Source organism: Psychrobacter sp. BF1 (assembly GCF_019279065.1).
Lineage (GTDB): Bacteria > Pseudomonadota > Gammaproteobacteria > Pseudomonadales > Moraxellaceae > Psychrobacter > Psychrobacter urativorans.
In genome coordinates this window covers 1-57,671 of sequence record NZ_JAGYWV010000002.1, presented here as the reverse complement: position 1 = coordinate 57,671, position 57,671 = coordinate 1, and the positions used below count along the sequence as shown (strand labels likewise).

The window sequence follows — 57,671 nt, the reverse complement described above, 5'->3', positions numbered from 1 at the left end:
TTAAAATAATGAGGTTTTAAGGCTTATCATGATAGGAAAATAAAAATAAACACTCAAGAATTTGTCAATTATTGCACTTATTGCAATCTTTAAAATTTAATTTAGACAAGGAAGTCAATTATGGATGCATCGACACAATCGGGTACCAACACTCCTAAGAGTCGCTATACCTCAATTATTATCTCAGTCATTATTTTCTTGATTTTAATTTCAGGCATTTTGGTTACTAGTATCTATAACTCACTCAAAATCCTTGATTTACGAGCTGCAGTATCACTGAGTACCAATCTTCGAAGCGACATTCAAACCCTAACTCAAGATATATATCTACTCAACACTATGCGCAGCGGTCAACAGCCTGCTAGTGTTACGCAACCACAAGCTATAAAAGTTGCTAAATCCACTCAAGAAATCGATGAAAAAATTACCGTTCTAAAGCAGGGTGGTGATGTCAAGATTGGTGGCGATCAAGTCGCTTATGAAACTTTGACGAAGTCTGAACAGATAAAATTCGTTGAAGAAACCTCAAATCTATGGGCGCCTTACAAAGATCAGGCCATAAAGTTTGTAAGCTCGCCAATAGTGGTAAGTTCAAACTTTCTAAAACAGAGTTTTGGTAAGCCTACTGAAGGCATTTACGATAATGTTACTGGTCTTACCAATAATTTGAATAGTGAAAATGGTAAACGTGCTGGATTTTTGCGAAATATTCAAACTTTTGGTATCTCCTTTGCGATCTTATATTTCATTATCTTTGTATTATATTTTGTACGTAGATTGAAGGCGTCCGATGCAGAGCTTAGAGCGGCCCGTCGTGAGACTCAAGAGATTATGCAGACGGTCAATACTGGACTGTTCTTACTGGATAAAGATCTAAGTATTGGTCAGCAACACTCCAAAGCACTCACCACCATTATTGGGACACCAAGCCTAGCAGGTGAGAATTTTACTAACGTCTTACGTGGCCGTATCTCTGATACAGACCTCAATACCACGCAGCAATTTATTGAGCAGCTTTATAACCCTCGGGTTAAAGAAAAGCTAGTCGATGCTCTAAATCCTCTACATAAAGTCATGTTGCATAATGCCTCGAATGAAAAAGGGGCCAACAGTCGGTTTTTGGACTTTAAGTTTTCTCGGGTTTATGAAGGTAAAAGCATTGCGCGTATTTTAGTTAACGTCAACGATGTTTCAGATGCTGTTTACTTAGAGCAGCGTTTAGAAAAAGAACGTAACCAAAACGATATGCAAATCGAGATGCTTACTACTATTCTTAATGTTGAACCGACGATTATTAATGAGTTCATTAGCAATACCAAATTGTACATCGAAAAAATGAATAGTATTTTGAAAAATCCTGGCAGCTCACAATATGAGCTGGAGAATAAGCTGAAAGCGATCTATCGTGACATGCATAGCTTAAAAGGCGAGTCCTCTGCTCTTAAACTGCACGGCTTTACTAAAATCTCATCGGAAGCCGAAGATAAGTTGCAGGCGTTACAGAACCAAAGCCAGCTAGCAGGCAACGACTTCTTGGCTTTGGCTATTCACTTAGATGAATTATTAATGTTATCTGAGACTATCGAAACCTTAGGCCAACGTATAAATCGAGAATTACCTACTAGCGCTACTAGCAGTAAAAATAGCAGTGTAATTAGTAGCGATAATAGCAGGGCGGGAAGTGTAGTAACACTCAATGCCACAAAACCAGCTGATGATATTGTTGAAACCATGCCGCTAGTGGCTGTCACTAATGATCTAGATGAAGCAGACCTCGAATCAGGTATAGATATCGACTTAGACGATGAGCCAAACCGTCATCTCCTCTCTTATTATCAAGACTTTGCTCAAGATATCGCTGTAAGACAGGATAAGCAAGTACAGCTCAATAGCGAAACTTTAGCGAAAACCGTTATCCCTGAGCATCTCAGAACTTCAATCAAAGAGATCAGTGTGCAGTTATTACGTAATGCTGTAGTACATGGGATTGAAGCGCCTGCTGCTCGGCAGTTAGAGGGCAAACCTACTATCGGCATCATCGATATAGAAGTTAAAAATGAGGGTCAAGACTTCATCATCACCCTACAAGATGATGGTCAAGGTATCGACTACGACAGTATTCGTCACAAACTAGTGGCAATGAATCGTTATAGCGTAGAGCAGGCTAGCAATTTGAATCGCACTGACCTGTTAAAGCAGCTTTTTTCTTCTGGGTTCTCTACTAAAGATGACGCAGATGAAGATGGTGGTCGCGGTGTTGGCTTGGATATTATCAAAGCTCAAGTCAAAGAACATGCTGGTAAGCTCAATGTAAAAAGTGAGTGGGGTAAGATGACGCGCTTTGTCATTACCTTACCAGCAGCTTAATAAAGGATAATAAGTGCTCCATGTATAAACTAATGATTGTTGATGATTCAAATATTATTCGAAATCGTATTCAGCGTGCTTATGATTCAGGACAGTTCATGCTAGTGGCGACTGCTAACAGCGGGGTACAGGCTATTGAGAAATTCAATATCCACTGTCCTGATGTGGTCACTATGGATTTGACTATGCCGCAAATGGATGGGCTTGAATGTATTGAAAGAATAATTACTCTTGACCCTGAAGTACGTATTTTAGTGGTGTCTGCTTTATCGGATAAAACTACAGGAATTCATGCTTTGTCGTTAGGAGCTAGTGGCTTTTTATGCAAACCGTTTTCAGAAGACGAGCTTATCGAATCATTGTATGAGTTAGTACAAGAGTAACGTGACCTATGAAATGGATGCGATTATGAAAGAGAAAAAGTTACAAGTTTTTTTACAGATCATCTCCAACTATTTTGCTCAGCTAGGTGGCGAAGCCCTTAAGGTGGAGACCCCTTATCTATCAGCTGATAAGCAGCCTGAAGTCTATGACTATACTGGGATAATCGGGGTGTCAGGAGGGCAAAAAGGCGTAGTATATTTTTCAGCTACCCAAAGCTTGTTGTGCTGTATTTTACAGAGTTTAGGGGAGAGCGATGCTAGCGAAGAGAACCTAGTAGATATTGCTGGAGAGGTGGCTAATACTATCGCTGGTAATGCACGCAAAGAGTTTGGGGCTGAGTTTCATATCTCCGTACCTTTGGTATTTAAAGGAGTACCACAGAGTATCGTTTTACCCAAAGATGAGCGTTCCTTTATCATTCCTATTGCATGGCGCGGGCAGCTTGGAGAGATTGTACTCTGTTTTCAGAAATAAACACTCAACCCATTAATGATGGGTAAATGGACACTAAAGTATTATGGTCAAAGTTGAAAAATTAGGGGTGTTTTTAAGCTCGATTAGCGCATTTTTTGCGCAAATTGCTGACACTCAGATTGCTATTGATACCCCTTATTTGCATGATAACAAAAGTGCGATAGGCTATGATTACAGCGGTATTATCAAGATAACAGGCCCTGTAGAAGGCTATGTCTATATCAGTGCGCCAAGCACTATGCTAAGAGCATTGATAAACATAATGGACGAGTCTGACTCTTCTCTTAAAATGATGAAAGATTTACTGGGTGAAATGGCCAATACTATCGCCGGTAATGCTCGTATTGAATTCGGCACTGATTTTATCATTGCTCCACCAGAAATCGTAGTAGGAGCCCCTAGTGCTGCCTACTTGCCAAAAGATCGTAATAGCTATATTACCCCGTTTAGCTGGGGTGGTTATCAGGCGGTGATAGGGATTTGTATTACTTAGTTAGCCCTGCTAGATCAATAAATAAACTACTGGAGCTTGGCTAGCTATATATGGTAAAATACAGCGCAGCTATTTTTATAATCTGTTATATCTGATTATAGCTTAAGTCTAGACATTCGGTCTGTTCGTAAGTAATAGCGTACTCTATAAACCAACCAATGACACACACATCATGACAAAAAATTGCTGGGTGTTTGGCGACTTGATTAATTTGCATTAATAATAGTCTTACATAAATCATGTATCGATTATTGGCAAATGCGTGTTGCTAGATAGGTAGTTTTTGTGATGTGGAGGCATAACCCAACCACTAGGATATTGAACATGGCTACAGAAAATAAAAACCCTACCAAAATGCCAATGCGCGACTTATTACAAGCCGGCGCTCATTTTGGTCACCAAACACGTTTTTGGAACCCAAAGATGGGTCCTTATATCTTTGGTGCGCGTAACAAAATTCATATCATTAACTTAGAGCACACCGTAAAAGCCTTCAATGAAGCGCTTAACTATGTTAACGGCTTAGCTGCTAAGAAAAACAAAGTATTGTTCGTAGGTACTAAACGCGCAGCTAGCGGTGTTATCCGTGAGCAAGCAGCCCGCGCTGGCATGCCTTATGTTGACCATCGCTGGTTAGGTGGTATGTTGACTAACTGGAAAACTCTACGTCAGTCAATCAATCGTCTAAAAGAGCTTGAAAAACAAGCAGAAGACGGTACTTTTGCTAAGCTTACCAAACGTGAAGCGCTAGAGCGTACTCGCGATATGGAAAAACTAGAGCGTTCATTAGGCGGCATCAAAGACATGGGCGGTTTACCTGACGCTATTTTTGTCGTTGACGTTGATCATGAAGCGATTGCTATTAAAGAAGCCAAAAACCTTGGTATTCCAGTAATCGGTATCGTTGATACTAACTCTAATCCTGATAATGTTGACTACGTTATCCCAGCTAACGATGATGCTATTCGTGCGGTAACTCTATACGTAACAGCTATTGCTGATGCTATCATCGCTGGTAAAGAGTATGCACAAACTCAAGCCAGTGGTAATGCTGATCAACAAGCTGCTGAGCAAGCGCCTACTACAGAAGAAGCTCCTGCTACTGCAAAAACTGAAGAAGCTCCAGTTGCTGCAGCAGAAGAAAAAGCTGAGTAAGACTTATAGCGTAACAGTTTAAGCAAACAACAGGCATGATGTAGTTCTACTCGTCATGCCTTGTTGTTGATACGTACAATAGAATTTAAGTACCTGTAATACATCACACTACTGAGGTAACTCTTATGACAGAAGTAAAAGTATCTGCCAAAATGGTAAAAGAATTACGTGACCGTACTGGTCTTGGCATGATGGAATGTAAAAAAGCATTAGAAGAGTCAAATGGCGATGTCGAAACTGCCATTGATAACCTACGCAAATCTGGTCAAGCAAAAGCAGCTAAAAAAGCGGGTAACATCGCAGCTGATGGCGCGATCATTATTGCTCAAGGCGATAAAAAAGCGTTTTTGGTAGAAATCAATTGCCAAACTGACTTTGTAGCTAAAGACGATAGCTTCACAGCTTTTGCTGAAAAAGTAGCTAACATTGCTCTAGAAAATGACACTACTGATGTAGCTGCTCTTTCTGAATTGCCTTATGGCGATGGTCAAAGTGTTGAAGAAGCTCGTGTATCTTTAGTACAAAAAATTGGCGAAAACATTCAAATTCGTCGCATTGAAACCTTAGAAGGTAACAATATTGCTGCATACCGTCATGGTTTACGCATCGGTGTTGTAGTTTCTCTTGAAGACGAAAATGCAGACACTGGTAAAAACCTAGCTATGCACATTGCTGCGTTTAATCCAGTAGCAGTCGATGATGAAAATGTAGCTGCTGATGTATTGGCACGCGAAAAAGACATTATCGAAGCCAAAGCTAAAGAATCTGGCAAGCCTGATAACATCGTTGAAAAAATGATTGAAGGTGGCCTACGTAAGTATCTAGACGAAGTAACTTTACTACGTCAGCCATATGTTATGGACAATGACAAAAAAGTCGGCGACGTACTAAAAGCTGAAGGCGTAAAAGTTCTTGGCTTTAAACGTTTGGAAGTTGGCGAAGGCATTGAGAAAAAGCAAGAAGATTTTGCAGCTGAAGTTGCGGCTACTCAAGCGCTAGCTAATAAATAACTATTGATTTAGTTTATAGAACTTATAGTCTGATAATATACAAAAGGCCCGTTATTTAATTAACGGGCCTTTTTTGTACTATGATTCAATGATTTATAGGCAGTGCTTATATTTAACGATTAAAAAGCTTAGTTTAAAGCATTAAAAGCTGAGTTAGCATAGCTGGCTTTATTATTAATAGTACCATAACTGATATTTTGCAAACTTGGATTGGAGCTAGGACTATTAAGAGTAGGGTCGTTGAAACTACTGCCATTAAAACTACCGCTATTAAAACTACTGTTATTAGCTGATAAGCTGGCGTCGCCTTTATAGAGACTATTATAACGGTCCATTACTCTTTTTACGTAGTTACGGGTCTCTTTAAAGGGTGGGATACCGTTATATTTATCGACATTACCTTCACCAGCATTATAACCAGCTACTGCAAACTCAATATTATTATTAAAGCGACGCATCAACCAAGCGATATATTTGGCAGAACCCTCTATATTCTCAGCAGGATCCCAAGCATTGATGACTTTGAAGCGACGTGCTGTAGCTGGCATTAACTGCATTAAACCTTGCGCCCCTACTGGAGAGCGTGCATTCGGATTAAAGGCTGACTCAGTATGCATCATCGCTTTCATCAGTCCAGGGTCAACACCGTGACGCGCAGCTGAAGCTATAATATAGCTATCATAGGCATTACGACTACCACTATTGCTCGCGGCACTGCTACCATAATTGCTAGCGCTATTATTGTTAGAGTAGCTGCTGGCATCTTTATAATAAGTCACTTTAACTTTTTTAGTAAAGCTATCAAAATTACCGCTAGGGTTGACATTAGTGAGCAGTACTTGTCCGCCTTTGTCTTTAAAAATGTACATATTGCCAGCGTGTGCACTAGCCGTTAAAGTTGCTAAAGTGACCGTGGCGGCCAACACAGATAGTAACGAGCAGCTAAATAAGGGCTTAATTTTTGTCATAAAAAATCACTTCTAATCAAAGAGTATCAGAGCACTTCAAGTATTTAAATAGGGTTCAACACAAAAAATATGCTCATGAAAAAATTGATTGACCAATAATAGTTAGTATTAATAATACTATTGACAATGGATAAAAAAGACAATAGTCGCTTATTATAGCACAAAACAGTCTTTTACCCTATGAGCTTATTAATTGAAAAATATAATTAATAGTAAAACTTTTATAAATAAATCAGCAGGATAGATTTAATTTTTTCGCTAATGGTAGGGGAAATATCATAGCAGTTACTATTATAAATCAGCAATAAAGTTTGCTTAAAATAGGGCTAACCGAAAAAGGGGACTGCTAGACGCTATACTCATCATTAACGGTCTATTACCAGTTATAGGGTAAAAGCTGCAATAAATGATTAAGCGTTAGCAAATAATTAAAAATTATATTATCGCAATAAAGGGGCTTAAAAAATGAGCATATAAGCCTATTTATGGCTCATATACTCAGGTTGTCATTGCTAGGGTAGCCCTCTACAGCGGCAGACTCTAATAACCTTCTGTGTCATTAATCACCGCTATTATTTAGTCATTATTACTATCGATAGAAACGTTAGCGATAGCCTCATCAGCAATGGTTTCATCTGCACTGGCAAATATCTGCTCATAAGTCAAATCTTCATCAGCGTTCAGCTCAATATCGTCCTTATCATCTTGCTGTTCAAAAGGTTCTAGAACTGGCAATAACAAGGTCGCTTGCGCTAAAGGTAATACATCTTTGGCTAATAAGTTAGCTTGACCTAATAGCTGGGTTAAGCGCTCGCTTGGCAGGCGTATAGTCAAACACTCATGACCATTATCGTCATAGCTTTCTTCTAAAATAACACCAAGCTCATATAAAGTGTTTTTGAAGTGTCCGGCATTATAAGGTAAGGTCAAATCAAAGGTGGTCAGCGTACCAGTCATCAGTTGCTGTACCGCTAGCGATAACTCTTCAATGCCTAAGTTGTTTCTTGAGGATACATAAACACGATTAGGGTCACCTTCACTCGCGTAACCGATATGTGCAGGTTCGCCAGTTAGATCGATTTTATTATAGACATTGAGTACGGGTACATCATTCTCGATCTCAGCCAACACGGCTTTTACTGCTTCGATCTGCTCATGCATATCTTCGCTAGAAGAGTCGATAACGTGTAATAATAAATCTGCCTCTAAGGTCTCTTCTAAAGTGGCATGAAACGACTCCACCAACTCATGGGGTAGATGGCGGACAAAACCAACCGTATCGACTAACACCACACGGCCAACGCCTTGCCAATCTAAGCGGCGTAAGGTTGGGTCCAAAGTGGCGAATAGCTTGTCAGCGGCATATATGTTTTCATCGACTAAACGATTAAATAGCGTTGATTTACCAGCGTTGGTATATCCTACTAAGGAGATAGTAGGAACGTCTGATTTTTGTCGTCTTGCGCGACCTTGCGCTCGTGTTTGTCGTACTTTTTCGAGCTTGACCTTAAGCTGGCCTACTCGGGTTTGTAGTAAACGACGATCGGTTTCAAGCTGAGTTTCACCCGGACCACGTAGACCAATACCGCCTTTTTGACGCTCCAAATGCGTCCAACCACGCACTAAGCGCGTAGACAAGTGATTGAGCTGTGCTAGTTCAACTTGCAACTTACCTTCATAAGTACGAGCACGTTGAGCAAAAATATCGAGAATCAAACCAGTACGATCGAGTACTCGGCACTTCACCAAAGCTTCAAGGTTACGCTCTTGTGATGGCGATAAGCTATGATTGAATATTACGATGTCGGCGTCATGCTCACTGACCAGTTCAGCTATCTCTTGCGCTTTTCCTGAGCCGACGAAATACTTAGCATCAGGTCTTTGGCGTGAGCCCGTTACTAGCTCTACACGCTGCGCACCAGCAGAGTCAACCAGCAGCTCAAATTCGCCTAAATCATCAGGGTCTTGAATCTGACGAATGTCTAAATGTACTAAAATGGCGCGCTCGCCACCTTCATATCTTCCAAAATATTCCAAAGAGTATCACCTATTAGTTATGTAACATTTCATTAAATAGTAAGTTGAACGATGTTATTAAAATAGCAGTTAGTTAATAAATTACGCTCAGATGATCACTTATATAAGGCCTTATCTGTTGATATTAAAGGTTATTAGCCTAATTATCGATGATTTTGTGTTACAGATTTTAATTTAAGTAATAATACCGGTTAAGGGTTTGTAAAAAGCGTCAGTGTAGACCTTACTAGGCATTAGGTACTGAGTGAACAAATCATCACTGACTAGCAGAATTTTGCTATACTTATTTCGCTTTTTGCAACGCTGTTAACTGATAAAATCTAACTACCTATAACATCTAATTGCATATAAAGTCTAACTACCTATAAGCTTCAAAAATACCTAAACAGCCGTTATTTAATGATGAGGGACACAGATGAGTCAATCTAAGTCAAAAATTTCACTGAGAAAGCAATTGGGTCGTGGCAAAAAGATAGCCGGTATGACGACAACTATTGCTGGTGGCTTGCGTACGGCACAGCGTATCGGTGCTTTTAGAGAACCACCTCGCGAAAAGCTACCACGCTATATTCAAACCTTTTGCCGTAAAATGGCAGGCTCTTTTGGGGTAAAGATAGTACCTATCGAACCTGTGCCCCAGCATCATGGACTATGGGTGTCTAACCATGTTTCTTGGATGGATATCCCAGTAGTGGGCAGCGTCAGTCCAGCGTTCTTTTTGTCAAAAGCTGAAATTGGTGAATGGCCAGTATTTGGTAAGCTGGCCCAGGCAGCAGGCACAGTGTTTATCGAGCGTGGCTCCGGTGATACTGGATCAGTAGCAACCCAAATAGCCAGTTTTTTGAATGAGGGGTTTTCGGTTATTTTCTTCCCTGAGGCAACGACTACTGATGGTACTAAGATCAAACGTATTCACGGTACTTTATTGCAAGCAGCGATAGATACTGGTGTACCTATTCAGCCTTTAGTATTGTGCTATGTCAATAAGGATGGAGAGCTTAGTAAAGAGTTGCCTTATTATGGCAAGCTGACTATGAAAGATAGCTTGAAAATGGTACTCGACAGCAGGCAAATTACCGCTTATGTGCTACCGCTTGAACCTCTAGATCCTAATGGTCATAATAAAAGTCAGTTAACCAATTTATTGCAACAACGAATGCAAGATGGCTTAAAAGAGCTGCATGCTCGGGTATTAACGCAGCCAAACAATAACTCTACTTCCGTGCTATAAAATACAATCTTATGACTCTAAAGTATAAGTCAGCATTTATTATTATTTAACGTTATAAAAAAGGCGCAAACCATGATGGTTTGCGCCTTTTTTGGTCAAAAACAATTCATTACTGTAACACAATAAATATTATGGTGAAGGATTTGGTTGACGCGCATGCACAGCTTCAATGGCTTCTAATACTTCTGGGCTTAAAGTGATATTGACACTATCAATATTAGATTTTAGCTGCTCAATACTAGTGGCACCAATGATATTGCTAGTCACAAAAGAGCGAGTGTTAACAAAAGCCAAAGCCATTTGTGCCATATCTAAACCAGCATCAGCGGCGATCTTGGCATACTGTACAGTTGCTGATACTGCTTGCTCATTGATATAGCGATCAAAGCGATCATATTCAGTTAGACGTGCGCCAGCTGGACGCTTACCATCAAGATACTTACCAGATAATACGCCAAAGCCAAGTGGCGAGTAAGCCAGTAAGCCTACGTTTTCGCGATGTGATATCTCCGCCATAGCGACTTCATACAGTCTATTGAGTAAGCTATAAGGATTTTGTACAGTAATAGGAGCAATTAAGCCATTTTTATCAGCTTGCGATAGATAGCTCATCAGTCCCCAAGCCGTATCATTAGACAGTCCATAAGCACGGATACGGCCCTTTTTAATCTCATCATTCAAGGCTTGAATGGTCTCTAAAAACGGCGTCAAATCGTCTAACGACTGTGCTGCCATATCTTCGCTATAGCCACGTTGACCGAAGAAGTTAGACTGACGTTCAGGCCAGTGTAGCTGATAGATATCAATATAATCAGTTTGTAGACGTTGAAGGTTACCATCGATAGCGCTGCTAATGTGTTCAGCATTAAAGCGAGTTTTACCGTCACGCAAAAAGTTCATTGGAGAGATTTTGCTGGCTAGTACTACTTTATCGCGCTGCTTAGTTTTAGCGAACCAGGTGCCCATAAAGCGCTCAGTATCACCTTGCTTGTCTTTGTCTGGTGGTGAAGGATACATCTCAGCGGTATCCCAAAAATTCACCCCTTCACTAAGTGCTACATCCATCTGCTCATGGGCTTGGCTTTCACTATTTTGTTGGCCCCATGTCATAGTACCTAGACAAATTTTGGAAACCTTTTCATCGATTTGTGGGAGTGTTTGATACTGCATAAGATGTCCTTTAACGATTGGTTTTGAATAATTAGTTTTAACTATTTGGATAGTTTCAATGTTTTATAATTTTTCGTACTTTGCCAGCACCTACTATCTTAGCTGGATACCGGTAACGCCAGGTGGGGTGACTTTAAAAATTTTGACTTTGAATAATACGGCTTGTCCAGCTAACGGATGATTAAAATCGACCTCAATCTCATCATCTCCAATGGCATTAATAGTGCCCGCTAGCGTGTTTTTTCCCTTGTCCTCAAATTCAATCATCATACCGATTTCAGGATTATCAGCGACAAGTGCAAACTGAGCGCGGCTAAAATGCTGAATATTATCGGGGTTCCAGTCGCCAAAAGCTTGCTCCGGATCTAAGTGGGCACTACGAGTATCTCCAGCTCGCAAATTCATCAGTACTTGCTCAAACCCTGGTAATAAGCTCTCGTCACCGATAGTCAAAGATACAGGGGTCTCTCGACTAAAGGTTGAGTCAATCACCGTGCCATTCTCTAAGGACACTTCAAAATGTAGCTTAACTAGACTGCCATAAGTGATACGAGTATCTTCATTGGGATTAATAAATTGCGATTCATTGATAGTTTCTTTGGTCATAATCAGGAGGCCATCTATTGGTGATGTGAATGAAGGCAGTGCATTAATAATAGTCATAGAAATGATAAGCTAAATACAAAACCCTGTAAGCGTAAATAGTGTAACGCAAATGGTGTAAGATATCTGATGAATCTAGAAGACGGTAGCATTATCAATGACAAGCGAACAACAAAGCACTTTTCAGCAAGGAAAAGTTAGGAAATGGCAAGAAGACAAAGGCTTTGGTTTTATCGAGACTGAAGCTGGCGAGTCAGTATTTTTTCATGTCAGTGAGTTTAAAGCACCACGCAGACCGGTTAATGGTGATGAGGTAGTGTTTACCATCGGACCAGACAGCCATGGAAGGATGCAAGCAAAGCAAGTACAAGAGCTAGAGTTTGTACAACAGAAAATCGCTCATAAGAATAAAAAAATCCGTAAGCGTAATGCACACAAAAGCCAGCAAGCTGATTTTGAAGAAGGTCAGAAGAAACGCTTGTTTCTTGGCGTGGGCTTTTATGGGATGTTGATATTATTAGCGGCTACTAATAAGCTGAGCTGGCTAGTAGTTGCTTGGTACATAGCGCTAGGAGTAATTACTTATATCGTCTATGCCAAAGATAAAGCTGCGGCGCAGAATAATAACTGGCGTACTGCAGAGACGACTTTGCATATTTTAAGTGCGCTTGGTGGTTGGGTGGGAGCGATGGTTGCGCAGACCTACTTACGTCATAAGTCACAAAAAGCTGATTTTCGTGTCGCTTATTATTTGACGGTAGTGATTAACTTGGCAGGGCTGTTATTTGTATTGGCAGGTGGCGATGTAAAAGGGCTGTTGTAGATCTTCATTATCTTATTTAGGCCAGCATAAGTAATTGTACTTTAGCAAAATTTCTTATTAATTATAAAAGGCAAAATCTAGTGATTACATTATATAAATACACTCATCCAAGTCGAGCAGAAACAGTTCTTTGGGCACTTAAAGAGCTTGGCTTAGATTATGAAATCAAAGCGTTAGATGCTAAAAAAAACGAGCAAAGAAATCCTGAGTTTTTAGCGATTAATCCTTACGGAAAAATACCTGCTATCACCCATAATGGTCAGCACTTCACAGAATCTTTGGCGATCATTGAATACTTGAATGACTTACATCCTGATAAGCCCTTAACCCCAAACATTGACAATGTAAATTACGCTGAACAAAACTATAAGCTACGTAAAGTTATCTCATTTGGCATGATTGAGATCGAAAGCTATTTATGGATATTGACTAAGATTAAAGTTTTAAGAAACTTTGAAAACTGGTCTGAAGGTACGGCTGAAAACTGCATAGCTTCTATTAATAAAGCGCTACCCATAGCGTGCGATTGGCTAGAAGGACAGAACTATATAGCAGGAGAGAGCTTTACGTTAGCAGATATTTATTATCATCATCTGTTTTCTTGGTTAAAAATGTTAGGGATAAGATTACCTGAGACAGTGATGGCTTATCTCAAAAGATTGTCAGCACGGGAGAGTTTTCCTAAGGGGTAGGTTCTATGTACACTTTTGAACAAGTCCTACCTCTAATCGAAGGCAGCTACGGCGAGACATGTTGTCGCAAGCGAGTAGGCTATTACTATAGTCTAGCAGTAGATTTTGGAAAGAAAATTTATCACAATAAAAAACGGAATGTAGATTCTTTTTATGGTGAATGGCAATTTCGTACTTACAATCGTATGTGGAAAATAATAAAAGATGAGCAGGTTATCCTACAAGGTCAGAGTAATACTGGCAGTAATGATGACTTGGATGATTTATTGCAGCAGATTGAATTTGGTAGACTGATAAATATTTCAATCAATACTGATCTTGATTTAGTTTTAGAACTTGATAATGGCTTATCGATTGAGTTTCTCAGTTGTGGCAAAGAAGAGGAAATCTGTGTGATTTTTTTACCTAATAATGGATATCTTACTTATCACTTTAACCAAGACTGGGAATATGATATCAGCGACATACAATAATAATTCATTTTAAGCTTGATTATAAATGATTGAGTATGAAAATGTGTATTTTTGCTGGGCTAAAAGCACCAGCCTACAATAAAAACAAACCCCGCCATAGAGAGCTAGGGCGGGGTTTGTTGCTGATAATTTGTACTAACTCACATTAGCTACTACGTTTGCTCTCTAAAAATATCATATCGATGATAATCAACAGCACACCGATGCAGATAGCCATATCAGCGACGTTAAAGATAGGATAATGCCAAACGTTGGCATAATGCACATGGATAAAATCGATAACGTGACCATGTAACAATCGATCGATCAAGTTACCTACTGCACCGCCAAGTACTAAGGCTAAACCAAGAGATAGCAGTTTGGCTGGACGTGGAGCTTTGATTAGATAGATAGTCAAAAATATCGACATCACTAAAGCTAACCCTGAAAAAAACCACTTTTGCCAACCGCCAGCATCCGCTAAAAAGCTAAAAGCAGCCCCGTAGTTATAAGCCAAAGTCCAATTAAGGAACAGCTCAATCACTGATAATGGCTCATTAAAAGTTAAGTTAGTTTCAGCTAGCCATTTAGTCCACTGATCGATAGCTAATACTAGTAGTGATAGCGCATACCAGACAAACGCACGACTACCATTAGCAGTCATTTTTGCGGTTTTACGCAAGCGGCCTTTCGGTACTAATGAGCTACCAGTAGTGACATGCGCAACCTTACGATCATTAGTGGCAACGTCAGATTGCTCAATGCTAGCACTATCTAGCGTAGTTTCGTCAATGATTTCAACGCTACCCAACTTAGTGCTATCTAGCTTGACGGTATTTAAACCATCATTACTGCTATTGTGCTCAGTCGAGTTAGGCATAGTGGCGCACCTCGCCATTACCACTGACGTTAGTTACGCAACGCGCACACAGTTCAGGATGAGAGGCATCGACACCGATGTCATCACGGATATGCCAGCAGCGCACGCATTTAGTGCCTTTAGCAGCAGTAATCACCACTTTTAAGTCAGCAGCGCTTTCGTTACTATTCTCAGCATTATCTCCAACAGTAGCGGCAATATTAGCGTCAGCAGGTGCTTTGCTGATTGGCTGTAAAGTGGCACTACTAGTAATTAACACAAAACGCAGCTCTTCGCTTAATTTAGCTAAGCTGTCATACATACTACTATCAGCGTATAAAGTAGCATCAGCGGATAGGTTGGCATTAATAAGCTTGTTTTCACGTGCGGTTTCAATGTTCTTATTGACCATGTCTTTGGCACGCATGATATGTTGCCAGTCCTCAATACTGATAGCACTTAGCTCGAATGCTGGGAACTCATACCAGCCTTGGGTAAAGACGTAACGGTCTGCCTCATCCAAGCTTGCATCATTACCCTGCATGACTTCCCATGCTTCTTGAGCAGTGAACGACAAGATAGGGGTAATCCAACGAATCAAGGCTTGAGCGATATGATAAATAGCAGTCTGTGCCGAGCGACGTGGCTCACCATCCGCTTGGGTAGTGTACTGACGATCTTTAATAATATCTAAATAGAACCCACCTAAGTCTTGCGAGCAAAACGCAGTAATGTGCTGAGTGACTTGATGGAAGTCCATAGCATCATAAGCTTCAATGATTTGCTGCTGTACCGTTTGCGCACGCTCAATAATAAACTTGTCTAAGCTCACCAATTGATTGACATCGACGCTATTGATAGCAGGATCAAAGTCGTCAGTATTGGCCAATAAGAAACGTAAGGTATTACGGATACGGCGATACATATCGATAGCGCCTTTGAATACAGTCTTACCCGCACTCATCTCATAGCGATAGTCGCTAGAGGCAATCCATAAGCGCAACATATCGGCACCGGTCTTATTGATCTCTTCTTGTGGGGTGATGATATTGCCAAGTGACTTACTCATCTTACGGCCGTTTTCATCAACTACGAAGCCATGAGTCAATACTTGCTTGAATGGGGGGCGTTGATACATAGCCTCAGAGGTCAGTAGTGAGGTCTGGAACCAACCACGATGTTGATCTGAACCTTCTAGATATAGATCAGCCGGGTTAGTGAGCTCATCGCGTTGCTCAAGGACGGTAAAGTGGGTCGTTCCTGAGTCAAACCACACGTCTAAAGTATCAGTAGCTTTATCATAATCGCTAGCTTCGCTACCTAAAAAGTCCTCACAGCTGGCATCAAACCAAGCTTCGACACCGCCGTCATGGATCTTTTGGGCAGCAACTTCCATCAGCTCTAAAGTGTTAGGATGCAGCTCGCCGGTTTCTTTATGAGTAAAGAAAGCAATCGGCACACCCCAAGTACGCTGGCGAGAGATACACCAATCTGGACGACCGTTCATCATCGACTCAATGCGGTTTTGACCCCAAGCTGGCGTCCAGTTCACTTTTGTAATATCAGCAAGGGCACGCTCACGTAAGCCTTCAACTTCCATACTAATGAACCACTGCGGAGTCGCCCGAAAGATAATCGGTGACTTGTGACGCCAGCAATGCGGGTAGCTATGCTCGATTTTGGTATGATTAATTAAATGGCCGTTGTCATGCAAAGCAGCAATAATCTTAGGATTGGCTTTATAGATATGCTCACCGGCAAATACTGCAGCGCTCTCTAAATAGACCCCATTGCCACCGACTGGGTTTTCTACTGGCAGGTTATACTTTAGACCAACAATATAATCGTCAAGACCATGACCAGGAGCGGTATGTACTAGACCAGTACCACTATCGACAGTGACGTGATCGCCTAAAATGATTGGCACTTGACGCGTGTCAATAAGCGGATGCTGGGCACGTAGACCTTCAAGCTCAGTTCCTGATACAGTGGCTAATACGCCCTGATTGCTCAGTTTAAGCTCAGTCAATGCGCTTTCAACCAGTTCAGTTGCTAACAGTAGGTTGCCTTTTTCAGTGGCTACTACACTATAGTTATGCTCAGGATGTACTGAGATAGCTTGGTTAGCAGGCAAAGTCCAAGGCGTTGTGGTCCAAATAACGGCTGCAATAGTATCAGTGATATCAGCAAAAGCGGCTAGCTTGTCAGTATCTAATACATCAAAGCTAACATAGATAGCATCGGAGACTTTGTCCTGATATTCCACTTCGGCTTCAGCCAATGCTGAGGTACAGTCTAAACACCAGTTAACCGGCTTCATTCCGCGAGTTACATGGCCATTCTCATGAATCTTAGCCAAGGCCCGAACGATATTGGCTTCTTGATGGAAGTTCATGGTTAAGTAGGGATTATCCCAATCACCAAAGACGCCCAAACGTTTAAAGTCAGCTTTTTGCAGCTCGATTTGAGTGCTAGCATATTCGCGGCAAAGACCACGAAACTCAGTAGCGGATACTTTTTGGCCGACTTTACCCACTTTGGCTTCAACCTTTTGCTCGATTGGCAGACCGTGACAGTCCCAACCCGGCACGTAAGGCGCATCGAATCCTGATAAAGTTTTTGACTTTACAATAATGTCTTTTAATACTTTATTGACGGCATGCCCTAAATGAATCTGACCGTTGGCATAAGGAGGGCCATCGTGCAGAATATATTTAGGTGCGCCTATACGGGCTTGACGAATCTTGCCATAGACATCGTCAGCTTCCCATGCAGTAAGCCAATCTGGCTCACGGTTGGCCAGATTGGCACGCATTGGAAATTCAGTGTCAGCAAGGTTTAGAGTGTCTTTATAGTCGGTAGGTTCAGTCATATTAGGGTCTTGCCTTTAGTCATACGGTAAGAGGATTTGTGTCGTTCAAAGCTAGATTTAAGTGGTTCAAAGCTAGTGGTTCAAAGCTAATAGTACAAAGCTAATAGTACAAAGCCAAAATTGCAATGAGGTCTGTTAAACAATGATTTATAAGATGGTGAGCATAAGTAGTAAAATCAAGGCTACCTATTATAGGATAAATAAGGCATTAAAAACAGCGAGTAAGATATTGAAGACAAAAGCTAGGATAATAAAAGCTTATTTATAAAAACACCTCTTCTATTTGTCTATAATTTATCGCTTGTTAAGAACTGGCATTCAGTATTTATTCTGTATTTTAAGTCGTAAACAGTGCTAACGATTGGCTCAATATATTAATAATCACTACAACAATAGCTGAAGTAAAAAAAATTTAAAATTGTTAACAATTATTAAAAGTCTGATTAAAAAGGTGCTATATTCGTGATTGTGAGAGCTGAATACATTAGCAATACTCAGCAAGGATTGCTGTCATCAGTTGATCATATGGAACTATCATTCAATTCAACTGTGAGATTATGTTATGGAAAACATTTACAGAATAAGCGCTTCAGCACTTATAGTCGCTATGCTGGCAACGGGTTGTTCAACAACTAACCCTACAACTCTCAATAACCAAAGCACACTGTCCAAAAATATGAAAGTAGTGCAAGTTCCTAAGGGCGAGCCTGTAGCGCAACCCTATTTTCGCTTTAGTGATGCTAAGAACTTTGAGCTTACTAATAAAGACCGACTTGCCAACCGCAATTTTTATTCTCAACCTTCTATAGGCGTAGATGCTAAATGGTTCGATGCTGTAAAGCATGGTGATATGGCGACGGTTACATATATGGTGGAGAATGGTCAAAATTTGGAAGCTATAGATACGGGCAGTCTTGATCAAACCGCTTTAGGGTGGGCGGCGTTTATTGGTTATGAAGATATGGTCGATTATTTAGTAGAACAAGGCGCAAACCTATATGCTACTGATAAGGGTGATGCCTACAACGCTTTAAAGTCTGCCACTTTAGGGACCAACGTTCGAATCACTAAAAAAATACATCAACTATTAGATGCCAAATCCCCTATAGACTTGGACGATCAATCCGCAGCGGTTGACCGCGAAGGGGAGACCTTAGTCATGATTGCCGCTAGTAATGATCGTAGAGAAAACGTCAAGTACTTGATATCTCAAGGAGTGAATTTAAACTTAGTTGCAACCACTGATGACAAAACACGCTATGCCTATGATCAAAGCGCCTATTCCTATGCCTGCACGCGCAATCTAGTAGATATGCAAAAGCTGCTCGCGGCGAATGGGGCAATAAACCATCGTACTGGTAAGGCTAGCTGTCAATAACCGTTAACCGTTTTAACTTAATTATTACTATAATAAATAGCTATTAAAAAGCCTCTAACATACAAATTCATTACGACTTGTGTGCTAGAGGCTTTTTAGTGGCTAATTAGGCAAAATGCTAAATATGCGTGGCCGTTAGTTGCTCTGATAAACTATAAAAAGGTTGGGCTGTACGTTGGAAATCAAGCCCAGACTCTAAATGATTTAGATGTTGATCGATCAAAAATATAAGCTGTGCTTCATCTCTGGCTTCTATAGCTTTTACAATACCTAAATGCTCATCTTCGGCACAGTTAGAAGAGCCTATTTTATTGTATAAGCCAATGATTAGAGTGGTACGTAACGTCAACTCACTCAAGAACTTCTCTAATACTTGATTGTTAGCGATAGTCGCTAAGTGCATGTGAAATTCTCGTGATAAACGCAGTTCTGCTGGCTTATCTCCTAAGGCACGAGCTTCCGCTTCAGCAGTGATAGTAGCGCGCATATTAATAATATCTTCAGCACCAGCGTTCTCAATAACACTACAAGCTAACTTACGTTCGATAGTACGGCGAGCCTCGAATACATCTCCTGCTTCTTTAGGAGAAGGTGTAGAGACAAAAGCGCCTCGATTGGGCTGCAATTGCACCACATGCATAGTGGCCAGAGTGGAGAGTGCTCGCCTGACATTGGCTCTATTACAATTAAATAAGTCGCTCAGCATTTGTTCACCAAGTTTGGTCCCTGCTGGTAAACGCTGTTCTGATACTGCAGCTGTGATAGAGCTGATGATTGCCTGTTCTGGTATTTCATCAACTTCTAAAGCTAGTTTTTTAAGTTTTGATTTAGTCATAGTTGAGATTATAGTGGGCTAAATCCTTCTTCACAACAAATAATAAAAATATTGATTGTTTTGTTAACAATAATAGTTAACAATGATTGTTAACAAGTATATTTAGTCTGCAATCAAACAATGATCAAAGGTGAAGCCCTATGAAAATCTTAGTTATGAACCCTAATTCAACCACCTCTATGACTGACAAGATTGTAGAGAGTGCGCGTAAAACAGCCAGTATAGGTACAGAAATCATCGGCGCATCAGGAACAGATTCTCCGGCATCTATCCAAGGCCATTATGACGAAGCTATGTCAGTACCTGGTCTGTTAGCTCGTCTAAAACAAGCTGAGGCAGATGGAGTTGATGGGGTAGTGGTTGCCTGTTTTGATGATCCTGGTATTGGCGCTTGTCGTGAAGTGTTTTCAGGTCCGGTTTTAGGTATCTGTGAAGCAGCAGTGAAAGCGGCTAGCATGATTTCGACTTCTTTTAGCGTGGTTACTACCTTGCCACGCTCTATTCCAGTGATTGAAGAGCTGATTCACGGCTACGGCTTATCTCATCGCTGCAGACGTGTACGCTCTGCTGCTATTCCAGTACTGGCACTTGAAGAGCCTGGTTCGGGTGCGCGTGAAAAGGTTCGTGATGAAATATTACGTGCCGTAGCTGAAGATAACTGTGAAGCCATCGTATTAGGCTGCGCAGGCATGGCTGATTTGACAGAATGGTTAACCCAAGAAACAGGCGTTCCGGTTATCGATGGCGTCACGGTTGCTACTCGCATGGTTGAGGCTTTAGTTGGTTGTGGCTTGAAAACCAGCAAAATTGGTGCTTATGCGAAACCTATTCAAAACTAGATCAGCCTAGATTTATCAATAAATTTTCTCAAGGAAGGAGAATATAATGGAAAATGTGAGAACTGCTAGCGCATCTGGGGTGGATACCCTTGACCATAAAGGAGTAGGGCAAGAAAGCCTCGCTCCGCAGACCACACGTATTATGGGTCCTTGGTCTTATCTGTTTGCTTGGTTGGGTGGTTGTGTATCGATTGGCACATTCACTGTTGGCTCTGGCCTAGTCGGTACATTGAACTTACTACAAGTGGTTGTGGCTATCACTATTGGTTGTACGGTCATTGGTGCCGCGCTAATGATAAATGGTCGTGCTGGTCACAAGTATGGCATTCCATTCATGGTGCAGTGCCGGTCCGCATTCGGCTTTTCAGGTAACCGTATCCCAGCAATAGTACGCTCAGTGCCCGCTATTGTATGGTTTGGCTTTCAAAGCTGGATTGGTGCTGGTGCGTTAAACTTAGTATCGGATACTTTGTTTGGCTACAACAACCTAATAGTGTTCTTTGTTGGTTTTCAGTTTCTACAAATTGGTCTATCTGTTCTTGGTTTTCACGGTATAAAGTGGCTAGAGAATATCGGTTCAGTCTTTATCATTGGCTCGCTCGTTTATATGTTTTTTAGTGTCATCAGTAAATATGGTGACGCCATCTCAACCAATCTGATTAACGTCGAAGGTACTTGGGGTACGCCTTTTTGGGGTGCAACTATGTTGTTCCTAGGGGTTTACAGTACTATGATGCTCAACGTCTCTGACTATTCGCGAGAATTGCATAAGAACGTTGGTCTATTTCGTCAAGTCGCCATCTATGCCAACTCAATCCTACCAGCAACCCTGTTCATGGGTTTGATTGGTCTAATGGTTACTAGTGCTACTGGGGAAGTTGACCCTATTAGCGTATTTTCAAGCGCCGTTGATAACAAGCCTTTATTAGTTATCACTATGATTTTTATTGCCTTTGCGCAAGTGACTACTAACATCTTAAATAACGTAGTACCACCCGCCTATGCATTAATGGATATCTTCAATCTTAAATTTAAAACAGCGGCAGTTGTTGTCGGCCTATTGGCATTCTGCACATTTCCTTGGGAATTAGTAAAAGACGAGTCTGCTGCCGGATTAAACTTATTCATTCAAACCTATTCAGCATTCTTAGGTCCATTGTTTGCCATCTTAGTGGTTGATTATTATTTCATCCGTAAGCAGAATCTTGATCTTGATAAACTGTATGATGAAAATGGTCCTTATAAAGGTGTCAATATGGCTGCTGTCATTGCGATGGTGGTTGGGGTTGTGGTTGCTTTGACGTTCTCAAGTGTTTCTTGGTACGCCGGTTTGATTCCAGCAGGTGGTCTGTATTGGTTACTGATGCTTAAACTACCTTCTGCACAGCAGTTTATGCCATAAATCTATACCAGATAATCGATGTTTAATAGTCCCTGCGCTGGTAAATCCTGCTGCGGGGACTATTGCGTTAGCGGCGACTAAAATGCGATATCTATCAATAGTATTAGTTATCTAATTACATGGATCATCTAATGGCACTCATTGTCCAATCATCCAATCATCCAATCATCCAATCATCTATAGTCAATCCTATATAAAAAAGCACAGCCATTACAGCGTGCTACTAATATAAATTTTCCTTGTGTGCTGCGGTTAACCTAATTTTTTATAGGGATATTTTAGTCAAGGGCTAAGACTAAAGAGCGTTGCAGGATACTGCTATAATTTTAGTTGCTTAATTTGGCCGCATTGTATACAACAGTAGCTAATAACTATTATTAATTAGTCAATATCCTAGTAATCCCTCTACAATTGCCACCTCCTCAAAAAACTATTAAATCAGCAAACCGTCAAAACCTATTCGTCTGTCAAAAAACTATTAAATCATTAACCCGTCCTAATAACTATTCAAGCCGTTATTATCAGCAGATTCGCATTGTCATCTGCAATACTACCGCCCAGCAATCCTATACAACCCCTATCTATAGCCTAGTATGCTATCGGCGCTATAGCGCTTTTGTTATATCCAATTCCCACTATTAATAGCTGCAGACTAATCACTAAGCCCTTATCTATAATTTATCAAGCAATCAAGTTTTGTCCCCTTATAAAAACATAACCACTAAGCAAGGAGCAGAAAATGAAAGTAGGTATCCCAAGAGAAGTAAAAAATAATGAGAATCGTGTTGGCTTACCCCCTAATGGCGTTAGTGCCTTAGTCGATAACGGTCATGAGGTTTATGTCGAAACCAATGCTGGTATTGGCTCACGGTTTACTGATGAAGATTATAAAAATGTGGGTGCAACTATCGTCGATAGTGCCGAAAAAGCATGGGCTGTCGAGATGGTCATCAAAGTCAAAGAGCCGTAACCACAAGAATATAAGTATTTAAGCCAAGGTTTGACGTTGTTCACTTATTTACATTTAGCCGCTGAGCCTGAGCTGGCCCAAGTATTAGTAGATAATAAAGTGACTGGTATTGCTTATGAAACAGTGCAATTGGCAGATAACTCGTTACCTTTACTGACCCCTATGAGTGAGATTGCAGGGCGTATGAGTCCGCAGATTGGGGCGCAGTTCTTACAGAGCTTTTATGGCGGTAAAGGCATCTTGCTCAGCGGTGTGCCAGGAGTGAGAAGAGGTAAAGTAACCATTATTGGTGGTGGGGTATCAGGTACCGAAGCCGCTAAAATTGCTATAGGCTTACGTGCTGATGTGACTATTCTAGACTTAGATCCTAAGCGCTTAAAGCAGCTGTCTGAGCTGTTCGGTAATGATGTACAGACCCTGATGTCCACTAAGTCAAATATTGCTAAAAGCGTAAAGGAAAGTGATTTAGTCATTGGCGCCGTACTAATTCCGGGTGCAGCTACCCCTAAGCTAGTAGATGAAGAGATGATCAAATCAATGCAGCCGGGCGGGGTAGTAATAGATATTGCTATTGACCAAGGCGGTGTATTTGCCACCACGGATCGCATCACTACTCATGATGAACCCACTTACGTGAAGCACGGTATCATTCATTATGCGGTTGCCAATATTCCTGGTGCGGTACCACGAACCTCGACTTTAGCTCTATCGAACGTGACTTTACCTTATGTGCTAGCTTTAGCTAAAAAAGGCTATAAACAAGCCTGCATAGATAATCCTGCATTAGCAAAGGGGGTCAATACGGCGCAAGGTTATGTTACTTATCAGGCCGTAGCTGAAGCGCTAGATTATGAGTATAAAGAGCTAAGCTCATTAATTAGCTAACAGTAGGCGTTAGTGCTAAGTATATATAAGCTGTAAATAAAACCTACTGATCGATATGATTGGTAGGTTTTTTGCTGTAACGAGCTAGTGAGGCAGAGTGCAGTACAACCCATTTAGTAAAACGAATTGAGTAACCGCTACTTATTAATAACCATTATGCCTTTGATCTTTTATTGATAGCCCTGTCAAAACATCGATGACAGCCATAACCGTAACTTGAGCGACCATAAAGGTTGAATACCTGTTAGCCCTTGCATCATCTCGCCATCTTTTAAGATCACATACGAGGGGGTGACTTGGCCTTGCCAATCATCGAATATCTGTCCTTGTTGATCATTAATAGTAGTGAAATTATAATTATGCTCAGTTAAGTACTCTGTTAGCTGCTGATTGCTACCTGATTGAACAGCGACAGTGACTACCGGATAGTCTCCTGCTGCCGCCAAGCGATTTACTGACGGTGATGTGGTAGTGCATATCGGACACCAAGTTCCCCAAAAGTATATTAACGTTGGCTTATCTTGACTCAGAGCGGCTAGATTAACGGTATGTCCTTGATAATCTGTCATCTGTAACTGTGGATTGGCTGGCATGACGGGCTGTCGCCACCAGTTAACGGCGGTGTAAATGACTAAGAAGACAATGCCGTATAGCACTAAGGTCTTAAGCCATGACCATGCTTTTTGTTTACCAGTCTTTTTAAGCTGCAGTTCAGTATTCATATTATTGGTTTTTATAGGCATAGCGGTTACTTTTTTATACTCAATTTTAGATAAAAATAAACGGCTGAATAGTCAGCCGTATTATTAAAATCTATTATTTAACGATTAGTAAAGTGTGAATCTTTAAGGCTTTTGCGCACGATCTTGTAGGGGCTCACCTTGCAATACACTACCTGAATTCTCGCGAAGTTCGGCACTGCTTAATTTGCTAGTGGGTACTTTAGATTTTTTCTTCCATTTAAGGCTGAATAAATCATCACGGCGATCGAGTAAGTTATGAACTGAACCTTCATTACGCACATGGATAAGCTTGTCCAGATTGACATCGGAGAAAAATACCATTTCAGTATTAGCTGTGGTTTCAGCCATAATAGCGTCATGGGGAAAAGCAAAGTCTGAGGGTGAAAAAACTGACGACTGCGCATACTGAATATCGAGACTCTCTACTTGTGGTAAGTTGCCAACTGAGCCGCAAATCATCACATAACATTCGTTCTCAATAGCTCGTGCTTGAGCACAAATACGTACGCGCAGATAGCCATTCTTAGTATCAGTCCAGAACGGCACGAATAAGATATCCATATCGTCCAGCGCCATTAATCTTGCTAGCTCCGGAAACTCAACATCATAACAAACCAAAATACCAATACGACCGGCATCAGTATCGAATACTTGTACTTTGTCACCGCCTTCAATCACCCAAGCACTACGTTCATGCGGTGTGATATGGATTTTGCGTTGTTCTTCTACAGTACCATCACGACGGCACAGATAGCTGACGTTATATAATACATCTTCATCATCCAGTAACGGCATAGAACCAGTAATCACGTTGACGTTATAACTGACCGCTAAATGCGAGATTTGAATTTTGAACCATTCGGTATAACCGGCTAAGAAACGGATTGCAATGTTCTGATCGGTAGACTCACAAAGACCCATAAGCGGCGCGTTAAAGAACTCAGGTAAGCAAGCAAAGTCAGAGTTATAATCAGCCATAACATCTACGAAGAACTCAACTTGTTGCAGCAGCTCTTCTGGCGACTCGACTTCACGCATCTGCCATTGGATACCGCCGATACGCACCTCAGATTTGCGAGTATTGGGCTTGTAGTCTTGGGGCTCATAATAAATGTTAGACCACTCAAGCAAGGTAGCAAAGCCTTTTGACTGTGCATCATCAGGCAAATAACCAGTCAAAATACGCTTGACGATAAAGCCATTTGATAGCTGAAAAGAGAGCGCTGAGTCATGAATCTCACGACACTCTACAGCATCAATATACTCACCAGGAGTCAACTCTTGATGGTTATAATAATTGGGAATACGGCCCCCAGCTAAGATGGCCCGTAGGTTTAACTGACGACATAACTCTTTACGCGCATCATATAGTCTGCGTCCCAAACGATAGCCGCGATAGTCAGGATCAATCAGGGCGTCAAGGCCATAAATGGCATCACCTAATGGGTTATCTTTGATGATTTCTTTGAGCCCAATCAAGTCATCATAAGTATGCGGGTTGGAGAATCTAGCGTAATCTACTCGTACGGACAGCACGATACCTATCAATTGCTCATGGTCGAATAAAGCAATCTGCCCTTCTGGAAAAGCATCAATTAAAGTATTAATAGTAGTTTTAGACCAAGATCCTCCCAAGTTGGCATAAACTCGATCCATTAATGCCTTTAGTTGTGGATAGTCTTTTTTCTTTATTTCGGCAATGGTTAGATGGAGGTCATCTAGCTTTTCTATTTTACTCATAATGTTTACCGTTCCTAGATTTTATGGCTCTATAAGTTATTGAATACGTTTAATTTAACCGCAATAATAAATGAAATAATTATGTAACAACTGCTATAAATAAATATTAATATATCAATATAAACGCTACACTAACGACTAGTGACAAAAAGCCAACACAGCTATATCCAATAGCTGCAACCACATATTCTTAATACTGATATCTCAGTAAATATTTTAAGTCAACTGATAATAGTTTGCTGTTAGCCTTATCTTTAATGATAATTTTAGCTCTAGCGCAGCTGTCCAGTATCATAGCAAGCAAGATAATTAATAAAAGCCTAACGTAGTAACACTATGCTACAGTTTTGTGAGCTTAAACGACAAGCACATGGTGAACTAGGACTTTTTGTGTTTCTTATGTGTTCGAACCTGAAAATTTCTAGGGTCATATAATATGATTGCATTGCATGTTGATACCGTTAATTCTTTAACAGAGGTGGATGAGTCAGCATTGATTCAACTGGTATATACCAGCAGTCTGACCCTAAAAGGACGCTTGAATACTTCTGTATTCAATGAGGTAGAAGCTCAGGCTAGTACTTATAATAAGCAGCAAGGTATCACTGGTATTTTATGCTATGGCAATGGTCAATTCTTACAGTGCATTGAAGGTAGAAAAGCTGACATACTACGACTACAACAGCGTATTTTTAGTGATGAACGTCATAAAGATACTAAAGTTCTATTAGTAAAAGCCATTGATAGACACAACTTTAGCGATTGGCGTATGCGCCTACTATTTTTAGAGCGCTGGCTTTGGTCTCCTACTACTAAACAGCAGGCAACGCAGCTATCACCATTTTTACCTTTCTCACCACGTAGCTGGACCCCTGAGCAAACTCAGCATTTTTTACAGATTATGCAAGCTTTTGAGAATTCACCGCATATAAAAGCTGCTGGTATTACTTATAATGCGTTAGGCAATATGGTCCGTCATATTGTTGCTCCGCATCAAGCGTTCTTAGTGGTTCAAGGTATTTTAGCGCTGTTAACATTAATTGCCTTACTACTATTATTTTATTAAAAAAGTGCTTTTGGGTAGTAAATTGAGCGGTATCTAAGCTAGAGAATGACGCAAGTATAATGACTTAGCGTCATTTTTTTTATTTAAAAAAGGCACAGCGCTTTTCAGCTTATAGTATTAAGCAGACAAGCCTTGAAGGGTTTTAACACTTGCTACAGATTTTAGAATAATAACCAAACTAAAGCGGGAGATAAGGTTTTGTAACAATAGACATAAAAACCTATCATTAGCAGAACATAGACACTACAATAAATATTCACTTCAATAAATATGTACTTCAATAAATATTATGATTGACTGATCCTTACAATGGCTCACTTAGTTATAAAAAGCTGTCAGACTTAAGGTTTTACCTACTTATACTACTGTTGATATTAGCAAGATCGATCACCTACAAAATAATATATTAATAGTTATATGTTCTAGCTCATAAGTCATCCGCTTTGCTTGTTATTTCCTAATGAAGGTAGTTTTTATACCTAGAGTAACTTATAGGTATGTCTACACCTATTCATTATTCATTCGAACTATCTTTTAGGAAGAATCATTATGCCAGTAGGGGATATTGATATAGAAAGACGGTTACAACAAGTGCCCGATACTGCTTTGATTCAACTGGTCTATGTCAGTAACGCAACATTAAAGACTCGCTTGAATAGCGCGATATCTACTAATATAGAAAAACAGGCTAAGAGCTATAATAAGCAACATGGCATTACAGGTGTTCTCTGTTATGGTAATGGACAATTTTTACAGTGTATTGAAGGCAGTAAGTTAGAGATAGTAGCGCTTGTGCAAAAGATATTTGCTGATAAACGCCATAATGATTTTAGAATACCCTTAGTGCAGCGCATTGATAAGCGCATGTTTAGCGACTGGCGTATGCGCTTATTATTTTTGGAACGTTGGTTATGGTCACTAGCTACCAAGGAGCAAGCAACCAGCCTATCAAGCTACTTGCCATTTACACCCCATAACTGGTCAGCCGAACGGACTGGAAAGTTTTTACAGAATATTAAAGTTTTTGCCACTCAGCCCTATGCCAATACCGCTAGTGTTAGTTACACTGCTTTTGGCAATATGTGTCGCCATATCATTAGGCAGCATCAAGCATTCTTGCTGACTCAAAGTATTTTAATGCTGCTAACAATAAGCGCTTGCATATTCTTCTGGCTATGAGGTTTTGCCTATGACCTTTTATTTATCATCAATGTCCATGTAGCACTGTACCCATAACCAAGCCATGCTTTATTAACTTCTAATAACCTCTATTACATATCGAAAATCTTACCTCTATTCATAATATTGTTGGGATCAAATACTGTTTTGACTGCCTTTAGGTAATCGATCTCTAGCGCACTACGACTATAGTGCAAATAGGGCTTTTTAGTCATACCCACGCCGTGCTCGGCTGATACTGAGCCACCGTATTTTTGCACAGTCTCAAAAACATATTTATTGACTGTCTGACATTCTGCAAAGAATTCATCTTTGCTCATGCTCTCAGGTTTAAGAATATTCAAATGCAGATTACCATCACCGATATGACCGAACCAACAGACCTCAAAATCAGGGTAGTTACTACTAACGATAGCATCGATATCGTTAATGAAGTTAGGAACATGAGTAATAAGTACTGAGACATCGTTCTTGTAAGGGGTAAACACTGAGATGGTCTCAGAAATATACTCGCGTAGCTTCCACAGTTCCGTTGCTTGCGCAATACTTTGGCTCATAACCCCATCAACGACCCAGCCTTGCTCCATACAATGCTCAAATATCGCCATCGCTTTATCCATAATCGGTTCATAAGGCGCTTCAAACTCAATTAAGGTATAAAACTTAGTGCGCGATTCAAATGGCTCTTGTACTTGCCCATGGGCCATTAGTTTATCAATAGCCACATCGTCAAAGAATTCAAATGCAGTCAAATCAATTTCAGCTTGAAAAGCTGAGAGCACGTTCATGACGTCAGTGAAGTTGTCCATACCTAACACCATCACCGTCAACGCTTGTGGTAAACGCTCAAGCTTAATCTGCGCATGAGTCACTAAGCCTAGAGTGCCTTCACTACCGATAAATAGCTGGCGCAGATCATAACCAGTAGCGTTTTTGACCATACCGCGATTGAGTTGTAAGATATCGCCTTTGCCAGTAACTACCGTTAGACCCATAATCCACTGACGAGTCATGCCGTAGCGAATCACTTTGATACCGCCAGCATTAGTGCCAATATTGCCACCCATTTGACTAGAGCCTGCTGAAGCGAAATCAACAGGGTAGTACAAGTCTTTGGATTCGGCGAACTGTTGTAATTGCTGAGTGACCACTCCGGCTTCTATTTCTACTAACCTATCGGCAGGATAAAACTGTCCGATATGATTCATCTTATCCATACTGACCACTATCTCACCATTGGCGGCAACTGCACCAGCTGATAGACCTGTGCGACCACCACTAGGGGTCAGCACTACTTTGTGCTGATTAGCCAGTAGCACGATAGCTTGCACTTGCTCAGTACTCTTTGGAAATACAATAGCCGCTGCCGCAGGTGCAAAATGCTTAGTCCAATCTTTACCCCAATGTTCCAGACTCTGTGCATCGGTTTTGATTTGACTATCATCGAAATGATGGCTGCTAACAAGCGCCTCTAGCACAGCTTGTACAGCAGCAGTGTTGGCAGCTCTAACAGAATCAAGGGTGCCAAGCGTATCGTCCGGATTAGATAATTTGGTCGATTTAGACAGTGTCTCATTGGTATGCGCTTGGTCTGCGGCATGAGTGCGCTCGTGAGCAGGACGGTGGTGCTGGTTCTGTGCTACAGTCATGGTGGTCTCGAATAGGGTAAGGTGGCTATAAAAGGCTAAGACTAAAAGTTAAAAACTGCCGATTGAATGGCTGAAGTTAGCATTAATTAATAGTAATATTATCATAATAGTAACCTAGAGCTATGCAAGCTTGATAGTGATAGATAATATCATTGAATAAAATGGTAACTATTTATTTAGTCCTCTCCTCTAACATCGTGGCTTGAATTTGTGTAAGATGATTAAACCGTTTTTCGTTGCAGGCATGCAACTTATCTATCAGTCAATTATAGGACAGCTTTCACATGGCGCTATCACTACAAAAAGATAAAATTCGCTTCTTATTACTAGAAGGCGTGCACGAGAATGCTCTAAAAATATTAACAAACGCGGGCTACCACAACATTGAGTCTCTTAGTCATGCACTTGATCAAGATGAATTGATAGAGAAGATCAAAGATGCGCATTTTGTAGGTATTCGGTCACGTACTCAGTTAACTCGTGAAGTGCTTGAGCATGCTGATAAACTCATTGGTATTGGTTGCTTCTGTATCGGTACTAACCAAGTTGATTTAGAAGCCGCTCGCCAGATGGGTATTCCAGTCTTCAATGCTCCCTACTCTAATACACGTTCAGTAGCGGAATTAGTATTGGCTGAAGCTATTATGCTGTATCGTGGTATTCCTGAAAAGAGCGCTACGGTTCATCGTGGTGGTTGGGGTAAGTCTGCCAAAAATTCTCATGAAGTACGCGGTAAAACTATCGGTATTGTAGGTTACGGCTCTATCGGCTCGCAGTTATCAGTATTGGCAGAGAGCTTCGGTATGAAGGTCATCTACCAAGATGTAGTGACTAAACTGCCCCTTGGAAATGCTGAACAAGTCGGAAGCTTGGAAGAGTTGTTGGGTAAAGCTGATATCGTCACTCTGCATGTCCCGGATGTGGCAAGCACTCGCTATATGATGAAGGCTGAGCAGTTTGCGCAAATGAAAGACGGTAGTTACTTTATCAACGCGGCACGCGGTACTTGTGTTGAGATTGATGATTTGGCTGCGGCACTCGAGTCAGGCAAGATCTTAGGCGCGGCTATTGATGTATTCCCTAAAGAGCCAAAGTCTGCTGATGAAGAGTTTGAATCCCCACTGCGTAAGTTCGATAATGTGATTTTGACTCCGCATATCGGTGGCTCAACTCAAGAAGCACAAGCCAATATTGGTTTAGAAGTGGCCGAGAAATTCGTTCGCTATTCCGACCAAGGCGATACTGTAACGGCGGTCAACTTCCCAGAAGTATCAATCCCATACAAAGAAGGCACACACCGTCTGCTACATATTCATAAAAACGTACCAGGCGTACTATCACAGATTAACCGCTTGTTCGCTGAAGCGCATATCAACATCTTAGCGCAAAGCTTGATGACTGATGGTGATGTAGGGTATTTGATGATGGATGTGGATTATCAAGATTCTGATGCTGCTCTTGATCAACTCAAAGACGTGGAAGAGACTATTCGTGTACGTATTTTGTTCTAACAGCCGAAACGCTAACAGCAGTTATAGCTATTCCTTAATAGTAGCTAATCAATGCTATCAATAGTTTTAGGTAGTCTAATAAGAAATAGCGGACAGTTCTCAGAATTGTCCGCTATTTTTTTGTGATTTAAGTAGTGCTAATGTTGCCGATGCTACACGCTGTGTACATTTAATCGTATAAGTTAACATAATCTTTATAATAAAGCACGTATGACAACTTATACTACACAGCTGAGTCTATCAATGAACTTACATCTTAGTTTAAGGTAGGGATCATCTATTACATTCAGATTAATCCGCTTTTATTCAATTACTAATTTGATCTACATTTTCGGTCTACGTTATAGACAATCATTACGACTGTTCTATGGGCAAAGTATCCGTTTTTTTAGTACTAGTTTTATAATATAACAATATAAGAATCGAGCAATAGTAAAAGTCTTATAAAGTTATTTTGTTAACTCTACTCTCAATAATTTCAATAACCTAATCAATGATTAAAGGAAGCTTTATGAAAATGAACATAATGAAAGCTGCCGCACTCGGTGGCGTATTAGCTATGACTGCAACGGCTAGCTATGCTGCTGATCAAGATTCTTTTCAGTTATCAAGCCATATCTTAGATATCAGTACTGGTAAACCTGCGACAAATGTCAATGTAAAACTGATGATGCAACAAGCTAACGGTAGCTGGAAATTAATAAATACTCAAAAGACTGGTGACAATGGTCGTATCAGTAATTTCTTGCCGAACGAAGGCGAAATCGATAACGATGGTACTTACAAATTGATTTTTGAGACTACTCCATACTTTTATAACCAAGGTCTAGAAACTTTCTATCCTTATATCGAAGTTAACTTCAATATCAAAGGTAATAACCACTACCATGTGCCAATTACTTTATCTCCATACGGCTATAGCACCTATCGTGGTAGCTAAATCGTAATCTGCTTAGCATAGTTAGTGCATAAAAAAAGAGATGGCCTATTAAGGATCATCTCTTTTTTTATGTTTTTACGTTAACTATTAAGCTTATTTTGCTTTAGCTTTGTTAGCGGCATCAGCTTGACGACGCAACTCAGTTTTAGCCGCTTTACGCTTTTCTATAACTTCAATCACATCGCTGCCGATATGTGCTTCGCCACGCTTTTGCGCTAATTGCATCTGATGCTCACGCTCACGAAAGCGCGCTTTTTGTTCCTCAGTAGCTTTGCCAATACAATGAGGGCAAGACTCGCCTTTGATATAAGCGCTGCTCTGCATCTCTGTTTGGGTAATAGGCATACGACAAGCAAAGCACTGCTCATAGTCACCCTTTTCTAAGTTATGATTGACTGATACTCGATTATCAAAAACAAAGCAGTCGCCTTGCCACATTGACTCTTGTTGTGGTACTTCTTCTAAGTATTTTAGGATACCGCCTTCTAGGTGATAAACCTCATCAAAGCCTTGTTGACGCATGTAGGCAGTAGATTTTTCACAGCGGATACCACCAGTACAGAACATCGCCACTTTTTTATGCTTGCTAGGATCTAGCTCTTTGGCGACGTAGTCGGGGAACTCGCGGAAAGTGTCAGTGTGAGGGTTGACGGCATTTTTAAAAGTGCCGATTTGTACTTCATAATCATTACGAGTATCGATTAAGATAACGTCGGGATCAGATATTAGGGCATTCCAATCGCTTGGCTTTACATAGCGGCCTACTGACTGTAGCGGATCAATATCCTCAACACCCATAGTGACGATTTCTTTTTTGAGCTTCACTTTAGTACGATAAAAAGGTTGCTCGCTCGCATAAGACTCTTTGAAGGTAAAGCTACCAATGGCTTCGATAGTACGCAAGTAAGCAAGTACCTTATCTATACCTTCACGTGTCCCAGAAATCGTACCATTAATGCCTTCAGCGGCAATCAGTAAAGTACCTTTGACATCATTATCGAGCATAGTGTTTAAGATAAGCTCACGGTATTGCTCAAAGTCAGCAAAGCGAGTGAACTTGTAGAGGGCTGCGACGACGATGTTGTTGACTTTACTGTCGTAAACGCTGGCATGGTTTGATGCTTGAGGATCAGTTTGCTCAGTAATACTGCTCAGTTCGGGGCTGCTCATTTATTTCTCCTGCTGGCTAAGTCGTAAACTTAGTGCAATGATTTATTTAAAAAGTTTGATTGGCAAAATGAATAACATCTACTAGATTGTGGAATTAGTAAATGCGCGCGTATTGTAGCAAATTTTAGTTATTTTTGCAGAGGGTTCTGCTTATGGTTTTAAATAGCGGAGGGACTTTTTTATTAGCAAGTATATCAACAGTGTAAAGACTCTAGCTCATAAACTATTAGCGCAAGCTATTAAACCTACTGGTCAATACGGAATTTAAGTGGCTGATATAATTAACATTAGCTAATGAGTTATAAAATATAACTACATAGATTTTTATCGTAAGCCTTGATATATAGGCGATTTTATATTTACAAACTCTAAACAGGCGGCTATGACAACGAGTGTATATTGAATAACATCGTGATAACTCCTCATCCCTTAGCTAGCCCATTCCACTGTAATTTCTTTATATCTGCTGCAAGGCTTTTTAGCTATTGAATACAGACAGAAATTGGTCATTTGTGTAAGGCTCAGTTTGCCCGCAAAAGAGAAAAACTATGACCTATAATCCAGCGGTAACGAAAAGCGTGTTCAAGCCTAAATTTTCATTTATTAAAAAGGCTTTTTTTGCAGGTGCACTCGCCACAGTAGCCTTTGATTTTTTTGGTCTATCAGTAGCGCCTATTCTCGGTTTTGCCCAGCTCTCACCAGTCAAACTGCCTACCTCTATGATTGAGGCTTTGTTTGGCTCCGCTCCGACAGGTATTCCAGAACTGCTGCATTACATCACCGGTTTGATGCTTTACCCAATAGGGTGGATGATTGTGGTACGACCCATTTGGAAAGCGGTGTTGCCCTCACTACATTGGTCAGTTGCCGCTGTGCTTTATGGTATTGTGCTCTGGGTGTTTGCACTGTACGTGGTAGCCCATCTACTTACTGGATTGCCAGCATTTCTTGGTTTTGCAGAAGTTGCTTGGGTAGCCTTGGTTGCGCACGTTATTTATGCAGTAGTTGTAGCGTGGGGTTTAGAGACGCAGCTACTCGGATAGGGATATAAACAGTGATTACTTTTAATAGTGATTGCTGTTTAATAAATGGTGCAGTAACAAGAAATGGTTAGTTCATTGGCTAATGGCAGCTAAAACTGGCTTTTGTGACCGCCTGTTAAACTGCCCAAATAACTAACTTACAAGCACAAAAAATCCAGCACAAAGGCTGGATTTTTATTATAAGCTAACCTATCAAAGGCTTATTTACTTTGAAACCAACGATCGGCTTTGCTACGAGCACTAGCGATATCTGAAGACGATAAGTTCAATGCTAATTGGCCAATTTTGCCACGAGCTTTAGTACGTACTTTTTCGTCCAACATACCATCACGAGCCGCTAAGTCATACCATTTATAGGCATCAACTAAGTTCTTTTGCTTTTCGTCTAATAAGGCCAGAGTATAGCTAGCACGGTTATCGCCGCTCATAGCTGCTTTTTCTAACCAAGTTTTAGCTTGTTGTAAGTTAGGTTTTACCCCTTCACCACGTAAATACATGATTCCTAGGTTAAGCTGAGCAGGAGCAACGCCTTGTTGAGCGGCACGAGTATACCATTCGATGGCTTGCTGAGTGTTTTGGGCAATGCCTTCGCCTTTTTGCAAACGCTTAGCTAAATAAAACTGAGCATGGTCGCTACCTTGAGCAGCACGAGCTGACAGATCAGAGACACTCATTAACTCAAAGCGTGAAGTATCAAGAGGTACGTTTGAGACTAAGTCAGCATTAGCAAAACCAGCACAAGAGAAAAGGGCAGTAAATAAGGCAGCTTTCAATAGTTTCATAGCGACTCCAAAAGTAGGTAATTAATAGGCAAAAAATAAAGCTATACCGTACGAATAATACGGTGATAACTAGTTATCGTTTGCAATATAAACTTGCCTATTTATGATTCGACTAGTATTAGCAGCTTTAGAAACTTACTAAAAATTGCTAGTCATAAAACAGATAAGTAATAGCAAAAGGGGTGCTATTGACAAGATTTAACTAGCTTAACACCCAACGTTACGAAACTCAAATACTAATTACGAGGTTTAACAGTAGTTTTTATCAAATTCTTCCTAATAAAATCATGAAGTTATTAAGTTTTGAAATAAGTGCTGCTATTTCTAAATAGTTACAAAATAATTATAAGGCAGTTAGAAACTACTTACAGTCTAGTAAGAAATACTTGCTAAGAGGGCTAATTTAGCCAAGTTATCACTTATGACGTTTAGTAACTCGATAGATAGCGACATCAGCGAGCAAGTTAGGCGCTTGGCGGATTAGAGCCGTCATTAAAGGCGAATGACCTCTATCTGAATCGCTAACTGCAAAGCGGTTAATAATATCAATATCCTGTTGCGCGCAAAGTTGCTCAAAGTCTTTAAAGGTACATAGATGTATATTGGGGGTGTCGTACCATTCATAAGGTAGTGCCTCCGATACGGGCATCATACCTTTGAGACCTAGATGCAGACGGTTTTGCCAATGAGCAAAATTAGGAAAGGTGATGATAGCCTCGCGCCCCACTCGTAACATATCGAGTAGGAGCTCATCTGGGGCTTTGACCGCTTGTAGCGCTCGTGCCATTACTACCGTATCGAAGCTGTTATCAGCAAAACGTCCCAAACCATCGTTAAGGTCTTGCTCGACGATTGACAGTCCATTAGCAATTGCTTCATTAATCTTATCTTCGTCGATCTCTAGTCCGTAACCGCTAACGCCAAGCTTGTGTTGTAAATGTGCTAGCAGCTCGCCATTACCGCAACCTAAATCCAGCACATGCGACTGAGGGGCAATCCAGCGCTCAGCTAATTGATGATCCATTCTCATGAGCGTGCTCCTGTCAGGGCGGTGTTTGGTGCAGCACTACTAGCTGCGATAAAAGGAGCAGTCAAAAATCCTCTAACGGCGCCCATATAGCGTGGAATATCAAACAAGAACGAATCATGGCCGTGGGGAGCATCGATATTGATATAGCTGACCGGTTTGCCAGTAGCCATTAACGCATTGACGATCTCTTGTGAGCGCTCAGGGGCAAAGCGCCAGTCAGTAGTAAATGACACTACTAGATACTGACATTTAGTATGAGCAAACGCCGCTTTTAGATCGTTGTGTTCATGATGAGTATCAGGGTTTTGCAAGCTAGCTTCATTCGCTTGCGTCATCTCATTGCCACTATTGCTAGCAGCTGCTAAAGAGTCTTCGGCAAGCGCTGACGATTTGGTGACTAATCCGCGAGTTGGGTCGAAGTAATCTAAAGCTTTAGTCATCAGCAGATAAGTGTTGGCATCGAAGTTTTCACTAAAGCGCTCGCCTTGATAACGTAAGTAGCTCTCAACCTGAAACTCGACATCATAGCCATACATGAATTTGCCGGACTTAAGATCGCGACCGAATTTGGCTTTCATCGCATCATCAGTCAGATAAGTAATGTGGCCAACCATCCTTGCTAGAATAAGGCCACGACGAGGATAAGTACCAGCTTGCAAGTATCGTCCTTGTTTAAAGTCAGGATCTGATAGGATCGATTGACGAGCGACTTCATTAAAGCCAATATTCTGTGCCGATAGTTTTGGGGTGCAAGCAATCACTACGCAGCGTTTTAGGCGCTCGGGATAATCAACTGACCATTGCAGCGCTTGCATACCGCCCATAGAGCCACCGACGATCGCGTGCCAAACTTCAATACCTAGACGGTCTGAGAGCATAGCTTGGGTTTTGACCCAGTCCTTGATAGTAATCAAAGGAAAGTCAGGCCCATATACTTGTGGTGCGCTATCTGTTGAATCAACACTGTCAGGGTTGATAGTGGTCGGACCAGTAGAGCCAAAGCAACTGCCGATGTTATTGACACTGACTACATAGAATTTATTAGTGTCTATTGCTTTGTCAGGGCCAATCATATTGTCCCACCAGCCAGCCTTAGTGTCAGCTTCACTGTGGAAGCCGGCAGCATGATGATTGCCTGATAACGCATGACAGATCAAGATCGCATTTGACTTATCATTATTTAGGGTGCCATAAGTTTCGTACACTAAATCAAACGCCGGTAAGGTACGGTTGCACTCTAAGGTCAGCGGTTCAGCGAAATGTAGAGTCTGAGGGGTGACAATGCCGACTGAGCCAGCCGATTCAAGCGAATCATTTAAATCAGCGGATTGTGCCGAATTTGATAAATCAGTGGCATTATTAGGGGTAGAGCGTTCAGTGGCTGTAAACTCACTAGAAGGATCGGGACGTGCTCTCAAAGCTACCTCGCAGACGACAGTCATCAATAAAAGAAAAGTAAAGCACTAGAAAAAGGTGGTGCGTCTATTGTATGGCGATGCGCTAATGAGTACAACCTCTGCGTTAACTGTTTATTTATCAGGATATTTTAATAGTTGATTATTGGCTTTTACCCTGCGGCTGTCAGCGATAAAATGCTACACTAATTACCATTACCTTAAACTGTTTTCTACTATAATCCAGCAAGATAGTTTGTTTATGGTTAATCCTCTACCCTCTAAGAAAATGTGCCTTTATGAAACCTCAATTGCCCCCACGTATCGCTGTCTTATTGATCAATCTTGGTACCCCTGATGAGCCGACTGCGCCAGCCGTAAGACGTTATCTACGTCAGTTTCTGTCAGATCCTCGGGTGATTGAGATACCAAAGTTCTTATGGGCGATTATCCTAAATCTGTTTGTATTGCCTAGCCGCCCCAAGCGAGTAGCGGCTGCTTATGCCAGTATTTGGGATGGTGATTCACCAATGCGTAAAATATTAAATGAGCAAGTGGCACGATTAGAGCCACGATTGGTTAACGAGGCCGCTCCATTTCGCGTGTCTGTACATTCGGCGATGAGCTATGGCAACCCCGGTCTACCTGAGGTCATGGACAAATTGCGTAGCGAAGGTGTTGATCACTTTGTGATGTTACCGGTGTTTCCACAGTATTCAGCGACCTCAACAGGCGCAGTCTATGATGCCATAACTAAGTGGACACTTAAGCAGCGTAATTTGCCCAATATCACTATCGTAAAAGACTATTTCGCCCATCCTCTTTATATCAAGGCTTTAGCAGATAGTATTCGTCGCTTCCAAGCTAAGCACGGTAAGCCTGAGAAGTTGATGTTTAGTTTTCATGGTATTCCGCAGCCTTATATGGATAAAGGTGATCCCTATCCTAGACGTTGTAAATGTACGGCTGCTCAAGTAGCACATGAGCTGGGCTTAAACGAAGATGAGTGGATTATCAGTTTCCAATCACGCTTTGGTAAGCAAGAGTGGGTCAAACCTTATACTGATGTGGTATTGGATGAGTGGGCGAAGTCTGGAGTGAAGTCAGTGCAAATTCTCAGTCCAGCATTCTCAGCGGATTGTCTAGAGACTCTAGAAGAATTAGCGATTGAAAACCGTGAGAACTTCATTGAAGCGGGCGGCGAGGAATATCATTATATTCCTGCACTTAACTTCGATGAGGCGCACATAGATTTATTAGAAGCGATGTCGGCACCCTTAGTCAAAGGCTGGGCAGGCACGTTAGATGGCTGGGCTTAGATAAAATAAAATAAACTAGACTAGCTAAAGTACCGGACACTATGTTCGGTATTTTTCAGCTCATTACTTATCGTGTTTACGCTAGGATTGGGTCTGCTAGTAGTCGTTCCCGTAGCAATGATTACTTACTATACTAGCTACCGCAGTGTTTGGACGGATCAACCATTATCGGTGGCCTAAATTAGTATAAAAACTGATTTAGTTTAAACACTAGCTATAAAAAAGCCTACTTATCATCAGGATAAAAGTAGGCTTATTTTATACTAGCTTCATTATGATTTATAAATCATCGCCATTAGTCATTTCAGCAGCTTCTTTGTCAGCGATATCGACAATGTCAGGATAATTGTCATTATCCAAATTATCCTCTACTAATAGCTCATCAATACGCGACTCATCAATATTCTGTCGATGCATTGGAGTCAGGCCTTGAGTCGCACCACTACCAGCTTGCGAGTTATCAAAACCAGTATTGTCATCAATCATCTCGTCATTATCAATAGTATGCAGCATGTCATTGTCTAAATCGATTAGTTGGTCATCACGATCCATATCGCTACTTTTGTGACTGGCGATTTCATTCATCTCATCAGCAAGAGGTTGCTTTGAGTTATCCATAAGTAATTCCTTATTAGTGAGCTGATTTTTTATAGCCTATTGTTAGCGCTTGTTTCATAGTAGTAATACCTTATTTGCTAGTGTGCAACGTTAAAACAGTCACTGCTAGTAGTAAGCTGTGAAAAGATGTGCAAACAATGTAAGGTAGCTACTATTTTTAATTATAATTTTAACTATGACTCTAACAAGAAAAACGGCTACCAATGTTTGATAGCCGCCTGTTTAGTATAAGTTTATTGTAAGCTAAAGACTTACTTAGTACCAATTCTACTGTTAACAAAGCGCATGATTGGATCTGGTGCGACTTGTGAGGCCTTTTGCAATACCTTTGCTGGCAAGCCGATAGGGTAATGGGTAGCTTTTAGCTTGCGATTCGCACAAGTGCTCAGTTTAGCTAGCTTTTTTGCCACATCTTCTACAGTTAAGTTAATGCCGAGACGATCGATACTAGTCACGCTAATATCTTTAGTCATATCAGACTTAACCCATAAAGGCATCACATCGATCACCTTGATACCCAGCTCAGCATATTCAATGTTTAGCCCTTCAGTGAGACCGCGCACAAAGAACTTACTGGCGGCATAAGGGGCAACTTCAGACTGACCATAGATAGCAGAAGCCGAAGATAGATTGATAATCTTACCTTGTTTGCTATCGGCCAAATGTGGCGCTAGTTTATGACAGCCGATCAATACTCCTTTACAGTTAATATCGATTAACGACAGCTGTTTATCCAAATTAGTGCTTGGCAAGGTACCGCTAACTAGCACGCCAGCGTTATTAATCAGCGTATCTATACCGCCAAGATTATTAACCATATGCTCGATAGCCGTATCCCAAGACTCGGGATCAGTCACATCGAGATGACCCTGTACAATGCGCTTAGCTTTTAGGGCTTTTTTAAAGGCTTTATCGGTAACTGCACGCTCAAGCTCAGCGGTATCAATATCAAAAAGACCGACGCTATGACCTTTGGCAGCTAGACGTTTAGCGGTCGCTAAGCCGATACCACGTGATGCACCTGTTATTAGAATGTTCATAATGCTCTACTTATTATTGAAGATTGAATAGTATTAGGGGATTGCCTTCAGCATAGCAAATTATCATACCTATATAGCTATGTATTAGGGGATATAAGTAAGCAAATATTGCTTACTATTAACGCAGTTACTGTAGTAGCAATAATAGTAGCTGGCTAATAAACCTACAGTTAACTAGCTGTTTTGTTCTGACAGGTGTATTTTAGCTATGGCTATGTTTAGTGCGCCTCATCCCAGTTCTGTCCAATATCAGTCTCAACTAATAAAGGCACGGCAAAATCAACATCCCAGCCCTTATTCTTCGCTGTTACTGCCAGCACTTCTTGCATCGCATCTTTGACTAGCTGGCTGATCTCATCAGCTTTATCAGCATCGACTTCGAACACTAGCTCATCATGTACTTGTAATAACATCTTAGCATTGGCTTTAGGTAATACTTTATCTACCGCAATCATCGCCAGCTTGATCAAATCAGCCGCTGAGCCTTGTAGTGGGGCGTTAATAGCGGCACGTTCGGCACCTTGCTTAACCATACGGTTACTATGATGGATATCAGGGGTGTATAGTTTGCGGCCTAATATAGTCTCAATATAGCCTCGCTCATGAGCGCTAGCCCGGGTATCTATCATATATTTTTTGATACTAGGATAACGGTTGAAATACATATCGATATAGTCTTGCGCCTCACCGCGGCTCATTTGTAATTGCTTGGCGAGGCCAAAGGCACTCATACCATACAATAGGCCAAAGTTAATGGCTTTAGCATTGCGGCGTTCAGTAGCAGTGACCTCATCAATCGCTTTGCCTAATACTTCAGCGGCAGTAGCTGTATGAATATCCAAACCTTCATTAAAGGCACGAGTTAAATTCTCATCGCCGGAGAAATGAGCCATCAGGCGCAGCTCAATTTGTGAGTAATCCGCTGCCAATATGACGCGGCCTGCGGGTGCAATAAAGGCTTGGCGAATAAGGCGGCCAGTTGCGGTACGAATAGGAATATTCTGTAAATTGGGATCAGTAGATGACAGTCTACCCGTACTAGTCAATGCTTGATGGTAGCTAGTATGTACGCGATCAGTCTCGCTATCGGCAACCGCATCGAGGGCATCGGTATAAGTGCTTTTTAGCTTCGATAGACTGCGATACTCCAACACAATATCGACTAGAGGATGGTCAATTTTAGATAATACGGCTTCGCCAGTAGAGTACTGACCTGACTTAGTCTTCTTACCACCACTAACGCCAAGCTTATCAAACAACATCTCGCCGAGCTGCTTAGGTGAGCCTAAGTTAAACTCTGCATCAGCCACTTGGTAAGCTTGCGCCTCTAAAGCGATAATTTGTTCATCAAAGCGCTTTGAGAGCTCATTTAAGAAAGGACGCTTAATTAAGATACCTTCAGCTTCCATTTGGCAAAGGATCTCAGCAGTTGGAATTTCTAACTCATGCAGTAGTTTAGTATTGTTAGCGTCCTCGGCTAACTTGTTACTAAACACCTCAAATAGCTGGTAAGTAATATCAGCATCTTCACAAGCATAATCACTAGCTATATCGATAGCGACTTGATCAAAGGTTACTTGCTTAGCGCCTTTGCCAGCGACATCTTCATAACTGATAGTCTGAGTCTGTAGGTAGTAGCGGGCTAAGTCATCCATACCATGACGAGTAATCGCCGCATTAATGACGTAGCTGGCGAGCATAGTGTCCATTGCCCAGTTATTTTTATCACTACCTTTATGACTGCTTTGATGAATCTTGCCAACTAAGTCTATATCGTAATGACTTAAAATATGAGCATCATACTTGAGATGCTGACCAATTTTGCCAATGTTAGCGTTTTGTAAGATAGGTTTTAGGCGGGCTAATACTGTATCACGATCAAGCTGTTTGGCTATTAATTCATCACCCTCTAAGCTATGCGTGAGCGGGATATAGTAGGCTTCATGCGCTCGCATGGCGAAAGATAAGCCAACGATTTGCGCTTTACGCCAATAGACACTAGTAGTCTCAGTATCGATAACGAAGTGCGGCGCAGCTTCTAATTGCGCCACTAAGCTGTCAAAAGCTGGCATGTCTAAAATAGTATGCCAAGCTTTATCTTGGTTACCACTGTTTTTAACATTATCAATCTGTATCGATTGCATTGCTTTGGCAACTTGCGCTTGTGATTCAGCGTTAGCTTGACTGTCTGCTACACTTTGCGAGCCATGCTCATTAGCGTTGGCGGGATGGTTTGGATGATCGAGAGAGGCGAGCTCATTTCTAAACTCAAGCTCATGGTAGAGCTCACGTAATTCATCGATATGAGCTGAAGGGTCAGTATTTATTTTTAAATCGTTCCAGTCTTGACCAATATCTAAGTCGGTGACGATAGTAGCCAGCTTTGCATTGAAAGGAATATCATCAGCGTTCTCAATCAAACCTTTTGCACCGCGACCTTTGATAAAACCAATATGCTTTAACATATTGTCAATATCGCCATATTCAACTAGTAAATCTTTGGCAGTCTTTTTACCGATGCCAGGGACGCCTTTAATACCGTCAGAGGCATCACCCATTAAGGTTAAAAAATCAATCATTTGACTAGGCTTGATACCGAATTTTTCGATGACCGCTTGGGTGTCTGTTACTTTACCTGTAAAGCTGTCTTCCAATATGACGCAGTCATTGACCAATTGCATCATATCTTTGTCGCCAGTAGAGATCACCACATGATGACCTTGTTGCACCGCACGATGAGCCAGAGTACCGATGATATCGTCAGCTTCTGCGCCTTCAATGCGTAACAGGGGCAAGCCTAATGCCGTCACTAAACGATGGATATAAGGAATCTGTTCTACTAACTCTATATCGATAGGGGGACGAGCAGCCTTGTAATCAGCAGACATATGATGGCGAAAAGTCGGCGACTTAGTATCGAAGCAGACCGCCATATGGGTCGGGTGATAACGGCGCATCAGCTTTAGCAAGGCGTTGAGGGTGCCACGGATAGCATTAGTGATCAGTCCTTGCGAGGTTTGCATAGTTTTTGGCAAGGCATGATAAGTACGAAACAGATAATAAGACCCATCCACTAAGATAAAGGGCGGTTGGTTTTTGTCCACGTGACTAGTAGACATAGTCGCGACATTGGGCATAGTATCGAAGTTTGGCAAGGCTTTAGGATCGAGCGCTTGATGTGAGTTGTGGTTGCGGTCGTCCATTTTGTCAGTCGTGTGCTCAGTCATAAAGGTCACTTATTATTAGGTATCAGATAAAGTAAGTATCAGATAAAAAGATGTCTCTATTATAACCATAAAATCAGTAGTTGCCGAACTTCTCAATAGTTACGATGTGTCTATTAAGGAGCTACCCCCATAAAAGATATGCCCATAAAAAAAGAACCCAGTGCTGACTGGATTCTTTTTTTAAATATAGCAGGTATGCTAATACTTTTATAGTTCTATTATGCTATTAACAGGTTATAAATGAGAACGACTACTTCACTTCAGAAGTGACTTCGCTATCGATATTACCATGGGTAGCTTTAGAATATGGGCAGACCTCATTGGCTTTTTCGACCAGTTTTTGGAACTCTTCCGCTGATAGCTCTGTGTTTTCAGCGCTAACATGAATTTTTACCGCTAATTGATAGTCGTGGCCTTCACCTTGTAGTAAATCTACTGAAACTTCAGTGGTAGAATCAAATTTAGCTTTTTCCATGCCTTTAACAGCCGCAAGCGCTCCATCAAAACAAGCGGCATAACCCATTGCAAATAGTTGCTCTGGATTATTGCCCTCTTTACCAGATCCTGGTGCGACCATGTTGATAATCAGATCACTGTCTTGCAGACTAGCTTTACCTGTACGACCACCAGTAACCGTTCCTTTGGTAGAATATAATGTTTTCATGATATGTCCTTTTATATGAGTTTATTGTTGTAAATAGGCTTTAGTTAAAACTTAATATATTATCTGCGTTTAATGAATAACAGTAGAATACATTGCTAAGAATAGCAAACCCTTGTCATCACACTATGTAGGCGTGGTAACTCTAGGCTACTAATTTGTAAGTGTGCTGTAGAATAAATCTTTAATAATCGCAAAAAATAATCAGCCAAGCCTTATATGCAAGTGCTACCACTACTAGGATAAGCTCAAAAATTCCCATATAAAGGCATTAAATACTAACTTTATAGAGCCTTGAAGGTAAGGCTTTTTTGTCTTATATTGATAAGGTTGTGTGGCTACTAGAACCATTAAGATAGTTGGCAAAAATAGCATGTTAAGCATAAATCCGCTACAATACGCCCACTAAAATCTATCCTATTTATTATTAAACTCTTTATTAAATATTGCTATTTCCTTTTGAAATTTAACCATAAGTTACCGATTATGAGCGCAGACAATAACATCTCTCCAGCTAAGCTTGCCCGCGAGGTTGCTAAACGCCGTACTTTTGCGATTATCTCGCATCCTGATGCTGGTAAGACCACCATGACCGAAAAGCTCCTATTATGGGGTCAAGCTATTCAGGTGGCAGGCGAAGTCAAAGGTCGTAAGACTGACCGTCATGCGACTTCTGACTGGATGAGTATGGAGCAAGAGCGTGGTATCTCTATTACTACCTCAGTGATGCAGTTCCCTTATCAAGATAGTATGGTTAACCTGCTAGATACGCCCGGTCACGCCGATTTCAGTGAAGATACTTATCGTACTCTAACTGCCGTCGATAGTGCATTGATGATGGTCGATGGGGCAAAAGGTGTTGAAGAACGAACCATCAAATTGATGGAAGTGTGTCGGATGCGTGATACGCCTATCATCTCCTTCGTCAATAAGCTGGATCGACAGATTCGTGAGCCCCTTGAGCTATTAAGTGAGATTGAATCAGTATTGAAGATTAAATGTATTCCACTGACTTGGCCTATAGGTATGGGACAGGATTTCATTGGGGTTTATCATTTAACGGAAAACAAAACCTACCTTTATGAAAAAGGCCATGGCGGTGATCTCACCGTAGCGCAGACTCGTGATGGTTATGACTATCCTGACATTCGCGAGCGCTTAGGGGCATTGATGTTTGCCTCCTTTGAAGAGTCGTTAGAGCTAGTACAAATGGCGCTAGAAGATTTCAGTGTCGAGTCGTTCTTAGCGGGTGAGATGACGCCAGTGTTGTTCGGTACGGCCTTAGGTAACTTCGGGGTCAATATGGTACTTGATACTTTAGTTAAGTATGCGCCGCCACCAAAAGCGCATCCCACTGAGGAGCGTGAGGTTAAGGCCACTGAAACGGCATTTACTGGCTTTGTGTTTAAAATTCAGGCCAATATGGACCCTCGTCATCGTGACCGTATAGCGTTTTTACGTGTTTGCTCAGGTAAATACGAAAAAGGTATGAAACTACAGCATGTGCGTCTAAATAAAAGCGTGCGTATTGCCGATGCTCTAACTTTTTTGGCTGGTGATCGTGAGGCTTTAGAAGAGGCTTATCCTGGTGATATTATTGGTCTGCATAATCACGGTACTATCTCTATCGGTGACAGCTTTACTGAAGGGGAAGAGCTGAACTTCACCGGTATTCCACATTTTGCTCCTGAGCTTTTTCGTCGAGTGGTCTTACGTGATCCACTGAAGTCAAAAGCCCTACAAAAAGGCTTACAGCAGCTGAGCGAGGAGGGCGCTACCCAAGTATTTATGCCACAGATCAATAACGATTTAGTCTTAGGTGCAGTTGGGGTACTACAGTTCGAAGTAGTAGCTCACCGACTAAAAGAAGAGTACAAAGTACAATGTACTTTTGAGCCAGTATCTATTGCTACGGTACGTTGGATTCATTGTGACGATGAAGTGGCATTAGCGAAATTCAAACGCAAAGCTCATGACCAGTTATCGATTGATGGTGGTGGTTATCTAACCTATCTAGCCCCATCAAGAGTGAATCTGCAGCTGATGCAAGAGCGCTATCCAGAAGTGACTTTTAGTAATACTCGTGAGCACTAATATTTAGTAATGATCAGTATAAAAAAAGACACGTTTATCGTGTCTTTTTTATGGGTTTAAATAATTATTCTAGTAAGTTCGGGGGTTATAGAAATTGGCCATATTAATGAGGATATGAGTAGCTAATTTTTTAGATCACAAGCTAGTGTAAGTCATTTGGTCATTTGGTCATTTGGTCATTTGGTCATTTGGTTATTATAGTTAGCTAGAAGTTACAGTATAAATTGTTGATTTAGAACTTAGTTTCTAGTGGTTCGCCTTAGGTACTTGTTGCGATTAACTCGAAAGTTTTATGATTTGAGTCAGCCTCTTGTAGGCTCAATTCAGATAAGCGGCCTTAGCTATTCAAAAAAGGATTACTGCTGTGGTTGCCTTCTGAGTAAATAACCACTGTTTTAATGTGCTTAAAATCAGCTACTAGACAGAATATAAAATTACCAGATAGCCTAGATAAAGGACATATAGCCCGATACCAAAAGCTAAAACAAGCAAAGCTATCAACGAAAACAAAGCTATGTTACTAGTCTTCTTCATTTTATCTATCCTTCAAATTGAGCCGAATAGATTTTTATTTTTACATCTTATAAGTTTTTATTTTTGCTAAATTTCTTTAGGGAGTGGCTCTAGATATATGGTCTCGACCGTTGACTACCTTTAGCTTTATAGCGGTAAGTATTAGCAGCAAATGATCTACTTGCTACTGTTATTCATAACTTTAGTCTGACTCTATTAATAGTAAAAAATCTTAACTATCAAAATATTTATTTTTAGGTATTATCACATTTTTTTGTGTAATCACTTATTTCTAGAGAGTAGATCAGCTATGTTTGAATTTGATTTGAGCTTAAAACTGTTAGGGTATCACTTTATTCAATTAGGAATTGCCTTTGTCCTTTCACTACCGATTGCTCTTAATCGTGAAATGAAAGATAAAGGTGCAGGACTGAGAACCTTTCCATTAGTGAGTATTGCATCCTGCGCTTTCATGCTAGTTGCTGTAGATATCTATCATGGATCGGAGCCTGAAGCGAGAATCATGTATGCGATTATTACGGGTATGGGCTTTATCGGTGGCGGTGCTATTTTTAAAGGTGACAATACTGTAAAAGGTACTGCGACGGCCGCAAGTTTATGGAATACCGCAGCTATTGGAATATCAGTGGCCTATGGGCGTTATGAAATAGCAATAATATTATCAGTTGTCAACTTTCTAATACTTCAGTTTTCAGAACCATTTAAGGCAAAAAATAAGCTGTAGTAGGTTTTCTTATGGATTTCAGTGAAAATGCCGTTATAGAAACAAACACGATTTTCTAGTGAGGATTCGTTTAAAGGTCTTATCATATTAGGGTATAGCTACACCGAACCAATCGAGCTTCTTCACTGGTTCGGTTCCCTAGTGAGGACTCGAATCTTAAGCTGTAGGCTAATAATATCAACGTTTCAAATAGATGAGTTGTTCTTAATGCACTTTATGGTGTACTTAACATATATATTCTATTCGTGATCGGCGCACTATACAGGCATTAATGACTATAAAATCGATATCCTGAGCCATTATGATAAAGCTGTCTGATTAGGGGCTTTCATGTTGATTTCTACAGTTATTCAGCATAGCTCATCGCCTAACATCTCCCTCTCAAAAAGACAAAAGAATGATATATAGGGCCTGTTCCCAATTTCAAAATTGGTAATAAACACAATATAAATTACAGTCAAACGGGATAAACAGTATAAATAATATTGAGCTATGAATCAGACATTCAGACGTTTTTGGCTCATCTATATATTATCGTTTGAATTGGGAACATACCTTAGATAAAATTTTTCTAAGATAAAGTTTCATTATTTTTTATGATAAACCCCACTGCCATTCTCTACTTCTACGCATATCTGCAAATCGACTCGTTCGGATTGTTTCTCACTTAACTCCACTTCTATGGTTGTTACCAGCAGTTCTGCCAACTGATTACAGATGTCCAAACTACGGCCTGTCATTATTTTTAGATTTGCATAAATAAAGCCGTTTGTTTGCTCGTCATCTTCAAGGCCCACTAAAAACGTATCGATAGGTATCATACGGGCCTTAATATCCGTTGGCTTACCAAAATGCCCACTATCCCAGAGCACCTTATTCAAGGATTTAAGTAATGATTCTTTATGAGTAATGCTGACATTAGGTGTCGCTTGAATGGTTAAATGTGGCATAAATATATCCTTTTGAGTATGAGTGAGAAGTACGTCTAAAAAAATATCATCTAAACTAACGCCCTTCTACCAGTTTGAATTAATAGGACGCCACCGATAATTGATATTAAGGCTATGATCTCTAAAATGGTGATATCCTCTCCAACTATGGCACCAATAATAACAGCAACGACTGGCGCAATATAAGTAGCACCAGCAGCCTTCACAGAACCTAACTTTTCAATAATAAAATAATAGATAAGATAGGCTGCTCCTGTTCCTAATACTCCAAGTCCAAGCACCATTCCCCACATCGCCTGAGTGTTCGTTGCTACATTAGTAATACCCTCAAAATCGATCAGTATTGATAGCGTTATAACAGCTATACCCGTCTGCCAAGTTGCCAAAGCAAGGGGTGGCAGCTTCAAAGGAGACAAAAAACGACGTGCATATACAAATGACGCACCAACACTCAGAGATCCTGCTAACATCCATAATACGCCTATTAGAGAAACACCCATTGCTCCTTGCCAAGGGCGTGCACTTAACGCAATACCAGCAAACCCTAAAGCAACTCCTAGAGCCATTTGCTTAGTCGGTCGTTCTTCTGGCAAGAATAATGCAGCACCTAAAAAGGTAAAAATGGGAATTGAACCACTCAGTAATCCTGCGATACTACTCGGTAATAGCGCAGTGCCTGCAACAAACCCATAGTAGTAAAATGAGGTTGCGAGCACTGACATCACTATAAAATGCGGTATGTGAGGAAACTGATCACGAGTAATGACCTTACTACGCCATGCAATTAGTGCTAACGGCAAAAAGCCGAAAAGTACTCGTAAAAATACAGTTTGAGCGGGTGAAATTAAGACCGTAGCCCATTTCATAAAAATGAAATTTGACCCCCAAATCACACCCAGTAAAATAAGCGCTGCATATACTCTAAACATAAAAGTCACCTTAAAAACTCGAAAGCTATCTAAGTAGCTAGACGGCAATTTGCCTCGCTTGTGAGGTAGAACAAACTCCCATCAACAGGTATCTACTTAATAAGCATAAAGCCGATGAAAAGTAGGTTTTATATCGCTCATAGATGAGACTATGGCTTTATGACAACTATGTTGAAGAAGTTTATGAGCTGGAGTAGCATCTCTGTTTGATCTACTGCTGCAATAGGAATAAGTTTTTCTACAGTCACTCTCTACTTCATTAGCTATCATTCATTTATTATAATCAGTAGAAGCGAATACCTTGCATCATATTAAAAGATGCTAGACTATAGAAAATCTATTGTATAGAAGACTGGTATGTCAGATTATCATCGCCCACTGCCGCCGTTAAATGCATTGCGTGCATTTGAAGCTGCTGGTCGTAAGTTAAGTTTTCGTGCAGCAGCTGATGAGCTTTTTGTGACTCAAGGGGCAGTTGCTCAGCAAGTTCGTATATTAGAAGAGCACATTGGTTTTCCTTTATTCCAAAGGTTACCAAGAGGCGTTGCACTTACAAGCCAAGGAGGCGTTTATTTTGCAGAGATAACACGGGCTTTTGACACTATAAGTAAGGCAACAGTACAACTGCTTAAGGAGCCTGAAGTTGTCACTATTAGTGTGACACCTGCGTTTGCAACTAAAATCTTGTTGCCTCAACTATCTGTCTTAATGACGGCGATTCCTGGTATCGACTTGCGTACGGTAGCGACTGAATCTATTGCAGATTTTGACCGTGATCAAGTAGATATTGCTGTACGCCTCACTCATCTGCCATTCCCTACATTGTTTGAGACGCAGCGGCTATTCAAACAAAAGCTTGTACCAGTGGCAAGCCCTCATCTTATTGGTAATATTGCACTTCCTATGTCACTCAAGAATTTACGTGATATGCCATTGCTGCACGATTCGCACAATCATTGGCCACGCTTCTTTGGGAGCACAGGTAAGTTGCCGGGTGCAGTATTTAACCAAACGGCACTTGCTTTAGATGCTGCTTTAGCTGGTCAGGGCGTTGCTATTGCCTGTCAGGCTTTTGTGCAAGCGGACTTAACTGCGGGTCGATTGGTTCAAGTCAGTGATTCGAATTTGATAGTAGAACCAGACTATTATCTCGTCCGAAAACGAGTAAATACGTCGAGGAATAATGTAGATGCGGTATGGAATTGGTGTATTGAAAATTTAGTTACTACTGAAATCTCTTAGCTCTAATTAAAACTAAAATGATTATGAGCGATGCTACCACCTTCATAGCCATTAAAATTATATTTGATCTCAGTAGTTTGATACCTGTATAGCGCTCCGATCATGTTCCCACAATAGAGTTTATGACATTGGATATTAGAAGTCAGTTTTCACTGGTTTCTCTGAGGTATACCCCAAGGGAACCAGCTATTTCACCCCAAAAACCTATTAATAAACCACTTAAAACAGACTGCTATAGTGGAACTACTCAAATTAGAATATTAGAGGTAGTATCAGCTTGGCGCTAATTAGACAGTAAGGATTAAGTCTCGACTCTCAGTATTAATAATCTTAAGGTTATCACCGTATTAGCAGTTAGCATCACTCACAAGGTAGGAGCACAATAGCTATTTACTGCATAAACCCATGAAATCGCCTCAACTCAAACACTGGCATATAGCGCTGAGCGCACTACCAGCTATCAACACATTTCAAACAAAGATTTATTTATAGGTAGGCTATGATTATAAGAACTAAGCAAGCTATTTATTAATCAATTCACTAGTAGAGTTTACAATGTCATTTAATCTATTGCTTAATAATCATAAGACAAACGCTGGCTTTTTCAAAAGCTGTTTATTAGCGTCTATTATGGGATGCTTTTCATTACTTAGCCTCTCTGCCAACGCTAGCACTCTTATTAGCAGCACAGAATATATTGATTATGAGCTGCCTAAGACTGTCCAAGATCAATGCTATAAAAAAAGTAACTGCCCAGAGATTGAGGTTAAATATCTTAAGACTAATCATGATTGGATCAATAACATAGTTAACGCTCGTATTAATAATTTGGTCATCAATAGTAAGCCTAGTGAGTCGCCAGTCAATAAATCGACTACTATAAAAGCGGCAAAGTTAGCTATCGATGACTTTGCCCGGTCGCAGTTTAAAGATATGCCAGCTGATAGCTCAGGGTCTTATAGCTTACTGGTTAAGCCTGAGTACTTAGGTCATGTACAGCAGGGTGATGTACAGCAGGGTGATGTACAGCAGGGTCATGTACAGCAAAGTAGTACAAAGTCGACCCAAACTGAAGATTTTGAGCTGTTTGAGATCAACTCTTATGTTTTCACTGGTGGTGCTCATGGCATGCCGCTTAGCGAGTACTTAATATTCGATGTTAATAGTAAAAAGCAAGTAACACTGGCAGACATGCTGCAACCAGGTAAGCAATCACGCTTTAAAGCGCTGGCTTATCAGGCCTATAAAGAGTGGGTTAAAACAGTTGATGAAGATGTCAGTAACTATGAAAAAAACTGGCCTTTTACTCTGAGTGATAATGTGACTCTAACAGATAAAGGGATTAATATTCGCTATCAGCATTATGATATCGGCCCTTATGCTTATGGTATGCCAGTACTGAGCATTCCTTATGCTAAGCTTAGCGGCATCATTAAACCTAGTTTTTTAGCAAAATAATAAGGCGCCACAAAAGCTATCGATAAACCGTTACAGGGTAGTTAAAAACATTTAAAAGTTAAATCAAAATCAAGGAGCAAGACAATGAGTGATCAATTGGGTCAACAGGATTCATCGAATAGCGATAAACAAGGTTTAAACTGGCAGCTAAATGCGCTGACCGAAGCGCTTGGTAACTTAACATTAACCGTTACTGATAGCTTGTCAATTGGCCGTGGCACCGATAATGATGTGGTGCTGGGCAGTAAAGAAGTATCGCGTAACCATGCCCTACTCAGCGTGTTAAATGGCGAGTTATATGTTAAAGATTTAGCCTCATCTAACGGCACTTTCATCAATGATGAACGTATCGAAAGTAATCAGTCCACGTCGGTGCAAGTCAACGATACTCTAGGCTTTGCTAGCTTTAGTTTTAAAGTGACAACCCCAGCAGCTGGTATGGTTAGCGAGTCTAATTTGCTCACTGGGTCAGATGGGGTTAATGAAGCTGATCTAGTTACTGAGTCTAATATAGTTACTGAAGCTGATGCGGTTAGTGAAGACGATTTATTTAATGAAGTCGATGTAGTTAGTGAAGCTTATGTAGATGCTGATGCTAGTATTAATACTGTCACTGATGTTAATACTGTTACTGATGTTAATACTGTTACTGATGTTAATAGCGTTGAGACAGTCAACAGCAACGACACTTATAACGATATAGAAAAGCTATCGGCTGGAACGGCGAGCACTGCAATAACGGACACTATCACTACTCCAGTAATAGAGCCAGCCACAGTAGAGCCAAGTGTAGTTGAAGAGACGGTATTAGAAAACTATGCGTTAGCCACTGACACTGCTGAACCAGTTAGCACTGAGGAAGTTAGTGAGCACTCATTAGTTCAGCAACCGATAGTTGAACCACCTTTAGTGACTCCATCGACAGATCCAGTAGTCAAATCGACTATGATAGCCGAGGTATTGGCCTCAGCAGCTATGCCGAGCTTGGCTACTGAACAAGAAAAAGTGCTTGCCGATGAGATGCCTAAACAGCCCTTAGCGGCAGCGTTGCCAGTCAAAGAGCCTGTGGTTAGCGAACCTATTATCAGTGAGCCTATGACTAGCGAGGCGGTAAACAGTGCAGCAGTGAGCGATGAGCCGCTTATCCATGAGCCAGACGCTTATCAACAGCCTGTGGTTAGTCCTGAGCATGACAAGACTACCACCACCGCACTGCAAGAAGAAGCCGATCCAGATGTATTGCGAGCGAAACAAGCGGCAACTGGGCAGTTCTCAGGGACCGCTAATTTAGGCCAAGGTCGCGACTTAGGTACCCAAGGCAACAATGCTATGGATCAAGCTTTGGATAACTCAGCCAATGGCGCGCATTCAGACAAAAAGCCTAGTGGCACTTGGTTTATTTGGGTATTTATTGCGATTATCATTGTGGGATTAGCCTTATGGCTGTTCAATATGGGCGGTGCGTAACTTTCTTATCCTATAGCTCTGTTCAATGAATAACCGCTAGTAAGGAGTACTGCAGTAGCGACTGAATACCTGCTATTGTGGCCTTAGCCTAGCTCGTATATAAAAGTGTCTCTAGAGTGCAGTAAAGGCGTTTATTCGACTACTTCTGAACTCTTAAGACACTATTAATAGCTCGGCAAACGCAGGCCTACTTTAAATACCGTCTAGTAACCCTCATTACTTATAAAGCTCGCTAGTTTTGCTATACTGGCGGGCTTAACTATGTCACATACTTTATGCCCTAATAGCCTATTTTAATTTGTATTCAAGCCTTCGTTATAGCGTGTCACGCTTATATCTTATAAATGTAGTGTCAAGAGACTGTCGATTATGATGACCTTTGAAGAATATCAAGCCTTTAAACATGGAGGCTATAGCCATGTTCCCTTAGTGAAGAAACGATTAATGGATGCTCAAACACCCGTTTCTGTGTTCTCTAAAGTGCGAGACTTGAGCGGCTCAGCTTATCTGTTTGAGTCAGTAGTAGGCGGGGAGCGTTGGGCACGATATTCGATGATTGGCTTAGGTAGTGATCTAATCTTGCAGTACGCTGATGGCATCATGACTATCAAAAAAGATGACCAAATCGATAGCGATGCAGTAGCAGATCCTTTTGATTATATTCGTCAGCTTATGAAGCAGTATAAGATGCCGACAGAAGATGAAGTGGCTGCTTTACCTAGTTTTAGTGGCGGCTTAGTCGGCTATTTTGGTTACGACATGGTCAGAGTAATTGAGCCTAGTGTGGGCCTATCTAATGCCCCGAATACTATGTCATTACCCGACATGTGGTTGATGCTATCGATGAGTGTGATTGTTTTCGACAACTTAGAAAACACGCTATCTATCATCGTTTATGCTGATTGTAATACTGAGGACGGCTACGGCACCGCTATCCGTGAGTTAGAAAAAATAGAAGATAAATTAGCAGAAATGCCGGATTTGAATGCGCCAATTATGCCTACACCAAAGTTTGTCTCGCAAACGGGTAAAGAAAAATACTGTAATGATGTTAATACAATAAAAGAGTATATCTTTGCTGGAGACGTAATGCAGGTAGTGCCTGCACAGCGTTTGACCGCTGATTATAAGGGGGATTCATTAGCAGTTTATCGTGCCTTGAGGTTCTTAAATCCATCGCCTTATCTATTTTTGGTTCACGGTTACACTTTAGATGACCATAAACGTTTCGATATTATTGGCGCTTCGCCTGAGATTTTATCCCGCATCGAAAACGGTAAAGTGACGGTAAGACCGCTCGCTGGAACCCGTAAGCGTGGGATAGATGAGGCCGAAGATTTGGCCTTAGAAAAAGAGCTGCTGTCAGATACCAAAGAAATCGCCGAACATTTGATGCTAATTGATTTAGGGCGTAATGACATAGGTCGTGTCTGTGAATATGGCAGCGTCAAAGTCACTGAGAAGATGTTTATTGAGCGTTACTCACAAGTGATGCATATTGCCTCTAATGTTGAAGGTACAGTACTGCCTGATAAAGATGCCCTAGATGTGTTCTGTGCTACTTTTCCCGCTGGTACGCTATCAGGGGCACCCAAAATTCGTGCCATGCAGATCATCGATGAAGTTGAGCCAGTACGCCGCACAGTATTTGGGGGTTCAGTCGGCTATTTAGGCTGGAATGGTAATATGGATACCGCTATAGCGATTCGTACTGCAGTAATGCGTCGTGGCAAAATACATATCCAAGCAGGGGCAGGAGTAGTCGCTGACTCAATCCCAGAAGCGGAATGGGATGAAACTAACAAAAAAGCCTTAGCGTTGGTAAAAGCAGTAAAAATGGCTTGTGATGGTTTACGAATTCGTTAATATTTAGGCAGTACTACCCTAAGTTACTCATGTTAGTAATTACTAGGGTAGCTAACTCAAAAACTAACGGCTAATTGCGATATTTTTTTACCAAAAAAAGGCAGTGTAATCAAACGTTTAAAAATTAATTTCAATAAAGTGATAAAAAGATAGAAATAAGGGTTGTGTTTTATAATATATTTGATAGAATACACACCACTTTGAAAGAACAGGCCGACTTAGCTCAGTTGGTAGAGCAACGCACTTGTAATGCGTAGGTCGCCAGTTCGAACCCGGCAGTCGGCACCATTTCTTTCAAAGTAACCTAAGGTGGGATTGGGGAGCGGTCAAACCCAACAGACTGTAAATCTGTCGCGAAAGCTTCGAAGGTTCGAATCCTTCTCCCACCACCATATTGTTTTAAAGTTTATCCTAGCGCCAAGCACGCTCTTAAGCCGTTTAATATAGAGCCATTGCGGGTGTGGTATAATGGTAACACCTTAGCCTTCCAAGCTAATGACGCGGGTTCGATTCCCGCCACCCGCTCCATATATGTGCCATAAGTGATTTAGATAAATACTGTCAAAATAACCACCCAATAATTAATCACGACAATCAGCTTTTATGAATTGTTTCGTGATATTTTTTTATAAGCTGTCAGCTAATTTGTCAGTCATTTAAAAATATGCTCATATAGCTCAGCGGTAGAGCACTCCCTTGGTAAGGGAGAGGTCTTGAGTTCAATTCTCAATATGAGCTCCATTTATTATTAAAGCTTATGATGTTTACTTTATTAAGCTGCTATAATCTATTTTCGATATAGTGATCGACATTGTTTTCGACATACTAGTATCGGTTGGGATGAATCGCTCTATAAAGCCTATGACATCATCAAAAAACATAAAGTCAATTCGGTAGTGATAAATTAAAGGTGACACCGAGGTGTTGCCTTTTAGTGCTGTCAGTAGCATATATTTTGCTTTTTTGGCGTTAAGCATTAACGATAATAAACGACTTTTAGCAACCCTGATGGTTAGTGATAATGATTAACTAGTCGCTTGCTAAAAAATAATATTGATTTAGAGTTTTTGCTAATAATATGTTACTGAACAAAAAATGGATACTAAGATTGAAAAAATCAGTCTCGTACCCATATATTAGCTAAGTTTATAAACCTATTTACTAGATAAGCCATAGCGTCAACGGTTTGATGGTTTTAAATCTATCATAAGCCGTCAAATAGCTATTTATTAATCTTACTGTTTATTGTTTTTTAAGCATAAAGATTCACCAATAAAAGAGGAAATACTCATGGCAAAGGCCAAGTTTGAACGCAAAAAGCCACACGTCAACGTCGGTACTATTGGACACGTTGATCACGGCAAAACTACATTAACGGCTGCTATTGCAACTGTTG

General features: G+C 40.9%; 46 protein-coding genes, 4 tRNA genes and 1 pseudogene. 31 read left to right on the top strand and 20 right to left on the bottom strand.

Annotated elements, in window-relative coordinates:
• Positions 1-120 precede the first annotated feature (120 nt).
• The 6 genes from KZA12_RS03170 to tsf all read left to right on the top strand — a co-directional run bounded on the left by KZA12_RS03170 (position 121) and on the right by tsf (position 5,883).
• Positions 121-2,367: an ATP-binding protein gene (locus KZA12_RS03170; RefSeq protein ID WP_218689209.1), complete on the top strand. Its 2,247-nt coding sequence runs from the start codon at positions 121-123 to the stop codon at positions 2,365-2,367.
• Positions 2,368-2,387: 20 nt separating this feature from the next.
• On the top strand, positions 2,388-2,750 hold the full coding sequence (locus tag KZA12_RS03165) for a response regulator (RefSeq protein ID WP_218689208.1): 363 nt from the start codon (positions 2,388-2,390) through the stop codon (positions 2,748-2,750).
• A 25-nt stretch (positions 2,751-2,775) separates the two neighbouring features.
• On the top strand, positions 2,776-3,225 hold the full coding sequence (locus KZA12_RS03160; RefSeq protein ID WP_201621851.1) for a chemotaxis protein CheX: 450 nt from the start codon (positions 2,776-2,778) through the stop codon (positions 3,223-3,225).
• A 43-nt stretch (positions 3,226-3,268) separates the two neighbouring features.
• Entirely contained in the window at positions 3,269-3,718 is a 450-nt protein-coding gene (locus tag KZA12_RS03155; protein ID WP_218689207.1) for a chemotaxis protein CheX, read from the top strand.
• 324 nt (positions 3,719-4,042) lie between these two features.
• Positions 4,043-4,873, top strand: a complete 831-nt coding sequence (gene rpsB, locus KZA12_RS03150) for a 30S ribosomal protein S2 (RefSeq protein ID WP_201621853.1) — start codon at positions 4,043-4,045, stop codon at positions 4,871-4,873.
• Between the two features lie 125 nt (positions 4,874-4,998).
• The gene (tsf, locus tag KZA12_RS03145) at positions 4,999-5,883 is read left to right on the top strand and encodes a translation elongation factor Ts (RefSeq protein ID WP_201621854.1); all 885 of its coding nucleotides are present in this window, start codon (positions 4,999-5,001) and stop codon (positions 5,881-5,883) included.
• 128 nt (positions 5,884-6,011) lie between these two features.
• Here the strand turns inward: tsf and KZA12_RS03140 are convergent, their stop codons facing one another.
• Positions 6,012-6,851: a lytic transglycosylase domain-containing protein gene (locus KZA12_RS03140; RefSeq protein ID WP_218689206.1), complete on the bottom strand. Its 840-nt coding sequence runs from the start codon at positions 6,849-6,851 to the stop codon at positions 6,012-6,014.
• A gap of 576 nt (positions 6,852-7,427) precedes the next feature.
• Complete coding sequence (gene hflX, locus KZA12_RS03135; RefSeq protein WP_256932807.1) at positions 7,428-8,888, bottom strand: ribosome rescue GTPase HflX; 1,461 nt, start codon at positions 8,886-8,888, stop codon at positions 7,428-7,430.
• Positions 8,889-9,303: 415 nt separating this feature from the next.
• Between hflX and KZA12_RS03130 the strand changes: the two genes are divergently transcribed.
• Positions 9,304-10,119, top strand: coding sequence for a 1-acyl-sn-glycerol-3-phosphate acyltransferase (locus KZA12_RS03130; protein WP_201621856.1), 816 nt, complete (start codon positions 9,304-9,306; stop codon positions 10,117-10,119).
• A gap of 129 nt (positions 10,120-10,248) precedes the next feature.
• Here the strand turns inward: KZA12_RS03130 and KZA12_RS03125 are convergent, their stop codons facing one another.
• Positions 10,249-11,289 (bottom strand): aldo/keto reductase, encoded by a 1,041-nt coding sequence (locus KZA12_RS03125; protein ID WP_218689205.1) that lies wholly within the window; start codon positions 11,287-11,289, stop codon positions 10,249-10,251.
• Positions 11,290-11,382: 93 nt separating this feature from the next.
• Complete coding sequence (locus KZA12_RS03120; protein ID WP_218689204.1) at positions 11,383-11,895, bottom strand: peptidylprolyl isomerase; 513 nt, start codon at positions 11,893-11,895, stop codon at positions 11,383-11,385.
• Between the two features lie 154 nt (positions 11,896-12,049).
• Here KZA12_RS03120 and KZA12_RS03115 point away from each other — a divergent pair, with 154 nt between their 5' ends.
• From KZA12_RS03115 to KZA12_RS03105, 3 genes are all read left to right on the top strand, one after another.
• Entirely contained in the window at positions 12,050-12,715 is a 666-nt protein-coding gene (locus KZA12_RS03115) for a cold shock and DUF1294 domain-containing protein (protein ID WP_218689203.1), read from the top strand.
• Positions 12,716-12,795: 80 nt separating this feature from the next.
• Positions 12,796-13,407 (top strand): glutathione S-transferase family protein, encoded by a 612-nt coding sequence (locus KZA12_RS15045; RefSeq protein WP_218689202.1) that lies wholly within the window; start codon positions 12,796-12,798, stop codon positions 13,405-13,407.
• 5 nt (positions 13,408-13,412) lie between these two features.
• Positions 13,413-13,880 (top strand): hypothetical protein, encoded by a 468-nt coding sequence (locus KZA12_RS03105; RefSeq protein ID WP_218689201.1) that lies wholly within the window; start codon positions 13,413-13,415, stop codon positions 13,878-13,880.
• Between the two features lie 145 nt (positions 13,881-14,025).
• Here KZA12_RS03105 and lspA read toward each other — a convergent pair whose 3' ends face one another.
• On the bottom strand, positions 14,026-14,622 hold the full coding sequence (lspA, locus tag KZA12_RS03100) for a signal peptidase II (RefSeq protein WP_218689407.1): 597 nt from the start codon (positions 14,620-14,622) through the stop codon (positions 14,026-14,028).
• Between the two features lie 109 nt (positions 14,623-14,731).
• On the bottom strand, positions 14,732-17,590 hold the full coding sequence (ileS, locus tag KZA12_RS03095) for an isoleucine--tRNA ligase (protein ID WP_218689200.1): 2,859 nt from the start codon (positions 17,588-17,590) through the stop codon (positions 14,732-14,734).
• Positions 17,591-18,152: 562 nt separating this feature from the next.
• On the opposite strand from ileS, the gene KZA12_RS03090 reads away from it, so the two are divergent.
• Entirely contained in the window at positions 18,153-18,968 is an 816-nt protein-coding gene (locus KZA12_RS03090) for an ankyrin repeat domain-containing protein (protein ID WP_218689199.1), read from the top strand.
• 118 nt (positions 18,969-19,086) lie between these two features.
• On the opposite strand, the gene KZA12_RS03085 is transcribed toward KZA12_RS03090, so the two are convergent.
• Complete coding sequence (locus KZA12_RS03085; protein ID WP_218689198.1) at positions 19,087-19,803, bottom strand: GntR family transcriptional regulator; 717 nt, start codon at positions 19,801-19,803, stop codon at positions 19,087-19,089.
• Between the two features lie 140 nt (positions 19,804-19,943).
• Between KZA12_RS03085 and KZA12_RS03080 the strand changes: the two genes are divergently transcribed.
• The 3 genes and pseudogenes from KZA12_RS03080 to ald all read left to right on the top strand — a co-directional run bounded on the left by KZA12_RS03080 (position 19,944) and on the right by ald (position 23,899).
• Positions 19,944-20,642, top strand: a complete 699-nt coding sequence (locus tag KZA12_RS03080; protein WP_218689197.1) for an aspartate/glutamate racemase family protein — start codon at positions 19,944-19,946, stop codon at positions 20,640-20,642.
• 46 nt (positions 20,643-20,688) lie between these two features.
• The gene (locus tag KZA12_RS03075; RefSeq protein WP_218689196.1) at positions 20,689-22,044 is read left to right on the top strand and encodes an NCS1 family transporter; all 1,356 of its coding nucleotides are present in this window, start codon (positions 20,689-20,691) and stop codon (positions 22,042-22,044) included.
• 739 nt (positions 22,045-22,783) lie between these two features.
• Positions 22,784-23,899: pseudogene (gene ald / locus KZA12_RS03070) on the top strand (alanine dehydrogenase).
• A gap of 185 nt (positions 23,900-24,084) precedes the next feature.
• Here the strand turns inward: ald and KZA12_RS03065 are convergent.
• On the bottom strand, positions 24,085-24,642 hold the full coding sequence (locus KZA12_RS03065; RefSeq protein WP_218689195.1) for a protein disulfide oxidoreductase: 558 nt from the start codon (positions 24,640-24,642) through the stop codon (positions 24,085-24,087).
• Between the two features lie 102 nt (positions 24,643-24,744).
• Positions 24,745-26,382, bottom strand: a complete 1,638-nt coding sequence (locus tag KZA12_RS03060; protein ID WP_218689194.1) for a carbon-nitrogen hydrolase family protein — start codon at positions 26,380-26,382, stop codon at positions 24,745-24,747.
• 436 nt (positions 26,383-26,818) lie between these two features.
• On the opposite strand from KZA12_RS03060, the gene KZA12_RS03055 reads away from it, so the two are divergent.
• Together KZA12_RS03055 and KZA12_RS03050 are read left to right on the top strand one after the other, a co-directional pair.
• Positions 26,819-27,448: a BLUF domain-containing protein gene (locus KZA12_RS03055; protein WP_218689193.1), complete on the top strand. Its 630-nt coding sequence runs from the start codon at positions 26,819-26,821 to the stop codon at positions 27,446-27,448.
• A gap of 549 nt (positions 27,449-27,997) precedes the next feature.
• A complete protein-coding gene (locus tag KZA12_RS03050; RefSeq protein ID WP_218689192.1) occupies positions 27,998-28,627 on the top strand; it encodes a BLUF domain-containing protein in 630 nt (209 codons plus the stop codon).
• 92 nt (positions 28,628-28,719) lie between these two features.
• On the opposite strand, the gene KZA12_RS03045 is transcribed toward KZA12_RS03050, so the two are convergent.
• Positions 28,720-30,276: an FAD-binding oxidoreductase gene (locus KZA12_RS03045; RefSeq protein ID WP_256932805.1), complete on the bottom strand. Its 1,557-nt coding sequence runs from the start codon at positions 30,274-30,276 to the stop codon at positions 28,720-28,722.
• Between the two features lie 284 nt (positions 30,277-30,560).
• On the opposite strand from KZA12_RS03045, the gene serA reads away from it, so the two are divergent.
• Together serA and uraH are read left to right on the top strand one after the other, a co-directional pair.
• Positions 30,561-31,787, top strand: a complete 1,227-nt coding sequence (serA, locus tag KZA12_RS03040; protein WP_201621872.1) for a phosphoglycerate dehydrogenase — start codon at positions 30,561-30,563, stop codon at positions 31,785-31,787.
• A gap of 511 nt (positions 31,788-32,298) precedes the next feature.
• Entirely contained in the window at positions 32,299-32,727 is a 429-nt protein-coding gene (uraH, locus tag KZA12_RS03035) for a hydroxyisourate hydrolase (RefSeq protein ID WP_201621873.1), read from the top strand.
• A 93-nt stretch (positions 32,728-32,820) separates the two neighbouring features.
• Here the strand turns inward: uraH and KZA12_RS03030 are convergent, their stop codons facing one another.
• A complete protein-coding gene (locus tag KZA12_RS03030) occupies positions 32,821-33,897 on the bottom strand; it encodes a rhodanese-related sulfurtransferase (RefSeq protein ID WP_218689191.1) in 1,077 nt (358 codons plus the stop codon).
• Positions 33,898-34,445: 548 nt separating this feature from the next.
• On the opposite strand from KZA12_RS03030, the gene KZA12_RS03025 reads away from it, so the two are divergent.
• On the top strand, positions 34,446-34,940 hold the full coding sequence (locus tag KZA12_RS03025; protein ID WP_201621875.1) for a hypothetical protein: 495 nt from the start codon (positions 34,446-34,448) through the stop codon (positions 34,938-34,940).
• Between the two features lie 200 nt (positions 34,941-35,140).
• Here the strand turns inward: KZA12_RS03025 and KZA12_RS03020 are convergent, their stop codons facing one another.
• The 3 genes from KZA12_RS03020 to KZA12_RS03010 form a co-directional block, all read right to left on the bottom strand.
• Positions 35,141-35,722, bottom strand: coding sequence for a tetratricopeptide repeat protein (locus KZA12_RS03020; RefSeq protein WP_201621876.1), 582 nt, complete (start codon positions 35,720-35,722; stop codon positions 35,141-35,143).
• A 415-nt stretch (positions 35,723-36,137) separates the two neighbouring features.
• Positions 36,138-36,752 (bottom strand): methionine biosynthesis protein MetW, encoded by a 615-nt coding sequence (gene metW, locus KZA12_RS03015; RefSeq protein WP_218689190.1) that lies wholly within the window; start codon positions 36,750-36,752, stop codon positions 36,138-36,140.
• Positions 36,749-38,170 carry a homoserine O-acetyltransferase gene (locus KZA12_RS03010; RefSeq protein ID WP_256932804.1) on the bottom strand — a complete coding sequence of 474 codons (1,422 nt, stop codon included), beginning with the start codon at positions 38,168-38,170 and terminating at the stop codon, positions 36,749-36,751. Before KZA12_RS03010 ends, metW begins: the two co-directional genes overlap by 4 nt.
• 275 nt (positions 38,171-38,445) lie before the next feature.
• Here KZA12_RS03010 and hemH point away from each other — a divergent pair, with 275 nt between their 5' ends.
• Positions 38,446-39,465, top strand: a complete 1,020-nt coding sequence (gene hemH, locus KZA12_RS03005) for a ferrochelatase (protein ID WP_201621879.1) — start codon at positions 38,446-38,448, stop codon at positions 39,463-39,465.
• Between the two features lie 279 nt (positions 39,466-39,744).
• Here the strand turns inward: hemH and KZA12_RS03000 are convergent, their stop codons facing one another.
• The 4 genes from KZA12_RS03000 to KZA12_RS02985 form a co-directional block, all read right to left on the bottom strand.
• Positions 39,745-40,083, bottom strand: coding sequence for a hypothetical protein (locus KZA12_RS03000; protein WP_201621882.1), 339 nt, complete (start codon positions 40,081-40,083; stop codon positions 39,745-39,747).
• 251 nt (positions 40,084-40,334) lie between these two features.
• Positions 40,335-41,123, bottom strand: coding sequence for an SDR family NAD(P)-dependent oxidoreductase (locus KZA12_RS02995; RefSeq protein ID WP_201621883.1), 789 nt, complete (start codon positions 41,121-41,123; stop codon positions 40,335-40,337).
• A gap of 218 nt (positions 41,124-41,341) precedes the next feature.
• On the bottom strand, positions 41,342-44,326 hold the full coding sequence (gene polA, locus KZA12_RS02990; protein WP_218689405.1) for a DNA polymerase I: 2,985 nt from the start codon (positions 44,324-44,326) through the stop codon (positions 41,342-41,344).
• Positions 44,327-44,600: 274 nt separating this feature from the next.
• A complete protein-coding gene (locus KZA12_RS02985; protein ID WP_218689188.1) occupies positions 44,601-45,014 on the bottom strand; it encodes an Ohr family peroxiredoxin in 414 nt (137 codons plus the stop codon).
• 483 nt (positions 45,015-45,497) lie between these two features.
• Between KZA12_RS02985 and KZA12_RS02980 the strand changes: the two genes are divergently transcribed.
• Together KZA12_RS02980 and KZA12_RS02975 are read left to right on the top strand one after the other, a co-directional pair.
• Positions 45,498-47,105, top strand: coding sequence for a peptide chain release factor 3 (locus tag KZA12_RS02980; RefSeq protein ID WP_201621886.1), 1,608 nt, complete (start codon positions 45,498-45,500; stop codon positions 47,103-47,105).
• An 823-nt stretch (positions 47,106-47,928) separates the two neighbouring features.
• Positions 47,929-48,363, top strand: coding sequence for an MgtC/SapB family protein (locus tag KZA12_RS02975; RefSeq protein WP_201621887.1), 435 nt, complete (start codon positions 47,929-47,931; stop codon positions 48,361-48,363).
• Between the two features lie 587 nt (positions 48,364-48,950).
• Here KZA12_RS02975 and KZA12_RS02970 read toward each other — a convergent pair.
• Positions 48,951-49,313 (bottom strand): 5-carboxymethyl-2-hydroxymuconate Delta-isomerase, encoded by a 363-nt coding sequence (locus tag KZA12_RS02970; protein ID WP_218689187.1) that lies wholly within the window; start codon positions 49,311-49,313, stop codon positions 48,951-48,953.
• 50 nt (positions 49,314-49,363) lie between these two features.
• The gene (locus KZA12_RS02965) at positions 49,364-50,242 is read right to left on the bottom strand and encodes a DMT family transporter (protein WP_218689186.1); all 879 of its coding nucleotides are present in this window, start codon (positions 50,240-50,242) and stop codon (positions 49,364-49,366) included.
• Positions 50,243-50,599: 357 nt separating this feature from the next.
• Here KZA12_RS02965 and KZA12_RS02960 point away from each other — a divergent pair, with 357 nt between their 5' ends.
• From KZA12_RS02960 to KZA12_RS02920, 9 genes are all read left to right on the top strand, one after another.
• Positions 50,600-51,484 (top strand): LysR substrate-binding domain-containing protein, encoded by an 885-nt coding sequence (locus KZA12_RS02960; RefSeq protein WP_218689185.1) that lies wholly within the window; start codon positions 50,600-50,602, stop codon positions 51,482-51,484.
• Between the two features lie 630 nt (positions 51,485-52,114).
• A complete protein-coding gene (locus tag KZA12_RS02955; RefSeq protein WP_256932803.1) occupies positions 52,115-52,942 on the top strand; it encodes an RsiV family protein in 828 nt (275 codons plus the stop codon).
• 84 nt (positions 52,943-53,026) lie between these two features.
• Positions 53,027-54,409: an FHA domain-containing protein gene (locus KZA12_RS02950; protein WP_218689183.1), complete on the top strand. Its 1,383-nt coding sequence runs from the start codon at positions 53,027-53,029 to the stop codon at positions 54,407-54,409.
• Positions 54,410-54,778: 369 nt separating this feature from the next.
• Complete coding sequence (gene trpE, locus KZA12_RS02945; protein ID WP_218689182.1) at positions 54,779-56,275, top strand: anthranilate synthase component I; 1,497 nt, start codon at positions 54,779-54,781, stop codon at positions 56,273-56,275.
• 212 nt (positions 56,276-56,487) lie between these two features.
• Positions 56,488-56,563 (top strand) — tRNA-Thr (locus tag KZA12_RS02940).
• A 20-nt stretch (positions 56,564-56,583) separates the two neighbouring features.
• Positions 56,584-56,667: transfer RNA gene (locus tag KZA12_RS02935), tRNA-Tyr, on the top strand.
• A gap of 62 nt (positions 56,668-56,729) precedes the next feature.
• A tRNA-Gly gene (locus KZA12_RS02930) sits at positions 56,730-56,803 on the top strand.
• Between the two features lie 138 nt (positions 56,804-56,941).
• Positions 56,942-57,016, top strand: a tRNA-Thr gene (locus KZA12_RS02925).
• A 549-nt stretch (positions 57,017-57,565) separates the two neighbouring features.
• Positions 57,566-57,671: GTP-binding protein (locus tag KZA12_RS02920; protein WP_227686815.1), on the top strand; the 106-nt coding region annotated here is incomplete at its 3' end.

Bases quoted from the DNA above. Each gene is read 5' to 3' on its own strand.
- KZA12_RS03025 (WP_201621875.1), top strand. From the start codon at position 34,446: ATGACCTATAATCCAGCGGTAACGAAAAGCGTGTTCAAGCCTAAATTT.
- serA (WP_201621872.1), top strand. From the start codon at position 30,561: ATGGCGCTATCACTACAAAAAGATAAAATTCGCTTCTTATTACTAGAA.
- rpsB (WP_201621853.1), top strand. From the start codon at position 4,043: ATGGCTACAGAAAATAAAAACCCTACCAAAATGCCAATGCGCGACTTA.
- KZA12_RS03030 (WP_218689191.1), bottom strand. From the start codon at position 33,897: ATGAGCAGCCCCGAACTGAGCAGTATTACTGAGCAAACTGATCCTCAA.
- KZA12_RS02965 (WP_218689186.1), bottom strand. From the start codon at position 50,242: ATGTTTAGAGTATATGCAGCGCTTATTTTACTGGGTGTGATTTGGGGG.
- KZA12_RS03155 (WP_218689207.1), top strand. From the start codon at position 3,269: ATGGTCAAAGTTGAAAAATTAGGGGTGTTTTTAAGCTCGATTAGCGCA.
- KZA12_RS02955 (WP_256932803.1), top strand. From the start codon at position 52,115: ATGGGATGCTTTTCATTACTTAGCCTCTCTGCCAACGCTAGCACTCTT.
- KZA12_RS02960 (WP_218689185.1), top strand. From the start codon at position 50,600: ATGTCAGATTATCATCGCCCACTGCCGCCGTTAAATGCATTGCGTGCA.
- KZA12_RS02995 (WP_201621883.1), bottom strand. From the start codon at position 41,123: ATGAACATTCTAATAACAGGTGCATCACGTGGTATCGGCTTAGCGACC.
- KZA12_RS02985 (WP_218689188.1), bottom strand. From the start codon at position 45,014: ATGAAAACATTATATTCTACCAAAGGAACGGTTACTGGTGGTCGTACA.
- KZA12_RS03000 (WP_201621882.1), bottom strand. From the start codon at position 40,083: ATGGATAACTCAAAGCAACCTCTTGCTGATGAGATGAATGAAATCGCC.
- KZA12_RS02950 (WP_218689183.1), top strand. From the start codon at position 53,027: ATGAGTGATCAATTGGGTCAACAGGATTCATCGAATAGCGATAAACAA.
- KZA12_RS03165 (WP_218689208.1), top strand. From the start codon at position 2,388: ATGTATAAACTAATGATTGTTGATGATTCAAATATTATTCGAAATCGT.
- KZA12_RS03170 (WP_218689209.1), top strand. From the start codon at position 121: ATGGATGCATCGACACAATCGGGTACCAACACTCCTAAGAGTCGCTAT.
- KZA12_RS03120 (WP_218689204.1), bottom strand. From the start codon at position 11,895: ATGACCAAAGAAACTATCAATGAATCGCAATTTATTAATCCCAATGAA.
- KZA12_RS03140 (WP_218689206.1), bottom strand. From the start codon at position 6,851: ATGACAAAAATTAAGCCCTTATTTAGCTGCTCGTTACTATCTGTGTTG.
- KZA12_RS03125 (WP_218689205.1), bottom strand. From the start codon at position 11,289: ATGCAGTATCAAACACTCCCACAAATCGATGAAAAGGTTTCCAAAATT.
- ileS (WP_218689200.1), bottom strand. From the start codon at position 17,590: ATGACTGAACCTACCGACTATAAAGACACTCTAAACCTTGCTGACACT.
- KZA12_RS03075 (WP_218689196.1), top strand. From the start codon at position 20,689: ATGGAAAATGTGAGAACTGCTAGCGCATCTGGGGTGGATACCCTTGAC.
- uraH (WP_201621873.1), top strand. From the start codon at position 32,299: ATGAAAATGAACATAATGAAAGCTGCCGCACTCGGTGGCGTATTAGCT.
- KZA12_RS02980 (WP_201621886.1), top strand. From the start codon at position 45,498: ATGAGCGCAGACAATAACATCTCTCCAGCTAAGCTTGCCCGCGAGGTT.
- hemH (WP_201621879.1), top strand. From the start codon at position 38,446: ATGAAACCTCAATTGCCCCCACGTATCGCTGTCTTATTGATCAATCTT.
- KZA12_RS03105 (WP_218689201.1), top strand. From the start codon at position 13,413: ATGTACACTTTTGAACAAGTCCTACCTCTAATCGAAGGCAGCTACGGC.
- KZA12_RS03130 (WP_201621856.1), top strand. From the start codon at position 9,304: ATGAGTCAATCTAAGTCAAAAATTTCACTGAGAAAGCAATTGGGTCGT.
- KZA12_RS02975 (WP_201621887.1), top strand. From the start codon at position 47,929: ATGTTTGAATTTGATTTGAGCTTAAAACTGTTAGGGTATCACTTTATT.
- tsf (WP_201621854.1), top strand. From the start codon at position 4,999: ATGACAGAAGTAAAAGTATCTGCCAAAATGGTAAAAGAATTACGTGAC.
- KZA12_RS03160 (WP_201621851.1), top strand. From the start codon at position 2,776: ATGAAAGAGAAAAAGTTACAAGTTTTTTTACAGATCATCTCCAACTAT.
- KZA12_RS03085 (WP_218689198.1), bottom strand. From the start codon at position 19,803: ATGACTAAATCAAAACTTAAAAAACTAGCTTTAGAAGTTGATGAAATA.
- KZA12_RS02970 (WP_218689187.1), bottom strand. From the start codon at position 49,313: ATGCCACATTTAACCATTCAAGCGACACCTAATGTCAGCATTACTCAT.
- KZA12_RS03055 (WP_218689193.1), top strand. From the start codon at position 26,819: ATGATTGCATTGCATGTTGATACCGTTAATTCTTTAACAGAGGTGGAT.
- KZA12_RS03020 (WP_201621876.1), bottom strand. From the start codon at position 35,722: ATGAAACTATTGAAAGCTGCCTTATTTACTGCCCTTTTCTCTTGTGCT.
- metW (WP_218689190.1), bottom strand. From the start codon at position 36,752: ATGAGAATGGATCATCAATTAGCTGAGCGCTGGATTGCCCCTCAGTCG.
- polA (WP_218689405.1), bottom strand. From the start codon at position 44,326: ATGGACGACCGCAACCACAACTCACATCAAGCGCTCGATCCTAAAGCC.
- KZA12_RS03080 (WP_218689197.1), top strand. From the start codon at position 19,944: ATGAAAATCTTAGTTATGAACCCTAATTCAACCACCTCTATGACTGAC.
- trpE (WP_218689182.1), top strand. From the start codon at position 54,779: ATGATGACCTTTGAAGAATATCAAGCCTTTAAACATGGAGGCTATAGC.
- KZA12_RS03065 (WP_218689195.1), bottom strand. From the start codon at position 24,642: ATGCCTATAAAAACCAATAATATGAATACTGAACTGCAGCTTAAAAAG.
- KZA12_RS03090 (WP_218689199.1), top strand. From the start codon at position 18,153: ATGGAAAACATTTACAGAATAAGCGCTTCAGCACTTATAGTCGCTATG.
- KZA12_RS03045 (WP_256932805.1), bottom strand. From the start codon at position 30,276: ATGACTGTAGCACAGAACCAGCACCACCGTCCTGCTCACGAGCGCACT.
- KZA12_RS03115 (WP_218689203.1), top strand. From the start codon at position 12,050: ATGACAAGCGAACAACAAAGCACTTTTCAGCAAGGAAAAGTTAGGAAA.
- KZA12_RS03050 (WP_218689192.1), top strand. From the start codon at position 27,998: ATGCCAGTAGGGGATATTGATATAGAAAGACGGTTACAACAAGTGCCC.
- KZA12_RS03060 (WP_218689194.1), bottom strand. From the start codon at position 26,382: ATGAGTAAAATAGAAAAGCTAGATGACCTCCATCTAACCATTGCCGAA.